The 57,367-nt window shown below is 48.4% G+C and carries 57 protein-coding genes (1 of these 57 running past the window's edge); 49 read left to right on the top strand and 8 right to left on the bottom strand.

Going from position 1 to position 57,367, the window contains the following annotated elements; translation table 11 throughout:
• The 7 genes from BLQ32_RS15055 to BLQ32_RS15085 form a co-directional block, all read left to right on the top strand.
• Positions 1-533: the 3' portion of a nicotinate-nucleotide adenylyltransferase gene (locus BLQ32_RS15055; RefSeq protein WP_074510973.1), read on the top strand. Its footprint begins 46 nt before the window's first position; 533 of the gene's 579 nt are visible here — the last part of the coding sequence; the start codon falls outside the window, past its left edge; its stop codon occupies positions 531-533.
• Positions 511-1,086 carry a bis(5'-nucleosyl)-tetraphosphatase (symmetrical) YqeK gene (yqeK, locus tag BLQ32_RS15060; protein WP_036806425.1) on the top strand — a complete coding sequence of 192 codons (576 nt, stop codon included), beginning with the start codon at positions 511-513 and terminating at the stop codon, positions 1,084-1,086. Before BLQ32_RS15055 ends, yqeK begins: the two co-directional genes overlap by 23 nt.
• Positions 1,083-1,421, top strand: a complete 339-nt coding sequence (gene rsfS, locus BLQ32_RS15065) for a ribosome silencing factor (protein ID WP_036806428.1) — start codon at positions 1,083-1,085, stop codon at positions 1,419-1,421. Before yqeK ends, rsfS begins: the two co-directional genes overlap by 4 nt.
• Positions 1,418-2,146 carry a class I SAM-dependent DNA methyltransferase gene (locus tag BLQ32_RS15070; RefSeq protein WP_074510974.1) on the top strand — a complete coding sequence of 243 codons (729 nt, stop codon included), beginning with the start codon at positions 1,418-1,420 and terminating at the stop codon, positions 2,144-2,146. Before rsfS ends, BLQ32_RS15070 begins: the two co-directional genes overlap by 4 nt.
• A 224-nt stretch (positions 2,147-2,370) precedes the next feature.
• Positions 2,371-2,916 (top strand): helix-hairpin-helix domain-containing protein, encoded by a 546-nt coding sequence (locus tag BLQ32_RS15075; protein ID WP_244890373.1) that lies wholly within the window; start codon positions 2,371-2,373, stop codon positions 2,914-2,916.
• 84 nt (positions 2,917-3,000) lie between these two features.
• Entirely contained in the window at positions 3,001-3,573 is a 573-nt protein-coding gene (locus tag BLQ32_RS15080; RefSeq protein WP_036806436.1) for a ComE operon protein 2, read from the top strand.
• A gap of 20 nt (positions 3,574-3,593) precedes the next feature.
• Positions 3,594-5,846, top strand: a complete 2,253-nt coding sequence (locus BLQ32_RS15085; protein ID WP_074510975.1) for a DNA internalization-related competence protein ComEC/Rec2 — start codon at positions 3,594-3,596, stop codon at positions 5,844-5,846.
• A 45-nt stretch (positions 5,847-5,891) separates the two neighbouring features.
• Here BLQ32_RS15085 and BLQ32_RS15090 read toward each other — a convergent pair whose 3' ends face one another.
• Positions 5,892-6,026: a YqzM family protein gene (locus BLQ32_RS15090; RefSeq protein WP_036806444.1), complete on the bottom strand. Its 135-nt coding sequence runs from the start codon at positions 6,024-6,026 to the stop codon at positions 5,892-5,894.
• A 156-nt stretch (positions 6,027-6,182) separates the two neighbouring features.
• Between BLQ32_RS15090 and holA the strand changes: the two genes are divergently transcribed.
• The gene (holA, locus tag BLQ32_RS15095) at positions 6,183-7,217 is read left to right on the top strand and encodes a DNA polymerase III subunit delta (RefSeq protein WP_036806447.1); all 1,035 of its coding nucleotides are present in this window, start codon (positions 6,183-6,185) and stop codon (positions 7,215-7,217) included.
• A 171-nt stretch (positions 7,218-7,388) separates the two neighbouring features.
• On the opposite strand, the gene rpsT is transcribed toward holA, so the two are convergent.
• Entirely contained in the window at positions 7,389-7,640 is a 252-nt protein-coding gene (rpsT, locus tag BLQ32_RS15100; RefSeq protein WP_036809512.1) for a 30S ribosomal protein S20, read from the bottom strand.
• Between the two features lie 219 nt (positions 7,641-7,859).
• Here rpsT and lepA point away from each other — a divergent pair, with 219 nt between their 5' ends.
• The 21 genes from lepA to recO all read left to right on the top strand — a co-directional run bounded on the left by lepA (position 7,860) and on the right by recO (position 28,997).
• The gene (gene lepA / locus BLQ32_RS15105; RefSeq protein ID WP_074510976.1) at positions 7,860-9,689 is read left to right on the top strand and encodes a translation elongation factor 4; all 1,830 of its coding nucleotides are present in this window, start codon (positions 7,860-7,862) and stop codon (positions 9,687-9,689) included.
• A gap of 58 nt (positions 9,690-9,747) precedes the next feature.
• A complete protein-coding gene (gene hemW, locus BLQ32_RS15110; RefSeq protein WP_074510977.1) occupies positions 9,748-10,887 on the top strand; it encodes a radical SAM family heme chaperone HemW in 1,140 nt (379 codons plus the stop codon).
• Between the two features lie 182 nt (positions 10,888-11,069).
• Positions 11,070-12,101 carry a heat-inducible transcriptional repressor HrcA gene (gene hrcA, locus BLQ32_RS15115; protein ID WP_053165545.1) on the top strand — a complete coding sequence of 344 codons (1,032 nt, stop codon included), beginning with the start codon at positions 11,070-11,072 and terminating at the stop codon, positions 12,099-12,101.
• A 17-nt stretch (positions 12,102-12,118) separates the two neighbouring features.
• Positions 12,119-12,742, top strand: coding sequence for a nucleotide exchange factor GrpE (gene grpE / locus BLQ32_RS15120; protein ID WP_074510978.1), 624 nt, complete (start codon positions 12,119-12,121; stop codon positions 12,740-12,742).
• A 21-nt stretch (positions 12,743-12,763) separates the two neighbouring features.
• A complete protein-coding gene (gene dnaK, locus BLQ32_RS15125; protein ID WP_036809498.1) occupies positions 12,764-14,593 on the top strand; it encodes a molecular chaperone DnaK in 1,830 nt (609 codons plus the stop codon).
• A gap of 292 nt (positions 14,594-14,885) precedes the next feature.
• On the top strand, positions 14,886-16,004 hold the full coding sequence (gene dnaJ / locus BLQ32_RS15130) for a molecular chaperone DnaJ (RefSeq protein ID WP_036809495.1): 1,119 nt from the start codon (positions 14,886-14,888) through the stop codon (positions 16,002-16,004).
• A gap of 17 nt (positions 16,005-16,021) precedes the next feature.
• Positions 16,022-16,963, top strand: a complete 942-nt coding sequence (gene prmA, locus BLQ32_RS15135) for a 50S ribosomal protein L11 methyltransferase (RefSeq protein ID WP_074510979.1) — start codon at positions 16,022-16,024, stop codon at positions 16,961-16,963.
• A gap of 12 nt (positions 16,964-16,975) precedes the next feature.
• The gene (locus BLQ32_RS15140) at positions 16,976-17,713 is read left to right on the top strand and encodes a 16S rRNA (uracil(1498)-N(3))-methyltransferase (protein ID WP_074510980.1); all 738 of its coding nucleotides are present in this window, start codon (positions 16,976-16,978) and stop codon (positions 17,711-17,713) included.
• Positions 17,714-17,728: 15 nt separating this feature from the next.
• Entirely contained in the window at positions 17,729-19,063 is a 1,335-nt protein-coding gene (gene mtaB / locus BLQ32_RS15145) for a tRNA (N(6)-L-threonylcarbamoyladenosine(37)-C(2))-methylthiotransferase MtaB (protein WP_074510981.1), read from the top strand.
• Positions 19,064-19,094: 31 nt separating this feature from the next.
• Complete coding sequence (gene deoC, locus BLQ32_RS15150; protein WP_074510982.1) at positions 19,095-19,763, top strand: deoxyribose-phosphate aldolase; 669 nt, start codon at positions 19,095-19,097, stop codon at positions 19,761-19,763.
• 95 nt (positions 19,764-19,858) lie between these two features.
• The gene (gene rpsU / locus BLQ32_RS15155) at positions 19,859-20,032 is read left to right on the top strand and encodes a 30S ribosomal protein S21 (RefSeq protein ID WP_008431605.1); all 174 of its coding nucleotides are present in this window, start codon (positions 19,859-19,861) and stop codon (positions 20,030-20,032) included.
• Positions 20,033-20,367: 335 nt separating this feature from the next.
• Complete coding sequence (locus BLQ32_RS15160; RefSeq protein ID WP_083335360.1) at positions 20,368-21,213, top strand: NfeD family protein; 846 nt, start codon at positions 20,368-20,370, stop codon at positions 21,211-21,213.
• A gap of 3 nt (positions 21,214-21,216) precedes the next feature.
• A complete protein-coding gene (gene floA / locus BLQ32_RS15165) occupies positions 21,217-22,203 on the top strand; it encodes a flotillin-like protein FloA (RefSeq protein ID WP_036809479.1) in 987 nt (328 codons plus the stop codon).
• Positions 22,204-22,233: 30 nt separating this feature from the next.
• Entirely contained in the window at positions 22,234-22,671 is a 438-nt protein-coding gene (locus BLQ32_RS15170) for a hypothetical protein (protein WP_074510983.1), read from the top strand.
• A gap of 147 nt (positions 22,672-22,818) precedes the next feature.
• Complete coding sequence (locus BLQ32_RS15175; protein ID WP_074510984.1) at positions 22,819-23,778, top strand: PhoH family protein; 960 nt, start codon at positions 22,819-22,821, stop codon at positions 23,776-23,778.
• Between the two features lie 120 nt (positions 23,779-23,898).
• A complete protein-coding gene (locus BLQ32_RS15180) occupies positions 23,899-26,034 on the top strand; it encodes an HD family phosphohydrolase (RefSeq protein WP_074510985.1) in 2,136 nt (711 codons plus the stop codon).
• Positions 26,035-26,036: 2 nt separating this feature from the next.
• A complete protein-coding gene (ybeY, locus tag BLQ32_RS15185) occupies positions 26,037-26,519 on the top strand; it encodes an rRNA maturation RNase YbeY (protein WP_074510986.1) in 483 nt (160 codons plus the stop codon).
• Positions 26,506-26,859, top strand: coding sequence for a diacylglycerol kinase family protein (locus tag BLQ32_RS15190; RefSeq protein ID WP_036809463.1), 354 nt, complete (start codon positions 26,506-26,508; stop codon positions 26,857-26,859). The genes ybeY and BLQ32_RS15190 overlap by 14 nt, the downstream gene beginning before the upstream one ends.
• 19 nt (positions 26,860-26,878) lie before the next feature.
• Positions 26,879-27,289: a cytidine deaminase gene (locus BLQ32_RS15195; protein WP_036809460.1), complete on the top strand. Its 411-nt coding sequence runs from the start codon at positions 26,879-26,881 to the stop codon at positions 27,287-27,289.
• Positions 27,273-28,190 (top strand): GTPase Era, encoded by a 918-nt coding sequence (era, locus tag BLQ32_RS15200; RefSeq protein WP_074510987.1) that lies wholly within the window; start codon positions 27,273-27,275, stop codon positions 28,188-28,190. Before BLQ32_RS15195 ends, era begins: the two co-directional genes overlap by 17 nt.
• A 12-nt stretch (positions 28,191-28,202) precedes the next feature.
• The gene (gene recO, locus BLQ32_RS15205; RefSeq protein ID WP_036809454.1) at positions 28,203-28,997 is read left to right on the top strand and encodes a DNA repair protein RecO; all 795 of its coding nucleotides are present in this window, start codon (positions 28,203-28,205) and stop codon (positions 28,995-28,997) included.
• A gap of 185 nt (positions 28,998-29,182) precedes the next feature.
• Here the strand turns inward: recO and BLQ32_RS15210 are convergent, their stop codons facing one another.
• Positions 29,183-30,559 carry a glycine--tRNA ligase gene (locus BLQ32_RS15210; protein ID WP_074510988.1) on the bottom strand — a complete coding sequence of 459 codons (1,377 nt, stop codon included), beginning with the start codon at positions 30,557-30,559 and terminating at the stop codon, positions 29,183-29,185.
• Positions 30,560-30,874: 315 nt separating this feature from the next.
• Between BLQ32_RS15210 and ccpN the strand changes: the two genes are divergently transcribed.
• The 8 genes from ccpN (at position 30,875) to BLQ32_RS15250 (ending at position 39,539) form a co-directional block, all read left to right on the top strand.
• Positions 30,875-31,513: a transcriptional regulator CcpN gene (gene ccpN / locus BLQ32_RS15215; RefSeq protein ID WP_036809447.1), complete on the top strand. Its 639-nt coding sequence runs from the start codon at positions 30,875-30,877 to the stop codon at positions 31,511-31,513.
• Positions 31,514-31,523: 10 nt separating this feature from the next.
• Positions 31,524-32,336, top strand: coding sequence for a pyruvate, water dikinase regulatory protein (locus BLQ32_RS15220; RefSeq protein WP_036809444.1), 813 nt, complete (start codon positions 31,524-31,526; stop codon positions 32,334-32,336).
• A gap of 188 nt (positions 32,337-32,524) precedes the next feature.
• Complete coding sequence (dnaG, locus tag BLQ32_RS15225) at positions 32,525-34,327, top strand: DNA primase (RefSeq protein WP_036809442.1); 1,803 nt, start codon at positions 32,525-32,527, stop codon at positions 34,325-34,327.
• A 30-nt stretch (positions 34,328-34,357) separates the two neighbouring features.
• On the top strand, positions 34,358-35,512 hold the full coding sequence (rpoD, locus tag BLQ32_RS15230; protein ID WP_074510989.1) for an RNA polymerase sigma factor RpoD: 1,155 nt from the start codon (positions 34,358-34,360) through the stop codon (positions 35,510-35,512).
• Positions 35,513-35,645: 133 nt separating this feature from the next.
• Positions 35,646-36,785: an acyl-CoA dehydrogenase gene (locus BLQ32_RS15235; protein ID WP_036809436.1), complete on the top strand. Its 1,140-nt coding sequence runs from the start codon at positions 35,646-35,648 to the stop codon at positions 36,783-36,785.
• Positions 36,786-36,913: 128 nt separating this feature from the next.
• On the top strand, positions 36,914-37,306 hold the full coding sequence (gene cccA, locus BLQ32_RS15240) for a cytochrome c550 (RefSeq protein WP_036809433.1): 393 nt from the start codon (positions 36,914-36,916) through the stop codon (positions 37,304-37,306).
• A 423-nt stretch (positions 37,307-37,729) separates the two neighbouring features.
• Positions 37,730-38,443 (top strand): tRNA (adenine(22)-N(1))-methyltransferase, encoded by a 714-nt coding sequence (locus BLQ32_RS15245; protein WP_074510990.1) that lies wholly within the window; start codon positions 37,730-37,732, stop codon positions 38,441-38,443.
• Positions 38,430-39,539 (top strand): Nif3-like dinuclear metal center hexameric protein, encoded by a 1,110-nt coding sequence (locus tag BLQ32_RS15250; protein WP_074511010.1) that lies wholly within the window; start codon positions 38,430-38,432, stop codon positions 39,537-39,539. The genes BLQ32_RS15245 and BLQ32_RS15250 overlap by 14 nt, the downstream gene beginning before the upstream one ends.
• A 56-nt stretch (positions 39,540-39,595) precedes the next feature.
• Here the strand turns inward: BLQ32_RS15250 and BLQ32_RS15255 are convergent, their stop codons facing one another.
• Together BLQ32_RS15255 and BLQ32_RS15260 are read right to left on the bottom strand one after the other, a co-directional pair.
• The gene (locus BLQ32_RS15255) at positions 39,596-40,126 is read right to left on the bottom strand and encodes a DNA topology modulation protein (protein ID WP_053165554.1); all 531 of its coding nucleotides are present in this window, start codon (positions 40,124-40,126) and stop codon (positions 39,596-39,598) included.
• Positions 40,127-40,272: 146 nt separating this feature from the next.
• Positions 40,273-41,253, bottom strand: coding sequence for a 4-hydroxy-3-methylbut-2-enyl diphosphate reductase (locus BLQ32_RS15260; RefSeq protein ID WP_074510991.1), 981 nt, complete (start codon positions 41,251-41,253; stop codon positions 40,273-40,275).
• A 125-nt stretch (positions 41,254-41,378) separates the two neighbouring features.
• On the opposite strand from BLQ32_RS15260, the gene BLQ32_RS15265 reads away from it, so the two are divergent.
• The 5 genes from BLQ32_RS15265 to BLQ32_RS15285 all read left to right on the top strand — a co-directional run bounded on the left by BLQ32_RS15265 (position 41,379) and on the right by BLQ32_RS15285 (position 46,326).
• A complete protein-coding gene (locus tag BLQ32_RS15265; RefSeq protein WP_036809422.1) occupies positions 41,379-42,674 on the top strand; it encodes a DEAD/DEAH box helicase in 1,296 nt (431 codons plus the stop codon).
• A gap of 9 nt (positions 42,675-42,683) precedes the next feature.
• Complete coding sequence (locus BLQ32_RS15270) at positions 42,684-43,580, top strand: deoxyribonuclease IV (RefSeq protein ID WP_175557132.1); 897 nt, start codon at positions 42,684-42,686, stop codon at positions 43,578-43,580.
• A 718-nt stretch (positions 43,581-44,298) separates the two neighbouring features.
• A complete protein-coding gene (locus BLQ32_RS15275; RefSeq protein ID WP_036809413.1) occupies positions 44,299-45,072 on the top strand; it encodes a metal ABC transporter ATP-binding protein in 774 nt (257 codons plus the stop codon).
• Positions 45,065-45,919 carry a metal ABC transporter permease gene (locus BLQ32_RS15280; protein ID WP_036809410.1) on the top strand — a complete coding sequence of 285 codons (855 nt, stop codon included), beginning with the start codon at positions 45,065-45,067 and terminating at the stop codon, positions 45,917-45,919. The genes BLQ32_RS15275 and BLQ32_RS15280 overlap by 8 nt, the downstream gene beginning before the upstream one ends.
• Positions 45,916-46,326 carry a Fur family transcriptional regulator gene (locus tag BLQ32_RS15285; protein WP_036809407.1) on the top strand — a complete coding sequence of 137 codons (411 nt, stop codon included), beginning with the start codon at positions 45,916-45,918 and terminating at the stop codon, positions 46,324-46,326. The genes BLQ32_RS15280 and BLQ32_RS15285 overlap by 4 nt, the downstream gene beginning before the upstream one ends.
• 139 nt (positions 46,327-46,465) lie before the next feature.
• Here the strand turns inward: BLQ32_RS15285 and BLQ32_RS15290 are convergent, their stop codons facing one another.
• The 3 genes from BLQ32_RS15290 to BLQ32_RS15300 all read right to left on the bottom strand — a co-directional run bounded on the left by BLQ32_RS15290 (position 46,466) and on the right by BLQ32_RS15300 (position 48,847).
• Positions 46,466-47,056, bottom strand: coding sequence for a nucleotidase (locus BLQ32_RS15290; RefSeq protein WP_036809404.1), 591 nt, complete (start codon positions 47,054-47,056; stop codon positions 46,466-46,468).
• A gap of 12 nt (positions 47,057-47,068) precedes the next feature.
• Complete coding sequence (gene ispG / locus BLQ32_RS15295) at positions 47,069-48,196, bottom strand: flavodoxin-dependent (E)-4-hydroxy-3-methylbut-2-enyl-diphosphate synthase (RefSeq protein ID WP_036809401.1); 1,128 nt, start codon at positions 48,194-48,196, stop codon at positions 47,069-47,071.
• A 132-nt stretch (positions 48,197-48,328) separates the two neighbouring features.
• Positions 48,329-48,847: a DUF1189 family protein gene (locus BLQ32_RS15300; protein ID WP_083335361.1), complete on the bottom strand. Its 519-nt coding sequence runs from the start codon at positions 48,845-48,847 to the stop codon at positions 48,329-48,331.
• 169 nt (positions 48,848-49,016) lie between these two features.
• On the opposite strand from BLQ32_RS15300, the gene BLQ32_RS15305 reads away from it, so the two are divergent.
• The 7 genes from BLQ32_RS15305 (at position 49,017) to pstA (ending at position 57,341) form a co-directional block, all read left to right on the top strand.
• Positions 49,017-50,648 carry a Na/Pi cotransporter family protein gene (locus tag BLQ32_RS15305; RefSeq protein WP_074511012.1) on the top strand — a complete coding sequence of 544 codons (1,632 nt, stop codon included), beginning with the start codon at positions 49,017-49,019 and terminating at the stop codon, positions 50,646-50,648.
• Between the two features lie 102 nt (positions 50,649-50,750).
• Positions 50,751-51,230: a DUF456 domain-containing protein gene (locus BLQ32_RS15310; RefSeq protein ID WP_074510993.1), complete on the top strand. Its 480-nt coding sequence runs from the start codon at positions 50,751-50,753 to the stop codon at positions 51,228-51,230.
• Positions 51,231-51,339: 109 nt separating this feature from the next.
• Entirely contained in the window at positions 51,340-51,948 is a 609-nt protein-coding gene (locus BLQ32_RS15315) for a superoxide dismutase (RefSeq protein WP_036809395.1), read from the top strand.
• A 108-nt stretch (positions 51,949-52,056) separates the two neighbouring features.
• Positions 52,057-54,240, top strand: coding sequence for a peptidoglycan D,D-transpeptidase FtsI family protein (locus BLQ32_RS15320; RefSeq protein ID WP_074510994.1), 2,184 nt, complete (start codon positions 52,057-52,059; stop codon positions 54,238-54,240).
• A gap of 274 nt (positions 54,241-54,514) precedes the next feature.
• The gene (locus BLQ32_RS15325) at positions 54,515-55,468 is read left to right on the top strand and encodes a PstS family phosphate ABC transporter substrate-binding protein (RefSeq protein WP_074510995.1); all 954 of its coding nucleotides are present in this window, start codon (positions 54,515-54,517) and stop codon (positions 55,466-55,468) included.
• A gap of 66 nt (positions 55,469-55,534) precedes the next feature.
• Positions 55,535-56,461: a phosphate ABC transporter permease subunit PstC gene (gene pstC / locus BLQ32_RS15330; RefSeq protein WP_074510996.1), complete on the top strand. Its 927-nt coding sequence runs from the start codon at positions 55,535-55,537 to the stop codon at positions 56,459-56,461.
• A gap of 1 nt (position 56,462) precedes the next feature.
• Positions 56,463-57,341 (top strand): phosphate ABC transporter permease PstA, encoded by an 879-nt coding sequence (pstA, locus tag BLQ32_RS15335; protein WP_074510997.1) that lies wholly within the window; start codon positions 56,463-56,465, stop codon positions 57,339-57,341.
• Positions 57,342-57,367: the final 26 nt, after the last annotated feature.

Genomic DNA, 57,367 nt, shown 5'->3' on the forward strand with positions numbered 1-57,367 from the left:
TCGGCCATTTAATCATGGCCAACGAAGCGCTTCATGCCGTCGGTTTGGATGAAGTCCGCTTTATGCCCAATTATATTGCTCCGCACAAAGAAGTCTACGGCGCCGATGCAGCCCAGCGGCTCGAAATGACCCGGCTCGCAACCCAAGGGCATGAACAATTCCGCGTAGAAGATTATGAAATCAGCCAAGGCGGCGTTTCGTATACGTTTGACACGATGAAAGCGATGATTCAGCGGGAACCGGAAACAACATTTTATTTCATTATCGGAGGCGACAGCATCGAGGGGCTGCCTACCTGGCACCGGATTGATGAACTGGCGCAGATGGTCCGCTTTATCGGAATCCGGCGTCCGGGCTATTTGCACGAAAGCGCATATCCCGTCTTGTTGATCGACTCGCCGGAACTTCATTTGTCCTCGACAATGCTCAGGGAACGCGTCGCTGCACAAGGAACCATCAAGTTTTTAGTGCCGGAAAAAGTGGAAGCTTTTATTCGAGAGGAGCGGTTATATGGACCAAAGCATGATGATTGAAAAAGTGAAGGAACGGCTGCCGGAAAATCGGTACAATCATGTCAGAGGCGTTGTGGAAACAGCTGTCGCCTTGGCGGAAAAGTTCAATGTGCCGGCAGAAAAAGCGCGGATTGCGGCAATTTTGCATGATGTGGCGAAATTTTCGGATCGGGAATGGATGAAATCGATCATCATTTCCGAAAACATGGACCCGCTGCTGCTCGAGTACCATGCCGAATTATGGCATGCTCCGGTTGGCGCCTATGTCGCCCGGACAGAGTTCGGCGTGGAAGATGAAGATGTGCTGAACGCCGTCAAATACCATACGACCGGCCGCGCCGGCATGTCGGATCTTGAAAAAATCATCTATATCGCCGACCTGGTCGAACCGAACCGCAAATTTACAGGTGTTGAAGAATTGCGTCAATTACAAGATCAGGGATTGGATGTTATGATGGAAGCCAGCATTAAACATACCATCGAGTTCCTGGTATCAAAAAATCAACCGGTGTATCCGGATTCACTGAAGTGTCATCAATACTTCGTGCAACAGAAAGGGAAAGTGAAAGAATGACTAAACAAACTTTACTACAAATGGCATACAATGCTGCCGAGGATAAAAAAGCTGAGGATATCGTCGTTTTGAACATGGAAGGCATTTCATTGCTTGCCGACTATTTCATCATTTGCAGCGGTAATTCCGATCGCCAAGTGCAGGCAATTGCCAGAGAACTGATCGACCAGTCTGAAAAAGCTGGAAACCCGGTGAAAAGCGTTGAAGGATTTGACGCGGCCCGCTGGATTTTAGTCGACCTAGGAGATGTCGTGGCTCACGTTTTCCATAAAGACGAGCGTTCGTACTACAATCTTGAGCGCCTATGGAGAGAAGCACCGACAATGGAAATATGAGGTACGGAAAATTCGCATCGGTTTATGATGAACTGATGGAAGACATCCCGTATGAAAAGTATGTGGAATGGGTTGCCGCTCATATCCAGTCCGGAAGAATTCTGGATCTGGCTTGTGGGACAGGCACCCTTTCGCAGCTTTTTAACGAAGTGGGCTTTGAGGTGACGGCGAGCGATTTGTCGGAAGAAATGCTGACAATCGCGAGCCAGCGTTTCCAGGAGGCCGGCCTGAGCATTCCGACGCTGCAGTTGTCGATGGACAATTTGGAGGGTCTGGACGGGTTTGACGCCGTGACCATTGCCATTGATTCACTCAATTATTTGGAAAAGGAAACGCAGGTGCAGCAGACTTTCAAAGAAGTGTTTGAAGCTTTGAATGCAGGCGGGCATTTTTTCTTTGACGTGCATTCCATCCATAAAGTGGATGCGGTCTATATGGACAGCCCGTTTGTTTTTGACGGAGAAGACGTCGCGTATATTTGGCATACGGAACCAGGGGACTACCCGCATAGTGTCGTCCACGACATTACGTTTTTTATCCGCCAAGGCCATTTGTTTGAACGCTTTGAGGAAACGCATGAACAGCGCACTTATGAAATCAAAGACTATACAGCGTGGCTGGAAGCAGCAGGTTTTGAAGTGGAATCGATCACCGCTGACTTTTCCGGTGAAGCGCCGGACGGGGAAAGCGAACGGATCTTTTTCCATGCGAAAAAACCATCATAGCAATGACTAGGAACTGCCCGCGATTTGCGGGCAGTTTTTTATGTCAAAATAACGATAAAAACAGCATAGACAATCCCTTTCCATTAATGTACAATTCAGACAGCTTCTATCTAATTGCTTCCTGGAGAAAAGAGGAATGCCCGCTGAAATTATCCGAACTCCAGAGCAAATTTGGCTGGCTGCTGATACCGGCCGCGGTACTTGTGCTAGTAGCATTTTATTTTTTGAACCCCCAGGAAAAACCGGAAGAAAATCTTCAGGCATCCCTTGATTTGATCCAGGCTGAACCCCCACAGCAGACGGAAACCCCCACCCAAAATCCAGCACCAACCACCTTGATGGTCGACATTAAAGGCCAAGTAGCGAAACCCGGCGTTTATGAATTGCCAGTGGATTCACGCGTGACAGATGCCCTTGACGCGGCTGGCGGCTTTTTGCCAGCGGCTGAACCAAAAGCAATCAATTTGGCGATGAAAGTCGTGGACGAAATGGTCATTTACGTGCCGGAAATCGGCGAGGAAGCGGCATTGCCGACGGCCCAGCCAGGCCCAGTGGCGGCAGGCAGCGCCAAAGAAGCGCTCGTCAACTTGAACACTGCCACAGATGTAGAGCTTATGACGCTGCCGGGGATCGGCCCTTCGAAAGCGGAAGCGATCATCGCCTACCGGACCGACAGCGGCAGCTTTCAGAAAATCGAAGACTTGAAGAATGTCACAGGCATCGGCGATAAGACGTTTGAAAAATTGAAAGACAGCATCACCGTTAACTGAAGGTGAGATGCGACCAATGAACGGTTGACGAAAATTTCCCCTCTGCTACACTTATTTTAGACTTATTAAGCAGGAGGCAATTAGATGAAGCGAATAACGTGGGACCAATTTTTCATGGCGCAAAGCCATTTATTAGCACTTAGAAGCACCTGTACGAGACTCGCGGTCGGAGCAACGATTGTCCGAGACCGGCGCATTATGGCAGGCGGCTATAACGGCTCCATTTCAGGGGGCGACCACTGCATCGACAAAGGATGTTATGTCGTGGACGGCCATTGTGTACGGACCATCCATGCGGAAATGAACGCCTTATTGCAATGCGCCAAATACGGCGTCAGCGTGAACGGGGCGGATATGTATGTCAGCCATTTCCCTTGCCTCCAATGTTCAAAATCCATTATCCAGGCAGGAATTGCCCGGCTTTATTACGCGGCAGATTATAAAAACCATGCCTATGCGATTGAATTGTTCGAACAGGCAGGAGTCGAAGTGGTGCAAGTCATATTTGACGAGCGGAAAATCGACTTTTTAAGTGCTGAAAAAGCAGGCCTCTACATGGAAATGCTGGAGACTTTGCGTGAAAAAGGCGGCACCGAAGAAGAACTGGCCCATTATACAGAACGGGTGAATGCATTATTCGGAGAAGTCGAAGTTTAAATCAGAATAGTTGGCTTTACTTGGCGATAGCGATCGTCCTGGCTACTTTGGCAGCGCATGAAACACCGGTAACCCTTGTGTTCATGGCGCTGCTTTTTTGCTGGATGGGCTGGAAAAGGGAAGCTTTGCTGCACATCGGAATCATGGCGGTCTTAACAGCCGGTTTTTTTCTGCTGCAGGAAATTCGCAGCCAGGATTCGTTTGACTATAGCGCGCCGTATACGGGAGAACTCCGATTTGACGGCGATTATTCCATTGACGGCGACGGGCTGAGAGGGTTTGCCCGGCTGGACGGGGGCACTCGTGTCTATGCCAAATACCGCATCGCAACGGCAGAAGAAAAAGCGGCTCTGGAAGAGAGTTTGTTTGAATCTTTGCTAGTTGTCGAAGGCGTATTCGAAGCGCCTTCTCCGCCGTCCCATCGGTTTTCTTTTGATATGCAAAAGTATTTGGACCATAACGGGGCCAAGCACATACTGGCTGTTGAATCGATTATAGGCGTGGAGCAGCGAGAAACGGTGATCAGTAAATTACATGGGCAGCGGCAATGGCTGAAAAAGCATATTCAACAGACGTTTCCGTCCAGTTTGGCTACAGAAGCGGAGGCGTTGCTGATCGGGGAGCAGGAAAACATGGCAAATGAAGACCGGCTCATGTACCAGACGCTTGGCATTACACATCTGTTTGCGATTTCCGGATTGCACGTCGCCATTCTTGTCGGCATTGTGTATTTTGTGCTCCTGCGGCTTAGGGTCCGGAAAGAAACCGCGCTGTTGCTGCTTCTTGGCATTTTGCCGGTGTATGCAGTCCTCGCAGGAGGTGCACCTTCCGTCCTCCGTTCGGTGTTCATGGTAAGCGCGGTGCTTTTTGTCCGCCTTTTTAACCTGCGTGTTTCGATTGCGCATATTCTGCTCGGCAGTTTTGTCTTCTTTATTTTATGGAACCCTTTCATGATGTACGACATCGGCTTTCAATTGTCATACGGGGCGACGTTTGGCATTATTTACTCCAGCCGCTTTTTGAAGGCGGACCAATCGGCTATTAAAAGCGGTCTGATTCTAACTGCGATTTCTCAAGTGACGCTGTATCCCTTGCTGCTTTTTCATTTCTACGAAATTTCCTTGTCGGCTTTCCTGGTCAACAGCCTTTTTGTGCCGCTTTACACCCTGTTTATTTTGCCGGCAAATCTCGTGCTTTTGGCGTTGACGTTTTTATTCCAGCCGGCAGCCGGATTTGTATTTGGAATATATGAACCGTTGAGGGGGATTATTGAAAAGCTCATGGTATGGCTGTCCGGGCTGCCTTATCAAATGTGGAATCCGGGAAAGCCGGAAGCGTGGATGGTCGCAGCCTTGTTTGTAAGCGTCCTGGTGTTTTACAGTTTGGCGGAGCAGGGTTTCCGCTATTGGCAGTTGCTGGTGCTGATCGTTCCGGCAGTTGTTTTCACGCTGCTGCCGTATTTTGATCCTGCATTGAAGGTGGCGTTTTTGGACGTCGGGCAAGGCGACAGTGCGGTCATTGAATTGCCTTACCGGCAAGGGGTGTATGTAATTGACAGCGGCGGGCTCCTGCGTTTTGATACGGAAGAATTCAAAAAGCGCGGCAGGCCCTATGAAGTCGGCAGGCAGATTGTGGCGCCGTATTTAAAAGGGAATGGGCTGTCGTCGGTGGATGTGCTGGTTTTGAGCCATGCCGATGCGGACCACGCCGAAGGGGCGGAAGAACTGTTTCCGCTCCTGCGCATCAAAGAACTCCATTTATCTCCCGGCTCGCAGGCGGAAGGCATTATCCGGGACATCGCGCCGTTTGCGAAAGAAGCGGCCGTGCGGTTTCCAGGAAGGGGTTCAGGATGGGCGAAAGGCGGGGCAACATTCCGCTATTTGTCGCCGGCGGACGCGGAGTATGAAGGCAACAACGATTCGCTCGTGCTGCTGGTTGAGAGCGGGGAGTACCGGGTGTTGTTTACCGGAGATTTGGAAGAAGCCGGGGAACGCGATTTGGAAGCGGCCTACGGGCGGGCGTTGTCCGGGCTGACGGTGCTGAAAGTGGGACACCACGGCAGCAAGACATCGAGCAGCCAGGCGTTTTTGGAACTGGTGGAACCGAAGCTGTCGATTTTTTCGACAGGGATTGATAACCGCTACGGGCATCCGAGTGAAGAAGTAGTTGACCGCTTTAACGCACTCGGCTTGCCGACCTTGAATACGGCTGATGCCGGCACCATCGAAATGGAAATCAAAAACGGCCAGGTGACGCTTCAAACCATGCGCTGAAATAAAAAAAAGTTCCTGCAATTAAGCGGGAACTTTTTTTTCTATTTAGCGAGCTACAAATTGCACTACTGCCGCAATAATGAAGATAGCCGCAAAAAATACGAATGATACAACAAATCCCATTCCTGCGTCGATGGCGTCATTGCGCTTCGACTGTACGTTCTGTTCAAATTCATTCATTGCTATCCCTCCTAATTCCCTCTTATTATAATTGAACGGCGTACAAAAATCTAGATTGAACTGAAGATAATCCGCTGATAATGGAAGCTGACACAGAAATGTCGAAATACCAAAACGCCTGGAAATCCGATATAGTAGAGAGAGGAGGTGCGATTCATGATCACTTCAATATGGAAAGCCATTCGAAACGGACAAATCGATCCTGTATACGTCATTACAGGGACCGAAAGTTATTTCATCGAAAAAACTTTGGATTTATTAAAAACAAAACTGACAGACGGCGAACCGGAGTTCATCAATTTTGATCTGGACGAAGTGCCGGTGGATTATGTGATAGAAGAAGCGGACACCATTCCATTTTTCAGCGACCGCAAATTGATCATTGCCAAAAACGCCTCGTTCCTAAAAGCGGCGGAACGCGGCAAAGAGAAAATCGACCACAATTTGAAGGCGCTGGAAGCCTGGCTCGAAAATCCGCCATCGAGTTCGGTCACCGTTTTTGTCGCTCCTTATGAAAAACTGGACGAGCGCAAAAAAATAACCAAACTGATCAAGCAGCATGCGGTCATGGTTGAGGCGAAGGCCCTTCAGGCCAACGACTTGGAAGTGTGGGTGCAGCACGAAGCCAAACAGTTCGGCAAGCACATTGAAAAATCATCCGCCCAGCGCTTGATTGAAATGGCGGGCACGAATTTGACGCTGTTGTCTTCTGAAATCGAGAAGATGTCGCTGTATCTCGGAGCTGAGGAAGAGATTACCGACGAACTGATCGTGCAGATGACGGCGCGGACGCTCGAGCAGGATGCATTTAAAATGCTGCAGGCTTATCTGGACGGCAATATCAGCGAAGCGCTCAGCGTCTACTATGACTTGATCCGCCAAAAAGAAGAGCCGGTCGCACTGACCGCACTCCTCGCTTCCCAGATCCGCTTTATGGTGCACGTCTATTACCTGCAGAAAAAAGGCTACCACGCGCAGCAAATATCGAAGCAATTAAAAGCGCATCCGTACCGGGTCAAGCTGCTGGTTGAAAAACGCCAGCAAATCCCGGAGCAGCGTTTGCTCGAGGTGTTGAATGACTTGGCAGAAATCGATTTGCAGCTGAAAACCCAAAGCGGCAACCGTGAACGGATCCTGGAATTCTTTTTGATGAAACGCAAGCAGGCGAGAAAAGCGGGAATGGCGCAGTAAAAGTTCCGAGTAAACCTGTCGCTTTTAAAAAAGCGGCGGGTCCAAAGGCCAAGTGGAGAAAGCAGAAGCTCTTCCAGGCTCATTGCTGGATTTTCCGGACGGCGAAACGTTCGCTTCGGCTTGTGAAAAAAGTAAAAAGGCCGATTCCCTGAGGAATCGGCCTTTTGTGTTTTACGCTTGTTTTTTCATCAAGCGAGATTTTTTGCGAGCTGCAGTGTTCTTGTGGATAAGACCTTTAGAAGCCGCTTTTTCCACTTGTTTGATTGCCGCTTTAACTGTATCGCCAGCGTTTTCTTCGTTGTTCAAAAGAGCTTGGTCAGCTTTTTTGACAGCAGAACGCATAGTCGATCTCACATGTGAGTTTTGAGCGTTTTTCGTTTCATTCGTGCGGACACGTTTGATTGCAGATTTAATGTTTGGCATGTATTTCACCTCCTAGACAATTAGGAACAGAGATGGGAATCATCTCAACTCTTTTATGTCTCTATACAACATCAGTTATTTTATCAAATCCAGGAAAAGAATGCAATAGATACATGCAAAGAAGTTTTCCTTGACAGTGAAACGTTTCCGACAGGCTTTCATTGCCGGATGGCGGTTACACTGCTATAATTCAAAGTAGTTTATTTAGGAGTGAAGAGAATGAATCATGAGGAACGATTAGCACGCCAAAGCAAAATCCGTAACTTTTCCATCATTGCGCACATTGACCACGGAAAGTCTACGCTTGCTGACCGCATATTAGAGAAAACGGAAGCTTTGACTTCCCGTGAAATGAAAGCACAATCATTGGATTCCATGGACTTGGAACGCGAACGCGGCATCACGATCAAATTGAATGCCGTTCAGCTGCACTACAAAGCAAAAGACGGGGAAACCTATATCATGCACTTGATCGACACCCCAGGGCACGTCGATTTCACATATGAAGTATCCCGCAGCCTTGCCGCTTGCGAAGGCGCCGTACTGGTCGTGGATGCAGCACAGGGAATCGAAGCCCAGACACTGGCGAACGTTTACTTGGCACTGGACAACGAATTGGAAATCCTGCCGGTCATCAATAAAATCGATTTGCCTGCCGCTGACCCGGAACGTGTCAGAGGCGAAATCGAAGACGTTATCGGACTCGATGCTTCAGAAGCCGTGCTTGCTTCAGCAAAAGCCGGCATCGGCATCGAAGAAATTCTGGAACAAGTAGTCGAAAAAGTGCCTGCGCCGACCGGAGACCCGAGCGCTCCGCTGAAAGCGTTGATTTTTGACTCGCTTTACGATCCATACCGCGGCGTTGTCGCCTATATCCGGATTATGGAAGGGACCGTGAAACCGGGAGACCGCATCAAAATGATGGCTTCCGGCAAAGAATTCGATGTGATTGAAGCGGGCGTCTTCACTCCGCATACCGCACTTCAGGAAGAATTGACAGTCGGCGATGTCGGCTTTATCACGGCAGCCATCAAAAATGTCGGCGATTCTACAGTCGGCGACACGATCACGCTTGCAAACAACCCGGCCGCTGAAGCGCTTCCCGGCTATCGCCGCTTGAACCCGATGGTGTATTGCGGATTGTATCCGATCGATACATCCAAATACAATGACCTTCGCGATGCGCTTGAAAAACTGGAACTGAATGACGCCGCGCTGCAATTCGAGCCGGAATCATCCCAGGCGCTTGGCTTCGGCTACCGCTGCGGATTCCTTGGGCTCTTGCACATGGAAATCATCCAGGAACGCATCGAACGGGAGTTCAATATTGATTTGATTACCACCGCACCAAGCGTAATCTATGATGTGCATATGACAGACGGCGAAGTGCTGAAAATCGATAACCCGGCAATGATGCCGGATGCACAGAAAATTGATAAAGTGGAAGAGCCTTATGTGAAAGCGACCGTTATGGTACCGAACGATTATGTCGGAGCCGTTATGGAAATCTGCCAGAAAAAACGCGGAAACTTCCTGACGATGGACTATATCGATGCCACACGCGTCAGCATCATCTACGAATTGCCGCTTGCGGAAATCGTCTACGATTTCTTCGATCAATTGAAATCGGGAACAAAAGGCTATGCCTCGTTTGACTACGAGTTGATCGGCTACAAAGAGTCGAGACTGGTGAAGATGGACATTCTATTGAACAGCGAACAAGTGGATGCTTTGAGCTTTATCGTGCACCGCGACTTTGCGTACGAACGCGGCAAAGTCATCGTGGATAAATTGAAGTCATTGATTCCGCGCCAGCAGTTTGAAGTGCCGATCCAGGCAGCAATCGGTCAGAAAATCGTCGCTCGCCAAACAATCAGCGCAATGCGCAAAAACGTACTTGCCAAATGTTACGGCGGAGATATCTCCCGTAAGCGTAAACTTCTTGATAAGCAAAAAGAAGGTAAGAAGCGCATGAAGCAAGTCGGTTCTGTAGAAGTGCCTCAGGAAGCATTTATGGCCATCCTGAAAATGGACGACCAATCAAAATAAACAAAGGAGGAGGCCGATTTCTTGCGCCTCCTTTTCTTATTAGAAAGAAGGAATAGCAATGGTTAAAGGATTGTATATCCATATCCCATTCTGCCACCAGATCTGTCACTACTGTGATTTCAATAAAGTATTTTTTAAAGACCAGCCTGTAGATGCCTACGTCGATTCAGTCGGAAAAGAACTGGCGCTTTGGAAACAGGAAGGCGCGCTTGACCAGCCGCTGGAGACGATTTTTCTCGGAGGCGGCACACCGACCTCGTTGACGCCGGCGCAATTACAGAAATTGCTCGGCTACATCCATCAATACGTCCCAATGGCGGACAATCTGGAATGGACGTCTGAAGCCAATCCGGATGAATTGACGAAAGAAAAAATGCAGGTGTTGTTTGACGGCGGCGTCAACCGCTTGTCGATGGGGGTTCAGTCATTTGATGAAGACCTGTTGAAGCGCCTTGGCCGCACGCACAGCAAAGGCGACGTGGAACGGGCTGTCGCCGAAGCAAAAGAAGTCGGCTTTACGAACCTCAGTTTTGATTTGATGTACGGGCTTCCTGGCCAGACGATGGCGCAGTGGGAAGACACATTGGAGCAGGCCTTCGGGTTCAATTTGCCACATTTCTCCGCCTATTCGCTGATCATCGAACCGAAAACGGTTTTCTACAATTTGATGACTAAAGGAAAACTCAATACGGTGACGGAAGACTTGGAAGCGGATATGTACGAAAAGTTAATGGCCGAAATGGAAAAGCGCGGCTTGAAGCAATACGAAATATCGAATTTTGGCCGGCCGGGCTTTGAATCGCACCATAATCTGTTGTACTGGGACAACGCGGAATACATCGGCGTCGGCGCAGGAGCCCATGGCTATGTGAACGGCATCCGCTACTCCAACCACGGGCCTTTGAAAAAATACATGGCGCCGCTTGAAGAAGGCGTCCGTCCGATTTTGAATACGCACGAAGTGCCCGTCAACGAGAAAATGGAAGAAGAAATGTTCCTTGGCTTGCGCAAAACGGCAGGCGTTTCCATCAGCGGCTTCCAGGAGAAATTCCAGCAGTCGCTGGAAGAAGTATATGGTGCAATTTTGGAAAAAGAAGTGGCGAACGAGCACCTGGAGATTGAAGACGGCCGGGTGAAACTGACGAAACAAGGCCGCTTTGTCGGCAACGAAGTATTCGAACAGTTTTTATTGAATTAAAGAAACGTCCAATGGAGTTTAGTTGAATATGCCGGCAGCGAATGCAGGCAAAACAAGGCAATGAGTCAGTTTGACTTATTTTGATAAATTCAAGCGTCTGCGTTGACAAGCTAAATGGAATTTGGTAATTTTAATGTAGTATTAGCACTCACACTCATAGAGTGCTAACAGAGGTGATGATCATGTTAACAGAACGGCAGTTGCTCATTTTAAAAGTGACAGTTGATGATTATATTCAATCAGCTCAGCCGGTAGGATCGAACCAACTATCAAAGAAATCCGAACTTCCATTTAGTCCGGCAACGATTCGTAATGAAATGGCTGATCTCGAAGGATTAGGATTTTTGGAAAAGACCCATACTTCATCGGGGCGGGTCCCTTCTCAAAAAGGGTACCGCTATTATGTTGACCATTTGCTGACGCCTCGGCCATTGCCGAAGCAGGATATCCAGCAGCTCCGGTCCATTTTTGAAGATAAAATTGCTGAAACCGAAGAAGTCATCAAGCGATCGGCTATGATTTTATCGGAGTTGACGAACTACACGGCCATCTTGCTTGGCCCGGATGTTCGGAAGCATACGGTGAAAAAATTGTCGATTGTCCCGCTGACGATGGATACGGCAGTGGCCATCATTGTCACAGATAATGGCCACGTAGAAAATCGGGTGTTCACCATTCCGGAAGGGCTGGATCCGGCGGATATTGAAAAGATGGTCAATATACTAAATGACCGCCTTGCCGGTGTCTCGCTGAACGATCTGCATCTCCGGCTGGAGCAGGAAACCCTGACAGTGTTTAAACAGCATGTCAACCGCTACGGAGAGTTGTTCTCCACATTCAGGCAGGCGGTTATTATGCCGCATGACGACAATGTATTTTTTGGCGGGAAGCTGAATATTCTCAAACAGCCTGATTTCCATGATCTTCAGAAAATCAGGGATTTGATGAATGTCATGGAAGAACACAAGCATATTCCGATGATTCTGCCGGTCGGCAGCCAAGGTCTCCATATCCGGATCGGTTCTGAAAACACGCTTTCCGCAATGGAAGATTGCAGTGTGATCACCGTTTCATACGACATTGGAGAAGAACAAACGGGTTCAATCGCCATTGTAGGTCCAAAACGCATGGATTATAAACGTGTCGTTACTTTACTGGATACGCTCAGCGGCGAATTGTCGAAAGAATTGACCCGAATGATCCGGGGTAAGTGAATAAAGGAGGAACAGATTTGTCTAAAGAAAAAAAACCTCAACAAACTGAAGAAGTGGTAAATGACGTCGAAGTGGACGAGGAGTTCCAGGCGCAAATGGACCCTGAAACGGAAGCAGCGCGAAGAGCGGCATCAGAAGAGGCATTAGCATCCTCGGATGAGCAAGCTGAAGAAACGCCTGCTGAAGAACAGGTCGATGAAGCAGCTGAACTTCGCGAACAGCTTGAAGCGGAGCAAAACAAATACCTTCGCCTGTTGGCGGACTACGACAATTTTAAGCGCCGTGCCCAAAAAGACAGACAAGACGCAGAAAAATTCCGTTCTCAATCCCTTTTGACGGATTTATTGCCGGTGCTGGATAATTTCGGCCGGGCGCTCGCTGTTGAAGCGAAAAGCGATGAAGCCGCTTCGATCCTGAAAGGGCTTCAAATGGTGCAGAACAACTTGCTTGAAGCGGTGAAACGCGAAGGCCTGGAAGAAATCGAGGCGCTTGGAAAACCTTTCGACCCGAATTTCCATCAGGCAGTTATGCAGGAAAATGACGAAAGTGCAGAGCCGGGCTCCGTGTTAATGGAACTTCAAAAAGGGTATACCCTTAAAGGCAGAGTGCTTCGTCCATCTATGGTAAAAGTTAACGAATAATTTGGTAATGGAGGAATTTAAATGAGCAAAATTATCGGTATCGACTTAGGAACAACAAACTCAGCAGTCGCAGTTTTAGAAGGCGGCGAACCAAAAATCATTCCGAATCCAGAAGGCAACCGTACAACTCCTTCTGTCGTAGCATTTAAAAACGGTGAACGCCAGGTTGGGGAAGTTGCAAAACGCCAATCGATCACAAACCCGAACACTATCCAATCCGTTAAACGTTTAATGGGAACTACGCAAACCGTTTCTGCTGAAGGCAAAGACTATACGCCGCAGGAAGTTTCTGCAATGATCCTTCAATATCTTAAAGGCTATGCCGAAGAATACTTAGGCGAAAAAGTAACAAGAGCGGTTATCACAGTTCCAGCTTACTTCAACGATGCAGAGCGCCAAGCTACAAAAGACGCTGGCCGCATCGCTGGACTTGAAGTGGAACGCATCATCAACGAGCCGACTGCAGCAGCGCTTGCATACGGTTTGGACAAAACGGAAACTGATGAAACCATCCTGGTCTATGACCTTGGCGGCGGTACATTCGACGTTTCCATCCTTGAACTTGGCGATGGCGTATTTGAAGTAAAATCTACTGCCGGCGACAACCGTCTGGGCGGAGATGACTTTGATAAAATCATCATCGATTATTTGGTGCAGGAATTCAAAAAAGACAATGGCATCGACTTGTCAAAAGACAAAATGGCGACTCAGCGCTTGAAAGATGCTGCTGAAAAAGCGAAAAAAGACCTTTCAGGTGTTTCTTCTACACAAATTTCATTGCCGTTCATCACTGCAGGAGAAGCTGGACCGCTTCACTTGGAAGTGACCATGACACGTGCGAAATTTGATGAATTGACTCATTCATTAGTAGAGCGTACGTTAGGGCCTACTCGTCAGGCACTGAAAGATGCAGGCATCTCAGCTTCAGAACTTGACCGCGTTATCTTGGTCGGCGGATCTACACGCATCCCGGCTGTCCAAGAAGCAGTGAAGAGAGAAACTGGCAAAGAGCCGCATAAAGGCGTTAACCCGGATGAAGTAGTAGCAATGGGTGCGGCAGTTCAAGGCGGCGTCTTGACTGGCGACGTAAAAGACGTTGTTCTTCTTGACGTAACACCACTATCGCTTGGCATCGAAACAATGGGCGGCGTGTTCACAAAATTGATCGAACGCAACACAACGATCCCAACTTCAAAATCGCAGGTATTCTCAACTGCTGCTGACAACCAGCCAGCTGTTGATATCCATGTTCTTCAAGGGGAGCGCCCAATGGCTGCAGCCAACAAAACGCTTGGCCGTTTCCAATTGGCGGATATTCCACCGGCGCCGCGCGGCATTCCGCAAATCGAAGTAACATTCGATATCGACAAAAACGGTATTGTCAGCGTTAAAGCGAAAGACCTTGGAACGCAAAAAGAACAAACGATCACAATCCAGTCAAACACATCGTTGACTGAAGACGAGATCGAACGCATGATCAAAGAGGCGGAAGAAAACGCTGAAGCGGATGCGAAAGTGAAAGAAGAAGTGGAAATCCGCAACGAAGCGGACCAAGCGGTCTTCCAAACAGATAAAACGATCAAAGACCTTGGCGAAGTTGTAACTGACGAAGAAAAACGCCAGGCTGAAGCAGCACGTGATGAATTGAAAGCGGCTCTAGAAGGCGACAGCATCGAAGACATCCGTGAGAAAAAAGACAAATTGAACGAAATTCTTCAAGGATTGGCAATGAAAGCCTACGAGCAAGCTGCGCAAGCACAGCAGGGCGCTGAAGGCGGACAAGCTGGCGGAGCGCCAGGCAACGATGACATCGTTGACGCTGAATACGAAGAAGTAAACGACGACAAATAAGCAGGACCCGGAAAAGTCAAAGCAAAGCAACATGCTTTGGCTTTTTCACACTTAAAAGAACATTGTGTCTGTAATTTTTTATGGTTTGCTAATAGCGGATTTATGTCTAGACTCCAGCGCCCAGATTCTAGGGTCATAAGCCACTCTGGCTGTGTGGCTGAAAATATGCCACTTCGCCAAAGCGTCTTATGCCCGTCGAATCTACATGGGCGCTTCCGCTTTTCTAAGAGTCTTTGCAACGGCAATTTAAACCGTGTACAATTACAGGTGACTGCAAGAGGGAGAGTGACATATGAACAAGCGAGATTATTATGAAGTGTTGGGTGTATCCAAGACCGCTTCAAAAGAAGAAATTAAAAAAGCTTACCGGAAATTGTCGAAACAATTCCATCCGGATATCAATAAAGCAGCAGATGCTTCCGAAAAATTCCAGGAAGTAAAAGAAGCATATGAAGTCCTGAGCGACGACCAAAAAAGAGCGCAGTACGACCAGTTCGGCCACCAGGATCCGAACCAGGGCTTTGGCGGTTTCGGCGGCGGCGCTGAAGGCTTTGGCTTTGATGATATTTTCAGTACGTTCTTCGGCGGCGGCACAAGACGGCGCGATCCGAATGCGCCGAGAAAAGGCGACGACCTTCAGTATTCCATGAACATCGACTTTATGGATGCTGTTTTCGGGAAAGAAGCAGAAGTGGAAATTCCTAAAGACGAGACGTGCGGAACTTGCCACGGTTCGGGCGCAAAACCTGGAACCAAGCCGAAAACATGTCCGCATTGTGAAGGTTCCGGCCAATTGAATGTGACGCAGGATACGCCTTTCGGGCGCATGGTCAACCGCCGTGCTTGTCACCACTGCCAAGGCACCGGCCAAATCATCGAAGAAAGATGTGCGACTTGCCGCGGCGAAGGAACGGTCCGCAAAGTCAAAACCATCAAAGTTACGGTTCCGGCAGGTGTGGATGACGGACAGCAATTGCGCGTCAGCGGCCAAGGCGGCCCGGGCGTCAACGGTGGCCCAGCCGGAGACTTGTATGTCGTATTCCGCGTAAAACCGCATAAGCAGTTTGAACGCGAAGGCGATGATATTTACCTGGATCTACCGATTACATTTGCACAAGCGGCACTTGGCGATGAAATTGAAGTGCCGACGGTTTCCGGCAAAGTGAAGCTGAAAATCCCCGCTGGCACGCAAAGCGGCGCCCGCTTCCGCTTAAAAGGGAAAGGCGTCAAGAACGTCCATGGCTACGGCACCGGAGATCAGCACATCATCATCCGCGTGAAAACGCCAACCAAATTGAACGAAAAACAAAAACAACTGCTCCGTGAATTTGCTGAGATCAGCGGAGATATTCCGGAAGAGCAAAGCAGTTCATTGTTTGATAAAATCAAGCGCACCATTAAAGGTGAGTAAAGGAGCCGGTTTTTAAAATGAAATGGTCAGAACTAGCGGTCCGTACAACAAACGAAGCGATTGAGCCCATCTCGAATATTTTGCATGAAGCAGGAGCGAGCGGTGTTGTAATTGAAGACTCGGAAGATTTGACGAAAGAACGGGAAGACCAGTTTGGGGAAATCTATTCTTTGGATCCGGAAGATTTTCCGGCTGAAGGCGTTATTGTGAAAGCATATTTGCCGGTCAACTCCTTTTTGGGGGAAACCGTCGAAGCAATCAAACTCGCCATCAGCAATCTCGTGAAATTTGATATCAATATCGGCGCCAATCTGGTGACCATCAGCGAAGTGAACGAAGAGGAATGGGCGACAGCGTGGAAGAAATACTACCACCCCGTCAAAATTTCCCAGCGCTTTACGGTGGTGCCGACTTGGGAAACATACGAACCGGTATCAAGCGACGAATTGATCATTGAACTGGACCCGGGCATGGCATTTGGCACGGGGACCCATCCGACAACAGTCATGAGCCTGCAAGCTTTGGAGAAAACCGTTAAAAAAGATCAGCGTGTCATCGATGTTGGAACCGGATCTGGAGTTCTGGCAATCGGTGCAGCGCTGCTGGGCGCAAAAGAAGTGCATGCACTTGATCTTGATGAAGTAGCGGTCCGTTCTGCACGCATCAACGTCAAATTGAATAAAGCGCAGGACAGAGTCAACGTCGTCCAGGGGAATTTGCTTGATACAATCGATGAGCCGGGGGATGTTGTGGTAGCGAATATTCTCGCGGAAATCATCATCTCCTTTACCGATGATGCGTTTCACGTAGTCAAACCGGGTGGGCATTACATCACTTCCGGCATTATTTCTGCGAAGAAAAACGATGTGAAGGAAGCGCTGGAAGCTTCCGGCTTCGTCATCGAGGACGTAATGATGATGGAAGACTGGGTAACGATCATTTCTAAAAAACCGGAATAACGGGGTGCTGTGATGCAAAGATATTTTATTGAAGGCCCAGTTCCTGAAAACCGAATAGTGACCATAACTGGCGATGATGCGAAGCACATCGCCAAAGTTATGCGCCAGGAACCCGGAGACCGGTTAATCATTGTCAGCGAAGGGAAGGCTTTTCTTTCGACGATTTTAAAAGCGGAATTTGATGTCGAGGTCGAAGTTGGAGAAGAACTTCAAACGGATGTGGAAATGCCGAAAAGAGTGGCGATTGCCTGTGGATTGCCCAAAGGCGACAAGCTGGAATTGATTGCCCAAAAGGCGACCGAACTTGGGATGCATGCACTGATCCCGTTTGCGGCAGAACGGTCCATCGTCAAATGGGATGGCTCGAAAAGCGAAAAGAAACGGGCGCGGCTGCAGAAAATTGCCAAAGAAGCGGCGGAGCAATCTCATCGGACCCACATCCCTGAAATACATAATACGCATACATTCAAACAGCTGATGGAAACGGCAAAAAGCTTTGATGCCGTCGTCGTAGCGTATGAGGAAGAAGCACGCGAACAGAGCCGGACGCGGTTTGCTGAAACCTTGAAATCATTGTATGATAAAGACTCAATCTTGTTTGTGTTCGGCCCGGAAGGCGGGATTTCTGACACGGAAGTCGCGCTCCTAAAAGAAAGCGGTGCGTTGTTCACGTCGCTTGGCCCCCGGATTTTACGAACCGAAACGGCTCCGTTATATGCATTATCTGCAATGTCCTATGAATTCGAATGAAAGAGGTGGCCACTTATGTCAACGGTAGCGTTCCATACCTTAGGCTGTAAAGTGAATCATTACGAAACAGAAGCAATCTGGCAATTGTTCAAAGAACAAGGCTACGAGCGCAGCGAGTTTGATCGTCATTCCGATGTTTATGTCATTAATACATGCACAGTAACCAATACAGGAGACAAAAAAAGCCGCCAGGTCATCCGCCGGGCTGTCCGGCAAAATCCGGATGCCGTCATTTGTGTGACAGGCTGCTACGCGCAGACTTCACCTGCAGAAATAATGGCGATTCCCGGAGTGGACATTGTCGTCGGGACGCAAGACCGCACCAAACTGCTCGGCTACATCGAGCAGTATAAAAGGGAGCGGAAACCGATCAATGCGGTCGGCAACATCATGAAAAACCGGGTGTACGAAGAATTGGACGTGCCGTCGTTCACGGACCATACGCGTGCGTCTTTGAAGATCCAGGAAGGCTGCAATAATTTTTGCACGTTCTGCATCATTCCTTGGGCACGTGGGCTCATGCGGTCCCGCGACCCGAAAGAAGTGGTCCGCCAAGCCCAGCAGCTGGTGGATGCAGGATATCAGGAAATTGTACTGACCGGCATCCATACAGGCGGCTACGGAGAAGATTTGAAAAACTACAATTTAGCTCAGCTCCTGCGCGACTTGGAAATGGAAGTCACAGGGCTGAAGCGGCTGCGCATTTCATCCATTGAAGCAAGCCAGCTGACGGATGAAGTGATTGACGTGCTGCAAAAATCCAATATCGTGGTGCGCCACCTTCACATTCCGATTCAATCCGGATCAAACACGGTGCTGAAACGGATGCGGCGGAAGTACACGATGGAATTTTTCGCTGAACGGCTGATCCAGCTGCGGAAAGCTTTGCCGGATCTTGCGATTACGTCCGACGTCATTGTCGGATTCCCTGGAGAAACGGAAGAGGAATTTATGGAGACGTATCATTTCATCAACGACCATAAATTTTCTGAACTTCACGTGTTCCCTTATTCGCAGCGCACAGGCACTCCGGCGGCGCGCATGGAAGACCAGATCGATGAAAACATTAAAAACGAACGCGTCCATCGGCTGATTGCGTTGAACGATCAATTGGCGAAAGAGTACGCTTCCCAATTTGAAGGTGAATTGCTGGAAATCATTCCGGAAGAGCGGTTCAAAGAAAATCCGGATAGCGGGTTAATGGAAGGCTATACGGATAATTATTTGAGAGTCGTGATCCCCGGTTATGAGTCGCTGATCGGCAAAATCGTCAAAGTGAAAATTACGAAAGCCGGTTATCCATACAACGAAGGGCAATTTGTCCGAGTGATGGAAGAACTGGTCGTCTAATCAATTTAAAATCAGAATGGAGTTTCCCAATATGTCAAACATTGCATCTTATATTGACCACACCTTGTTAAAAGCTGAAGCTACAAAAGAACAAATCGTCCAAATCTGCAAAGAAGCAGCACAATACAATTTTGCTTCTGTTTGCGTCAACCCTGCCTGGGTAGCGACAGCAGCAAAAGAATTGGCAGACAGCACAGTGAAAGTCTGCACCGTTATCGGTTTCCCGCTGGGCGCGTCCACTTCTGAAACAAAAGCATTTGAAACAAAAGATGCGATTGCCAAAGGAGCAGGCGAAATTGATATGGTCATCAACATCGGCGCATTGAAAAGCGGCGATACGGAATGGGTTAAAAATGATATTGCTGCAGTTGTCGAAGCGGCAAAAGGCAAAGCGATTGTCAAAGTCATCATCGAGACAAGCCTTTTGACAGACGAAGAAAAAGTGACGGCATCCCGCCTTACTAAAGAAGCAGGAGCTGATTTTGTGAAAACATCAACCGGCTTTTCAACAGGCGGCGCTACTGTGGCAGACGTTAAATTGATGCGTGAAACTGTCGGGCCGGATTTAGGCGTTAAAGCTTCAGGCGGAGTGCGCAGCCTGGAAGATCTCGAAGCAATGGTGGAAGCTGGTGCAACACGCATCGGCGCAAGCTCCGGCGTAAAAATTATGCAGGGGCTAACAGCAAGTTCTGATTATTAAGTGTTGACCTATATAGGTTTATACGTTATAATTTCTTAATATATAACACTTGTTGTTATTTGCTTCAACGTGTGTTCGGAGGGAGGGAAAAAGAGATGACAAAAACAACTGTTCGTAAAAACGAATCAATTGAAGATGCTCTTCGCCGCTTCAAACGCACTGTTTCTAAGTCCGGAACAATGCAAGAGGTAAGAAAGCGCGAGTATTATGATAAGCCAAGCGTAAAACGCAAACTGAAATCAGAAGCTGCGCGTAAACGTAAATTTTAATTGACTTTAATTTTAAATGACTTTTAAAAAATATGAACGACCAGCAAAAACCGGCTGTACGATTAATCGTACAGCCGGTTTTCTATTTCTATTTTTTTAGCCGGCACATGGCAAACAGGCGCCATCAGATTGACACACCAAGCATGCTTAGGAGAATCCTGTAAGCGCATTCTTTAAGTAACACGAAGAAATAGTCTATAATAAAAATAGCGAGAAAAATGAAACCATTGGCGTATTTGTCCGTATATACAATAGAACAGTAAAAAGAGTCCCAATCAGCGGAGCCCATGCTCAATTGATTGGAAAAGCGGGTTTAAGTGGAAGGGGCGGGTCCTATGCACAGCTTGAAAGGCTTCCTGGCATTCAGTCTTTTGTTCTTATCGTTGTTGCTGTTTTTAGATGCGGTACCTGAGGCTGCGGATGGCTCTTCCGTTTTTGCGGCGGAGAGCACGGCTTTTGGAGAAACAAAGTCGGCAAGCACGGCTCCGGTTTTGCAAAATACAGGGGCCCCTGAAACTTTCTCCAGCAAAGCGGCTGCTGTTTTGACTCATCCTTTAGTCGTGCCGGTTTTGTTGACGATAGCTGCCCTTGGGCTGCTGCTGGAGTTTTTCACGCCGGGTGTCGGCGTTCCGGGAATCATCGGCCTCATTTCACTTGTGCTGTTTTTTTACGGGCATTTTGTGGCAGGATACGCGGGATTTGGATCCATTGCTTTAGTGATCATCGGTCTCGGTTTGCTGTTTACTGAATTTCTTATTCCCGGCGGCATTTTGGGAATACTCGGCATTGCGTCGATCCTGGTCAGTGTTTTCCTGGCCGGAGGAAGTTTGATGTCTACTGCCATTTCAATTTTCATCGCATTAATCGCAGCTACAGCAGGGATGGTGATCATAGTGAAATTTTTTGGCAAACGGCCGCAATTGTTCAAACGGCTGATTTTAACGGATGCCACCGATACGGAAAGCGGCTATGTTTCAGCTGTTAACCGTCCGGAACTGATCGGGCAAATTGCCGTAACTGCTACGGCTCTTCGCCCGTCTGGAACAATCGTACTGGGGGAAGAGCGGATTGATGCCGTGTCGGAAGGCCGGTTCATCGATCCGAACAAGCAAGTGAAGATCATTAAAGTAGAAGGTTCGCGGATTGTTGTCCGTGAACTAGAAAAACAAGAGGAGGAATAAAGAATGGGAATTGAAGCAATTGGTCTTGGCGCTGCGATAATTGGTATTATCGTTGTCTTAGCGATTTTCTTTACATTCGTGCCAATCACATTATGGATTTCTGCACTAGCTGCAGGCGTCCGCATCAGCATCTTTACATTAGTCGGGATGCGCCTTCGCCGCGTAATTCCATCGCGCATCGTGAATCCGTTGATCAAGGCATCAAAAGCGGGTCTGACGGTCACTATCAACCAACTGGAAAGCCATTACTTGGCGGGCGGTAACGTCGACCGCGTCGTCAACGCATTGATTGCGGCACACCGGGCGAATATTGAATTGCCGTTTGAACGGGCAGCAGCCATTGACTTGGCAGGCCGTGACGTGCTGGAAGCGGTACAGATGTCCGTTAACCCGAAAGTGATTGAAACACCGTTTATCGCAGGTGTAGCCATGGACGGAATCGAAGTAAAAGCAAAAGCGCGTATCACGGTTCGCGCCAACATCGACCGTTTAGTCGGTGGTGCAGGGGAAGAAACGATTGTTGCCCGTGTTGGTGAAGGGATTGTCTCGACACTCGGTTCAAGCACCAGCCATAAAAAAGTTCTTGAAAACCCGGACTTGATTTCGCAAACGGTTTTAAGCAAAGGCTTGGATTCCGGTACGGCATTTGAAATCTTATCCATCGACATTGCAGACGTTGATATCGGAAAAAACATCGGTGCCGAACTTCAAACGGAGCAGGCGGAAGCGGATAAGAAAATCGCCCAGGCAAAAGCGGAAGAGCGCCGAGCTATGGCGGTAGCAAGCGAACAGGAAATGAAAGCGAAAGTTGTCGAAATGAGAGCGAAAGTTGTGGGAGCGGAAGCAGAAGTGCCGCTTGCCATGTCCGAAGCGCTTCGCAACGGCAATATGGGCGTGATGGATTACATCAATTACAAAAACGTCCAGGCGGATACCAGCATGAGAGATTCGATTGCCCGTACTGGCTCAGAAAAAGTGGATGCAAAATAACAACGGGCAGCCACAAGGGAGGTTTTTCGCATGGAAGCTCTCATATTCGGTTTAATTGTAATGGCCATCGGCGCTTTCTTTAATAACAAAAAAGGCGATGGAGATGCCAATGCACCGCAGCAGCGTAGAACGCCTGCGAGAGAAACCGGACAACGGACGTTAAAGCGGGCGGAGGATTATGCCAAGGAAATTTATGGCGACCTGCAAACCCAGATGAAACAGCAGCCGGAAAGAACCCAGCAAGTTAAACGGGCTGCCGAAAAAGCTGCTGAACGTTTGCCGGTCCAGAAAGTGCAGAGACAGGCTAAAGAAATGGCTTCGCCGGGCAGGTTGTCGGCGCATAACGCTATTCCATTAAGCCCGCAGAAAGAAAACAGCAGAGAAGATCTGCTGCCTCTTGATGCAGAAGATATGCAGCGCGGAATTATTTTAGCGGAGATTTTAATGCCGCCGAAATCAAAAAGATAATAGGCAAACCGGCCAGCGCCTGCTGGCCGGTTTTTAGTTTTCTATAACTTAATTATGTAAACAAAAATACTGTAAAATGTTTTACAACTATTCACCTTTAGTGATACAGTGAATTTATAGTAAATTCACATTCCAAGGAGCGACTACATGACAGAAAACCAACTACTTGAACTTCATGTGAAAGACCCAAATGAAGCGGTGCTGCTGCTCGGGATATCTGATAGTCACATGACCTTAATCGAAGAAGCGTTCCAAATTCAAATAATTACCCGCGGCGATGTGATCCGGCTGTCTGGTTCGGAAGAAGGCAAGCAAATCGGGAAATTGCTGATTGAACAATTATTGAAAGTGATCCGCAAAAACATCAATATCGATCAGCGCGACATCGTTTCCGCAATAGAAATGGCTAGAGCCGGCACCATTGAATATTTCGCCGAACTGTATGATGAAGAAGTGGCCCGCAATGCTAGCGGCAAAGCAATCCGTGCAAAAACAATTGGGCAGCGGCATTATATCCAGGCGGTGCGCAGCAAGGACCTCGTGTTCGGGATTGGGCCGGCAGGAACAGGCAAAACCTATCTGGCGGTTGTCATGGCAGTACAGGCACTGAAAAACGGTCAAGTCAAAAAAATCATCCTGACGCGCCCGGCGGTGGAAGCTGGCGAAAGCCTTGGATTCTTGCCCGGCGATTTAAAAGAAAAAGTGGATCCTTATCTCCGGCCTTTGTATGACGCGTTGCATGACGTGCTGGGGCTTGAACAGACCAACCGGTTGATTGAGCGCGGCACCATTGAAATCGCCCCTCTCGCCTACATGAGAGGCCGTACATTGGATGAAGCCTTTGTCATCCTGGATGAAGCGCAAAACACGACCAAAGCGCAAATGAAGATGTTCTTGACGCGCCTTGGATTTGGTTCGAAAATGATCATTACCGGCGACAAAACACAAATCGATTTGCCGCGCGGTGCTGAATCCGGGCTGATTGTAGCTGAAACGATTCTGCAGCGCGTCAACGGCATCCATATTCAATACCTGGAACGGGGCGATGTGGTTCGCCATCCGCTAGTTGCAAAAATTATCGAAGCATACGATGACCAGCCTTCTTGAGGGCTGGTTTTTTTATATCGACCTTGTGAAAAGGGAGTCCAATTTCAAATAATTTCAAGTTATCCGTGAAATCCCATTCGGTAATTGATATGATAGAAGTACTAGAGTGGGGTGTCCGGGATGAGAAAAAAAGCAGAACAACTTTACGAAAAAGCAGGATATAAACTGGTGGCCGCCATTTTGGTTGTGGCAATCGGAGCCATCATGTATGCGTTTTTATACAGTTCACTGCAAACTGACAAGTATTCCATCGAACTTTTTCAGCTTTCAGAAGAGCCGATTCGTTCGGCGAAAACGGTAGTCGATCCTTTCAAGACGGAACTGGAACGGGAACGGGCAGCTTCGGAAGTGCAGCCCAGTTACCAGTTCAATGAAGAAATCGCTGCCAATCAGGCGGCGGTAGTCGATTCGCTGTTTGGGTATATTCTGGAAGCAAAGAGCTTACCGGATAACAAAGACGGCAAACCGGTTGAAACCGATCAGATGATTGAATCGCTGCAGGAAAATATCCGGCTGATGGAAACGAGCGATAACGGCCTGAAACTGACCGATGAAATGCTTCGCGCCTTGCTGGTGCTGCCGCCGGGCAAACTGCAGGAAGTGCAGCAATTCTTAACGGGAATTGTTTTGGATACGTTGGAACACCCGATCCGCGAGGACGAAGTGGCGGCTTTCCGCAACGCAGCGGAGCAGGAAATACGAAAAGAAACAAAAATACCCGCATCCATCCTGCAGGCTGCAGTAATGATCGGCCGCGCGAGCATTATTCCCAATGAAGTGGTCAACGAGGAATTGACGAACGCACAGCTCGAACAGGCCAGAGCCAGTGTGGAACCGACGCGCATTCTGCAGGGGCAGGTTTTGGTTCAGGAAGGGCAAGTCGTTGACCGCGAAGTTTACCGCCAGCTGGAACTTGCCGGCATGACGGAAGACCAGCAGGATTACAAACCGCTCTTTGGGTTGCTGCTGTTTGTCGTGATTGCCGTGGCGGTTCTGGCGGTCATGATCCGCCAAACCGATACAACCGAGCAGAAAAAAATAACGGCGCTTCTGGTCGTTTTTTCCGTACTTGCGTTTTCAATGGCCATTATGGAAATTATTCATGTGGTAAGCGGTAATTTTGATGTGGTCATCGCATTCCTGTTTCCGACTGCGCTGGCGGGTATGATTGCCAGAATGCTATTGAATGAACGAATTGCAGTCTGTGTGACGTTTCTTACAGGGGCATTAGGGGGTATGTTGTTGCAAGAAGGCAGTGCCGCCGTAATCCGGATGGATCTTGCTTTGTATATTATATTTGGCGGCCTGATTGGCGTTTATTTGATCAAGCAGGACGACCGGCGCACCCGCTTGCTCCAGACAAGCGTTGCAGTGGCTATGGTGAATGCATTATTTGTCGGCTTTTATCTGCTCGTCGGGCAAAGCCAGTATGATTGGACCGAAATCAGTTTTTATTTTTCTGCGGCTGTCATTTCCGGCTTGTTGTCCGGTGCGCTGGCGATCGGCTTATTGCCGTTTTTTGAATCGGCTTTCGGCTTGCTGTCGACAATGAAATTGATTGAACTGTCCAATCCCAATCACCCGCTATTGAAGAAAATTCTGACCGAAACGCCCGGTACCTACCACCACAGCGTCATGGTGGCCAATCTGGCCGATGCTTCCTGTGAAGCGATCGGCGCAAACGGGCTGCTTGCCCGAGTCGGCTGCTATTACCACGATATCGGTAAGACGAAGCAGCCGCATTTCTTTATCGAAAATCAGATGCATATGCGCAATCCCCATGATTCACTGCCGCCGGAAACGAGCAGCCGCATCATTTTGGAGCACGGCACGTACGGTGCCGAACTGTTGAGAAAGCATAAGATGCCAAAGGAAATCGTCGACGTGGCGGCCCAGCACCACGGCACCAGTTTGCTGAAATTTTTCTATCATAAAGCAAAAGAACAAAATCCTGAAGTGGACGAAGCAATGTACCGCTACAGCGGGCCGAAGCCGCAGACAAAAGAAATTGCCATCATTTCAGTGGCAGACAGCGTGGAAGCGGCCGTGAGGTCCATGAAAGAACCGACATCTGAAAAAATAAAAAATTTGGTCGATGCAATTGTAGAGGATAAACTGAAAGATGGGCAATTCGAAGAATGCGATCTAACCATGAAAGAACTCAAGACAGTCAAGCACATTATGTGCGAGACGCTGAATGGCATCTTCCATTCGCGTATTGAGTATCCGAAAGAACCCACAAGACTGGAGGAATAGGTATGATGTCAATCGATTTTATGGACGAAACTGAAAGTTTAAGCGACAATGAACTGCAATTTGTGGAGAAAATTTTGCAGCATGCGGCTGACGCTGAAAACATTGGAGCTGCTGAAGTGTCCGTCACTTTTGTGACCAATGATGAAATCCAGAATATCAACAAAGAATACCGGGGCAAGGATGCGCCGACCGATGTGATTTCCTTTGCTATGGAAGAACTCGGCGAAGGGGAAGTCGAAATCGTCGGCTCCATGGAACCGCGTATGCTGGGCGATATCATCATTTCACTCGACCGCACAAAAGAACAGGCAGCGGATTACGGCCATTCATTTGAACGGGAATTGGGCTTTTTGGCTGTGCACGGTTTTTTGCATTTGCTGGGCTACGACCACATGACAAAAGAAGACGAAAAGACCATGTTCGCCAAGCAGGAAGAAATCTTGTCGTCGCTTGGAATAACCCGTGACGGTTATGAAGGCGAGTAGATTTTTCAATTCATTCAAGTTTGCCATGCAGGGAATCGGGTCTGCGTTAAAGCGGGAACAAAATATGCAGCTGCATGTCCTGGCCGCCTTTGTGGTCCTGGCTGCAGGTGTGTGGACAGGGCTCTCCAAAAGTGAATGGCTCATCGTTCTGTTGCTGATCGGCGGAATGCTGGCGCTGGAAATGATGAACTCGGCGATTGAACGGGTCGTCGACTTGGCGTCGCCGGACATCCACCCGCTTGCAAAAGAAGCGAAAGACATAGCGGCGGGCGCCGTTTTGGTATTTGCCGCTGCAAGTGCTATAATTGGTTTACTAATCTTTATCCCAAAATGGTTTTAACTAACAGAGGTGATTCGTAATGGAAAAAGAACAATTGATGACAGAATCAAAAACTGCACGTGAACGGGCATATGTGCCGTATTCAAAATTCAAGGTCGGCGCAGCGCTCTTGACTGCTGACGGCAAAGTTTACCATGGCTGCAATATTGAAAATGCGGGCTATTCAATGACAAACTGCGCAGAGCGTACGGCGATGTTCAAAGCTGTATCTGAAGGCGAACGGAACTTCACGGCACTTGCCGTGGTAGCAGACACGAAAGGCCCGGTGTCGCCGTGCGGCGCATGCCGCCAAGTGATCGCAGAATTCTGCGCGCCGAACATGCCGGTTTATTTAACAAATTTAAATGGCGACGTCCAGGAAACGACAGTCAGCGAACTGTTGCCTGGTGCGTTTTCAACGGAGGATTTAGAGTATGCAGCAGGGAAATAACGGATTTAAATCGGGCTTTATTTCGATCATCGGACGCCCAAATGTCGGCAAATCGACGTTTCTAAACCGTGTCGTCGGCCAGAAAATCGCCATCATGAGCGATAAGCCGCAGACGACGCGCAACAAAGTCCAGGGAGTCGTGACAACAAACTCCAGCCAAATGGTCTTTATCGATACACCTGGAATCAACGAGCCGCGCCATAAACTGGGCGATTTCATGCTGCGGGTAGCGAAGAACACGTTCCGCGAAGTAGATGTCTTATTGTTTGTGGCGAGCGCGGATGACCGTATCGGCAAACAGGACCGTTTTGTCCTGGATATGCTGAAAGGCATCGATGTGCCGGTCTTTTTGGTATTGAACAAAATCGACCAGGTCCATCCGGACAATTTGCCGAAAATCATCGAAGGCTACCGCAACGAATTCGATTTCAAAGAAGCGATTCCGATCTCGGCGCTGCAAGGCAATAACGTCGAGAACTTGCTGGCCAAAATTACGGAATACCTGCCGGAAGGGCCGCAGTACTACCCGGCCGACCAAATCACCGACCATCCGGAGCGCTTTATCATTTCGGAGTTGATCCGTGAAAAAGCATTGCATTTGACGCGGGAAGAAATTCCGCATTCCATCGCGGTTGTCATTGAGAAAATTGCGCCGGACAGCGAAAACAAAGACATGATCCGCGTCCAGGCAACGATCATGGTCGAACGCGATTCCCAAAAAGGCATCGTCATCGGGAAAAAAGGCGTTCTGCTGAAGGAAATCGGCTCCCGTGCACGGAAAGACATCGAAAACCTGCTTGGCTCTAAAGTGTATTTGGAGCTATGGGTCAAAGTCCAGAAGGATTGGCGCAACAAAGCAGTGCATTTGCGTGATTTCGGTTTCAGAGACGACGAATATTAAGGAGTCGGTTTCATGCTGAATCAATTAGAGGGAATTGTGATCCGGGCGCAGGCATACGGCGAGAACAACAAAATCGTCACGTTGTTCACCCGGGAAGCAGGAAAAATCACCTGCATGGCAAGAGGCGCGAAAAAGCCTTCGAGCCGCCTGGCAGCCGTGACCCAACAATTTACGCATGGCAGCTATTCGATTTTCAAAGGCAAAGGCATGGGCACGCTGCAAAGCGGAGACCCGCTGGAGTCGCTCCGGCATATCCGGGAAGACATCATGAAAACGGCTTATGCCAGCTATATCACCGAATTGATTGACCGGCTGACCGAACAGGACGAACCGCAGCCCGCCATTTACGATATGCTGTACCAGGCGCTTCATGCAATCGAAGAAGGCTACGACCCGGAAGCGATTTCGCTGTTCATTGAATGGAAGATGCTGCCGTCCGCGGGCCTCACTCCGACTTTGCACCAATGTGCAAATTGCGGCGCCACCGACGGCGAATTCGCATTTTCGTTCGAGGAACTCGGCTTCTTGTGCCATCGCTGTTTCCACATCGACCGCTACATCATCCGTTTGAGCCCGGCGCTCGTTAAGCTCATTCGTACGTTTTATTTTGTGCCGATCGAACGCGTCGGTTCGCTGAAGCTGAAAAAGGAATCAAAGTCGCTGCTGAAGGGCATTGTGCGGACGATTTACGAAGAACAGGCAGGGATACGCCTGAAATCGCGCAAATTTCTGGAACAGCTCGAACGCACACCTGAATTTTTGCCGAAAAAAGAAGAACAAGACCCGCAGCAGGATGAAATCACCTGAGCGGGTCTTTTTTGTGTGGAGAAAACGTGCTGGGAAGCGGGTACTGTCGGAAAGGTGGAGAATACTATCCGCTTGAGGCGAAATACTGTCCCAAACCGGCACCTTACTGTCCGCAGCAAAAGCGCGTGTCCCATGGACATAAAAAAATCCGGAGCACCACATGGATGCTCCGGATTGTTCATCTATTAAAACTCAATGTGTTTAGCGATATAAGCTTGCACTTCGCCGATCGGCATGCGCACTTGCTCCATAGAATCGCGGTGGCGCACAGTTACTTGGCCATCTTCCACAGAATCAAAGTCGTATGTGATGCAGAACGGAGTGCCGATTTCATCCTGGCGGCGGTAGCGTTTGCCGATGGACTGGGACTCGTCGTAATCCACCATGAAATGCTTCGCCAAATCAGCGAATACTTCCGTTGCGCCTTCAGCCAATTTCTTGGATAGTGGCAGGACAGCCGCTTTATAAGGGGCAAGCGCCGGGTGGAATTTCAAAACGGTGCGTTTGTCGTCATTTTCAAGCTCTTCCTCGTTGTAGGCATCTACTAGGAATGCCAGTGTTACGCGGTCTGCGCCAAGGGAAGGCTCGATGCAATACGGAACGTAGCGTTCGTTCGTAATCGGATCGATGTAGTTGAAGTCTTCGCCGGAATGTTCCATATGGCGCTTCAAGTCAAAGTCGGTGCGGTCTGCGATGCCCCAAAGCTCGCCCCAGCCGAATGGGAATTTGTATTCGATGTCGACTGTTGCATTGGAGTAATGGGACAATTCGTCTTCGTCGTGTTCGCGAAGGCGCATATTGTCTTCAGACATGTTCAGGTTCAACAGCCAGTTTTTGCAGAAATCGCGCCAGTAAGCGTACCATTCCAAGTCTTCACCCGGTTTGCAGAAAAATTCAAGTTCCATTTGTTCGAATTCACGCGTACGGAACGTAAAGTTCCCCGGAGTGATTTCGTTTCGGAAACTTTTGCCGATTTGTGCAATCCCGAACGGCATTTTTTTGCGCATGGAACGCTGGACGTTTTTATAGTTGACGAAAATCCCTTGCGCCGTTTCCGGACGAAGGAAGATTTCATTCGTAGAGGACTCGGTCACACCCTGGAAAGTTTTGAACATCAAGTTGAACTGGCGGATGTCGGTATAATCCTGCGCGCCGCAAGTCGGACACTTGATGTCATGTTCCTGGATCAATTCAGCCATTCTTTCGAAAGACAGGCCGTCGACGATCATTTCGATGCCTTTTGCATCGAGTGCATCTTCGATCAGTTTATCGGCGCGGTGGCGCGTTTTGCAGCTTTTGCAATCGATCATTGGATCGTTGAAGTTGCCGACGTGTCCGGATGCCACCCACGTTTTTGGATTCATCAGAATCGCCGCATCAAGGCCGACGTTGTGCACGGATTCCTGGACGAATTTTTTCCACCATGCTTTTTTGATGTTGTTTTTCAGTTCGACGCCAAGCGGGCCGTAATCCCAAGTGTTTGCCAAGCCGCCGTAGATTTCAGAGCCCGGGAAAACAAATCCTCTGTGTTTCGCTAACGATACTACATCTTCCATTGACATAAAAATTACCTCCATAAAATAAAAAATCGTACACGTCCCGGACATATAGTCCGAGGACGAGTACGTTATAACCCGCGGTTCCACCCCGATTGGCTGAAAGTTTCAGCCCTCTTAAAAGATAATGGCTCCGGAGCGCCTGTTTCCTGTCTGTGCGGGCTTCCACCATCCCCGCTCGCTTTTTGCGACAGTACTGTTTTTCTCCATCAGTGCCTGATATTCGATTCGATAAGTATTGTACCATGCTAAACTTTTCTTCGCAATATCGCGTTCATTAGTATATAATAATTAACATTGAGTATAACATATTTTGAGGCGGTGAGTCCGATCGAACTCAATAAACGGCAAGAAGAGATTTTGCGGATTGTCAAAGGCAATGGCCCGATTACGGGTGAGCAGATTGCAGACCGTCTGCATTTGACAAGAGCGACATTAAGACCTGATTTAGCCATCCTGACGATGGCCGGCTTTTTGGATGCCCGCCCGCGTGTGGGATATTTTTATTCCGGGAAAAAACCGGGGCAGGATATTTCGGATACGATGAACAACATGAAGGTGAAAGATTTTCAATCGATTCCCGTCGTTGTGCGGGAAGACGTCAGTGTTTACGACGCCATCAGCCAGATGTTTCTGGACGATGTCGGCACCTTGTTTGTCGTAGATAAGAACTCCCTTTTGACTGGGGTGTTGTCGCGCAAAGACCTGCTCAGAACCAGTCTCGGCAATCAGGATCTGGCTGCCATCCCCGTACATATCATTATGACCCGGATGCCGAATATTACTTATTGCGTGAAAAACGAATCGTTGATCCAGGCTGCGCATCGCTTGATCAATCAGCAGATTGACGCATTGCCGGTGGTCGATGAGCAGCCGGAAGGTTTTAAAGTGATTGGCCGATTGACAAAAACGAATATTACACGGGCATTTTTATCCTTGTCGGAAAGCCATGAATTGTGAGGTGCATAGTATGAAACAGCTTCGCTTGTTTATCGTCTCCGATTCAGTTGGAGAAACAGGGGAACTTGTCGCAAAGGCAGCGATCAGCCAGTATTTATATGCGGATCAAAATGCCGTCCTGAAAAGATTTCCATACATTGATTCGGTGGATCATTTGCAGGAAATCATCAAATTGGCTGCGCAGCAAAATGCCTTTATCGTGTACACCCTGGTGTCTCACGATTTGCGAAGCTATATAAAAAAAGAAACAATTAAATACAAAGTGACGGCGGTCGATTTGATGGGGCCGTTGATGGACGCTTTGGAGAGGGAATTGGGATCGGTGCCGCTTGAAGAAGCAGGCCTCGTCCGGAAACTCGATGACGACTACTTCAAGAAAGTGGAAGCCATTGAGTTTGCAGTGAAGTACGATGACGGCCGGGACCCGCGCGGCATTTTGATGGCGGATATCGTCCTTGTCGGCATTTCGCGCACTTCTAAAACTCCGTTGTCCCAATACTTGGCGCACAAACGGTTGAAAGTGGCAAACGTGCCGCTGGTGCCGGAAGTGGATCCGCCGGAAGAGCTGTTTAAAGTGGATCCATCCAAATGCTTCGGCCTTGTCATTTCGCCGGAAAAACTGAACCATATCCGGAAAGAGCGGCTGATTGCGCTCGGTTTAAGCGATGACGCGAATTACGCCCGGATCAACCGGATCCACGAAGAAATCGCGCATTTTGAAAAAGTGGTGGGGCGCATCGGCTGTGAAGTGGTGGACGTCACCAACCGGGCGGTTGAAGAAACCGCTAACCTGATTTTGAATAAACGAAATAACCGTTTTTGAAAAACCACCTGAGAGGGCGGTTTTTCTATTTTTATTTGTGGATTTTTTCACAGAAACGTTTTATAATGAAGAATTGTGGATAAATTATATTAAGGTCTATTTATTTGGCTCATCTTTTTGCTAAAAGATGAAGGAATTCACCTGAATATCTCGAATACAGTAAGTTAAGAAAAAAAGATGGTGATAGCATGTCCAATCGAGTTCCTGAAGAAGTGATTGAAAAGATTCGGTCGACAACGGATATTGTGGACATAGTCGGAGAATACGTCCAATTAACAAAAAGAGGGCGCAACTGGTTCGGGCTTTGCCCGTTTCACGGAGAAAGCACACCGTCATTTTCCGTCACTTCCGATAAGCAGATTTTTCACTGCTTCGGGTGCGGCGCCGGCGGAAACGCCATTACGTTCCTTATGGATATAGAGAATATTACGTTTCAAGAAGCATTAGCCCGTCTGGGAAGCCGGGCGGGGATTGAAGTGGAAGTGAACACCCATGCTTCTGGAGAAGCAGCAAATGCCCCTTCCAAAAGCGACAATCAGCTGATATTGATGCACGAATTTGCGGCAGACATGTACCATCATATATTGCTCAATACCGAAGAAGGCCAAGCTGCGCTGGATTACCTGGAAAACAGGGGATTCACGCGGGAGATGATTGAACGGTACCGCATCGGTTGGTCCCTGCCGGAATGGAATTATATGGCGACAGCATTGCAGCGCAAAGGATACAGCGAAGAAGAATTGATGAACAGCGGGCTGGCGATTCAGCGCGAACAGGGGAATGGCTTTTTTGACCGCTTCCGAGGCCGTGTGATGTTTCCCATTATGAACGAAAGCGGCAAAGTCATTGCCTTTTCAGGGCGGATTTTGGAAAATACGAAGACGGAAGCAAAATACATGAACAGTCCGGAATCGCCTATTTTCCAGAAAAGCCAGGTGCTGTACAATGTCCATCAGGCAAGAAGCGCCATTCGGAAAAATCGGAAAATCATCCTGTTTGAAGGATTCATGGATGTCATTGCTGCCGGAAAAGCCGGCGTCGACAATGCCCTTGCGACAATGGGCACCTCGCTGACCCCCCAGCATATCCGTGCAATGAAGCGTTTTGCCCAGGAGATCGTCATTTGCTTTGACGGTGATGATGCCGGGTGGGAAGCGGCCAAACGGGCTGCCATTGCACTCAATGAAGACAAGTTTAAAGTGGAAGTTGCTGTTCTTCCGGGAAAAATGGATCCGGACGATTATGTCCGGGAGCATGGCCAAGACGCATTTCGGGAACAAGTCATCGGCAAGCCGCACGCGTTTATCGCGTTTGCCATGATGCATGCCCGCCGACATAAGAATTTCCAGTACGAAAACGATCTTCTGCAATATGTCCAGGAAGTGCTGCAGCTCTTGGCTGGCCGTTCATCTCCAATTGAACGAGATTTGTATATCAAGCAGTTGGCCAATGAAACCAAATTGTCAGAAGAAGCGATTTTGCAGCAGTACCGCAAACTGGAGAACCGCTCGATTGAACAAAGCCGCCCGGAAAGGGTAGCCAAAACCGTAAAGCGGGAGCCGAAGCGGATCACTTCTTTTCACCGGGCCGAACGGCTGCTGTTCGCGCATGCCTTAGCCAACCGGGATGTGATGAGGAAGCTCGCTGAAGTGGAATCAGGTATGCCTTTTGTCAGTGAAGAGTTCAAGGCGCTGTATGTCCAGCTGCTCGGATTTTATGAGGAGTGGGACAAAGCGGATTTCCATAAATTCCTGGAAACGCTCCAGGACGCAGAACTCCGGAAACTGGTTATGGAAACGGCGCTTTCCGAACGCGATCCGGAGCATGTGGATGAAGAAATAGCGGATTGCATCAAGCATCTTGAAAAGCACCGGATAGAGCAGCAGATAAATTTGAAAATCCAGCAATCAAAAGAAGCGGAAAAACAGCATGATCTACAACGCGCTTTACTTCTTGCGCAAGAAGTGATTGCTTTGCGCAAATCATTGTAAGTTTATCCGGTTTTAAAAGGAGGAAGTCGTATGGCTGAGAAATCAGAACGCAAAAACAAAGTTGAAGCAAGCAATGTTTCATTAAGCACAGAAGGCCCGGAAGTAACTGTAGAAGAAGCAAAACGACAATTAATCGAAACAGGTAAGAAAACCGGTGAACTTAACTATGAGCAGATAGCCGATAAATTAGCGGTTTTTGAACTGGAATCCGATCAAGTTGAAGAGTTTATCGAACAGCTTGAAGGCCATGGCATAGAGCTTGAACGCAAATCAGACGACGAAGAACATTTGGACCGCTTGATGAAGCCGACAGAAGAAAAGTTCGACTTGAATGACTTGAGTGTACCGCCAGGCGTAAAAATCAACGACCCGGTGCGCATGTACTTGAAGGAAATCGGCCGAGTCGATCTGTTGAAAGCGGAAGAAGAAGTCCGCTTGGCGAAATTGATCGAACAAGGCGATGAAGAAGCGAAAAAACGTTTGGCTGAAGCCAACTTGCGTCTCGTTGTAAGTATTGCCAAGCGCTACGTCGGCCGCGGCATGCTGTTCCTGGATTTGATCCAGGAAGGGAACATGGGCTTAATCAAAGCCGTTGAAAAATTCGACTACTCCAAAGGATTTAAATTCAGTACGTATGCCACTTGGTGGATCCGCCAAGCGATCACCCGTGCGATTGCCGACCAGGCGCGGACCATCCGGATTCCGGTGCATATGGTTGAAACGATCAATAAATTGATTCGAGTTCAGCGCCAGCTGCTTCAGGATCTTGGCCGTGAGCCGTCGCCTGAAGAAATTGGGGAAGAAATGGACTTGCTTCCGGAAAAAGTGCGTGAAATCCTGAAAATTGCACAAGAGCCGGTATCGCTTGAAACACCGATCGGTGAAGAAGATGATTCGCATCTTGGCGATTTTATCGAGGATTCGGATGCACAGTCTCCATCCGACCACGCAGCTTACGAGTTATTGAAAGAACAGCTTGAAGACGTCTTGGATACGTTAACCGACCGTGAGGAAAATGTGCTTCGCTTGCGCTTTGGCCTTGACGATGGCCGTACACGCACACTTGAAGAAGTAGGCAAGGTATTTGGCGTAACCCGTGAACGGATCCGCCAAATCGAAGCAAAAGCGCTCCGCAAGCTTCGCCACCCGTCGCGCAGCAAGCGCTTGAAAGATTTCTTGGAATAATAATTGAAACTGCTCATGTGCTTCGTGCACATGAGCGTTTTTTATGTATTTTAGGATAACAGTTGAGTTTGTCTAAATTTTTCCTATATAATGAAAGTTGTAAGCGTATTCACAACAAAGGGGATGTAGTGAAATGAATTTCGATTTGACGCAAGAACAGCAAATGATCAAGAAGACCATCAAAGAGTTTGCCGATAAGGTAGTAGCTCCAGGAGCCGTCCATCGTGACCGCACCAATGAATTTCCAAAAGAAATCTTCAAACAGCTTTCCGACATGGGGATGATGGGATTGCCGTTTGACGAGAAGTACGGCGGAGCAGGGGCTGATACAACGAGCTTTGCGATCGTAACCGAAGAATTGAGCCGCGCCTGTGCTTCCACGGGAATTACGTATTCGGCCCATATTTCTTTGGGCGGTGCGCCGCTGAGTTTGTTTGGCACAGAAGAGCAAAAGGAAAAATACTTGGCGCCGATTTGTACAGGCGAATCGTTCGGAGCGTTCGGATTGACGGAACCCAATGCCGGGTCGGATGCCGGCGGTACGGAAACGCGTGCAGTGGAAGACGGCGATGACTGGGTCATCAACGGATCGAAAGTGTATATCACAAATGCGAGCTATGCGAAACACTTGGCGATTACGGCCATTACAGGCATGAACGACGGCAAAAAAGAAATCTCGGCAATCATTGTGCCGACGGATGCAGAAGGCTTCACCATTATCGACAATTACGAAAAAATGGGGCTCCATGCATCGAACACCACGGAATTGGTGTTGGAAAATGTACGGGTGCCAAAAGAAAACCTGCTTGGCAAGCGCGGAGAAGGCTTTAAGCAGTTCCTAGTAACTTTGGACGGCGGACGCATCGGAATCGCTGCAATGGCGGTTGGAATCGCGCAGGCGGCATTTAACCGTGCTTTGAATTATTCAAAAGAACGCAAGCAATTCGGGAAATCCCTTTCCGAATTCCAGATTACGCAATTCAAATTAGCGGATATGGCTTTGAAGATTGAATTGGCCCGCAATATGGTGTACAAAGCGGCTTGGCTGAAAGACCAGGGACGCCCGTTCACGAAAGAAGCCTCTATGGCAAAATTGTACGCTTCTGAAATTTCCATGGAAGTGGCGGATGAAGCCATCCAGATCCACGGCGGCTACGGCTACATGAAAGAGTATGAAGTGGAACGCTATATGCGCGATGCCAAATTGCTTGAAATCGGCGAAGGAACATCGGAAGTGCAGAAGATGGTCATCGCCCGCCAAATCGGCTGTTAAATTACTGAATTTGTCACAATCAAGTAAAAGTTCTCCGTTATGGCTTTTCGTTTTGCTAATAATACAGTACAATAATGAATGATACGAACACTATCATCAAGCAGAACTTATAGAGGGAGGGGTAACGGATGCAAAAAAATGCAATTGTACCTTACATCTTAATCATGGCGTTCGGTATTGGTCTGATTTTCTTCTTATCTTTAGAAGGCGCCAATAACCAAGAAGACATTGCTGCTGAACACGCAGAAGAAGGCGGAAAAGGTGAAGATGCCGCGCCAGAAGGCGATGGCGGAAGCACAGATTCTGCTGAATTCGACGCTGAAGCACAAGCACAGCAAAGCTGTGTATCTTGCCACGGTTCAAGCTATGAAGGCGGAGTAGGTCCTTCACTAGTCGCAACTGAACTTGACCAAGCAGCAATCGAAGAAATTATTGCAAATGGTAAAGGCGCAATGCCAGGTGGTCTCATCGAAGGTGAGAACATTCCAGCGATGGCTGAGTGGGTACTTTCACTCGAATAGTATTAAAAAACCCTTAGTTCATAACGAGCTAAGGGTTTTTCTTTAGCCGGGGCCTAGCCCCTCGAGTCGTTTCAGGTCAGCCAGCGATGGCAAAAAGCGCCATCACCGACCGGCCTTCCAACGCTTGTCGGGGCTGAGCAAGGCGCCTGCGCTTTTCTTATTGTCCAGCTCCGGCGCCTAGCCCCTCGAGTCGTTTCAGGTCAGCCAGCGATGGCAAAAAGCGCCATCACCGGCCAACCTTCCAACGCTCGTCGGGGCTGAGCAAGGCGCCTGCGCTTTTCTTATTGTCCAGCTGCAACGGCCAGGTTCTTGGGTCATAAGTCAACCCAGCGATGTGGCAAAGAACGCCACTTCGCTGGTTCGCCTTATGGCTGTCGAACCTAAACGGCCGTTTCCGCTTTTCTAGATTAGGAGGATTTAAAAATGAATGCTCAACAATTATCATTGCGGCTTACGCGGGTAGCGAGCCATGTGCCGACCGGGGCAATTGTGGCGGATATCGGCAGCGATCACGCCTATTTGCCGTGCTATCTCGTTTCCCAGGGACTGGCTGAACGTGCAGTTGCCGGGGAAGTGGTTAAAGGGCCTTATGAATCTGCAAAAAAACAGGTCAAGCAAGAACAATTGGAAGACAAAATTGAGGTCCGGTTGGCTAGCGGGCTCGAAGCCATCCATCCGGAAGACGGCATTACTGCTACTACCATAGCTGGAATGGGCGGTCCATTGATCGTTTCGATTCTGGACCAGGGGCTTGAAAAATTGGCGGGTGTCAGCCGCTTGATCCTTCAGCCGAATGTCCATGCCAAAGCCATCCGTGAATGGGCACAAACCCATCAATGGGCCATCGTGGAAGAAGAAATCATTAAAGAAAACAATAAAATCTATGAAATTCTCGTGCTGGAGCGCAGCAGCCAGCCGGTTGCCTACACACCAGCGCAATTGCTGATGGGGCCCGTCCTCATGAATCAGCAGACAGAAGTGTTCCAGGAAAAATGGCAAAGAGAAAGCGCACAGTGGACAAATATCATTGCCTCCATTGAATCCACTGAACAGACGCTGGAAATTGTTGATAAGAAAAACGAACTGGTGCAAAAAATAAAACTGGTAGAAGAGGTGCTGAATGGTGAAAATTCCTAATGGACAGCAAATCATCGAAGAGTTTGAAAAATGGTCACCGAAATTTCTGGCAATGGAAGGCGATCCGATTGGCTTGCATGTCGGGACACTGAACAAAAAAGTAGAACGGGTGCTGGTGACGCTGGATGTCAATGAACACGTGGTGGACGAAGCGATAGAAAAAGGAGCCGGCTTGATTATTGCCCACCATCCCCCGATTTACCGCCCGATGAAAAACCTGCAGACCGATTTTCCGCAGGGGCGCATGATCGAAAAACTGATTAAGCACGATATCGCCGTCTACGCAGCCCATACCAATCTCGATGTCGCCAAAGGCGGCGTCAACGATTTGTTGGCGGATGCGCTCGGCCTAGCCGAAACAAAAGTGCTCGTCCCTACATACGAAGCGGAACTGGTGAAAATTGCCGTGTTTGTTCCGGAAAGCCATGAAGAACAAGTGCGGGAAGCGTTAGGGAAAGCGGGAGCAGGAGCCATCGGCGATTACGAATTCTGCAGCTATACTTTATCGGGCACAGGGCGATTCCGGCCAACTGAAGCAGCAGATCCGTATATCGGCGAAGCCGGGAAGATGGAAGTAACCGCTGAATCCAAAATTGAAGTGGTGATCCGGAAATACGAAAAAGACCGGGCGATCCGTGCCATGATTGCCGCACACCCATACGAAGAAGTGGCGTATGATGTGTTTACGCTGGAGAATAAAGAAGAAGCGATGGGCCTCGGCCGGGTTGGAACTTTGCCAGCCGACATGAGCTTGGAAGAGTTTGCGGAGCTGGTCAAAGAACGGCTCGATGTGCCGGCCGCCCGCGTTGTCGGGGATTTGGCCAAAAGGGTCCGGAAAGTGGCCGTGCTTGGCGGAGACGGCAATAAATACATCCAGGCCGCAAAACGTTCGGGAGCAGATGTTTATGTAACCGGCGATTTGTATTTCCACGTCGCCCAGGATGCGGAAGCGATGGATCTGGCCGTTGTTGACCCCGGCCATCACGTAGAAAAAATCATGATCCAAGGCGTTGTCGACCACATGTCGAACCGGCAGAACTGGCAATGCGAATTCCTGCCGTCCGAAGTCGATACCGAACCGTTCCGGTTTAAGTAACACCTGTTGCATGCGGAAGATCGCAATAAACAAATAAAAAACGAGAGCCCGAACTATTATGGAATAGTGACGGTGCTCTCGTTTTTTATGTTCTCCAGGAAAAGCTGGGCTTCTTTAGGGGATTTTAAAATGATGATTTCTTTTTGCCCACGCAAGCGTTCAAGTTTATTCATCACTTCCGGCCGTTTGTCGGTCGGGTAATTCCATACCCATTTCAAAAAGTTGAAGTTGAAGCGTTCTTCGCAGCCGGTCGCCATGTCCGGCCGGGGCTGGCGGCGGTGCCGAAATGTGCGCATGATGACCCGGTACAGGCAAAGGGAACGGGGAATGTCCATGAAAATGATGCAATCGGCCGCTTTCAGCCGGATATCGAGTGTGCCGTTGTAATTGCCGTCAATGATCCACCGGTCTTTTGCGACCAATTGCTGCTGGATGAGTTGTTGCTGGTCTTTTGCAACAGCTTCCCAGTCCGGCTTCCACAAAATCGCATCCAAATGAAACACTTCAATAGACAGTTTTTCGCCAAGTTTTCTTGAAAGAGTTGATTTGCCAGAGCCTCCGGATCCAATCACAGCAATTTTTTTCATACTATCCACTCCGTATCCGAGATGTAATGTACAGAAAAACCGTGAGACTTATTTAAAAGCTCACGGTTTACTTGTCGCTAGGGGCAGGGACGGTCTTTTTCCACTTGCCTTATTTTAAACCTTATCGGATGAACGTGACAATGCTTTTATTCACTGACCGTATAAGGTTCAATGCGGTCCGAAGGTTTCGGATGCTTGATTTTTGGAAGAATTTTATTAAGCGGTACGCTCCGCGCCAAATCGTGGGTAGCTGGATCTTCCGGGTCGTACTTATCCAGGAAGTTCATCACTTCTTTGACGATCGGCGTCGGAGTTGAAGCGCCGGCTGTAATCGCCACGGTCTCAACACCATCAAGCCATGACAGGTTCAATTCGGAAAGATCCGAAATGCGGTAGGCCGGAGTTCCGGCAATGTCCTGGGATACTTGAGCCAAACGGTTCGAGTTGTTGCTCATCGGATCACCGATGACAATCAGTAAATCGGCTTCCGTGGCTTGTGTAGCAACTGCTTCCTGTCGTACTTGCGTAGCCAGGCAAATTTCTTTGTGGACTTCCGAATGCGGGTATTTTTCTTTTAGCCGCTTCATCATATCGACAACATCCCACTGGCTCATCGTTGTCTGGTTCGTAACGATGATTTTATCCGAAACAAGATCCAGCTGGTTGACGTCTTCCACCGTTTCCACTAAGTGGACCATATCGGGAGCCACGCCAATGGCGCCTTCCGGTTCTGGGTGTCCGCTTTTTCCGATATAGACGATCTGATAGCCTTCTGCTGTCTTCTCGCGGATCAAATCATGGGTTACGGTCACATCCGGGCAAGTCGCATCGATGGAAACCAAACCTTTGCGTTTCGCCAGTTCACGCACTTGCGGTGAAACACCATGTGCTGTAAAAATAACGGTGCCGGTTTCGACTTTCTCCAGAATTTCCAGACGGTTTTTGCCGTCCAGCGTAATGATGCCGTCTTCTTCGAATGCATCTGTTACGTGTTTATTGTGTACAATCATGCCTAATATATAAATAGGGCGGGGCAAAGTTTCATCCATGGCCGCATTTTTTGCAATGACCATTGCATCTACCACTCCATAGCAATACCCTCTTGGAGAAATCTTCATTACTTTCATAACCGCACTCCTTTCAAAAACATACTTTCATTATAACGGAGACGGCGCTGCTTTACAAAAGTTGCAATACGGAAAATGCAATTTCGTGCTATAATGTCAAGAGCATAAGGAGGGGATTCAATCCCATGACAAAATTTAACGAATATAATTTAAAGCCGTTTATACTTGAAGCGGTAGAAAAATTAGGATTTACAGAACCGACACCGATCCAAAAAGAAATCGTGCCTCATATATTGAAAGGCAACTCAGCAATCGGGCAATCCCATACAGGAACAGGGAAGACCCACAGCTTTATCATCCCGATTGCCGAACGCATCGATACGAGCCGCCCCGAAGTACAGGCAGTCATTTGTGCGCCGACGCGTGAACTGGGAACACAAATTTATGCCGAAATGATGAAACTTGTGGAAGGGTCCGACATTGAAGTGAAAAGCTTCATCGGCGGAACAGACAAGCAGCGGTCGATCAATAAATTGAAAACGCAGCCGCATATCGTCATCGGTACACCTGGGCGTTTAAGAGATTTGGTAAAAGAAAACGCACTTTTGGTCCACACGGGCAAAATTTTGGTAGTCGACGAAGCGGATCTTGCTTTTGATCTTGGCTTTATCGAAGAAATTGACCAAGTGGCGGGCAAAATGCAGGAGAACCTGGAAATGTACGTTTTCTCTGCAACTATTCCGGAAAAATTAAAGCCGTTCCTGAAAAAATACATGGAATCACCGGTCCATGTGAAAATCGGCGACAAACGCCCGACAGCAGATGGCCTGGATTTCTACTTGCTTCCAGCGCGCAGCAAGCGCAAAGTCGAACGCCTGAAAGAAGTAATGGGCATCATCAATCCGTATTTGTGCATCATTTTCGTCAACACAAAGACCAATGCCGATTATGTAGCCGGAGAACTTGGCAAAGCGGGCATCCGCGTCGGCCGCGTCCATGGCGATTTGGCGCCGCGTGAACGGGTGAAAATGATGAAACAGATTCGCGACTTGGAGTATCAGTACATTGTTGCAACGGATTTGGCCGCCCGCGGAATCGATATCCAAGGAGTCAGCCATGTGATCAACTACGAATTGCCGGAAGACCTGGAATTCTTTATCCACCGCGTCGGGCGTACAGCCCGTGCGGGAATGAAAGGCCTGGCCATCACGATTTTCAATCCGGAAGAAGAAGATGCGATTGTCCGCGTTGAGAAAATGGGCATTCCATTCCAGCAGAAAGACATTGTCAAAGGCGAATTTGTCGACCTGAAAAACCGCCACAGCCGGAAATCCCGCACCAGAACGCCGAATGAAGCAGATGCCAAAGCGAAGACAATGGTCCATAAACCGAAGGCCGTAAAACCGGGCTATAAAAAGAAAATGAAGTGGAAAATGGACGAAATTAAAAAAGTCGAACGCCGCAAAAACCGCAAAAAGTAAGGGGATTTTATCATGTTATTAGGATCACATGTGTCAATGAGCGGCAAGAAAATGCTGCTTGCAGCCAGTGAAGAAGCGAGTTCCTACGGAGCTACTACTTTCATGATTTATACCGGTGCGCCTCAGAACACCCGGCGCAAACCGATTGAAGAATTGAATATTGAAGCGGGGCAGGCGCATATGGCAGCGAACAATCTGTCAAATATCGTCGTCCATGCTCCGTATATCATCAATATTGCCAACAGCTTGAAGCCGGACACGTTCGCCCATGGCGTCGAATTTCTGCAAAAGGAAATCGAACGCACAGCAGCGCTCGGCGCGAAGCAGATCGTCCTTCATCCCGGCGCCCATGTCGGCGGCGGAGTGGAAGTGGGGACGGCGAAAATCATCGAAGGCCTGAACGAAGTGCTGTCCCAGGATTATCCGGTGAATATCGCGCTTGAAACCATGGCGGGCAAAGGCACGGAAATCGGCCGCAGCTTCGAGGAAATCGCCGCAATCATCAACGGCGTCACTCATAATGAGCGCTTGTCGGTCTGTTTCGACACTTGCCATACCCATGATGCCGGCTACAACATCAAAGAAGATTTCAACGGCGTCTTGGAGGAATTTGACCGCATCGTCGGCAAGGACCGGATCCAGGTGCTGCACATCAACGACAGCAAAAACGTCTGCGGTGCCGGCAAAGACCGCCACGAAAACATCGGATTCGGGGAAATCGGCTTTGAAGCGTTGAACGGCATCGTCCATCACCCGGATTTGATGCACGTTCCGAAAATCCTGGAAACACCTTACGTCGGCCTTGATGCCAAAAACAAAAAAGCGCCGTACGCATTTGAAATTGAAATGTTCAAAAACGGCATTTTCACGCCGGGCGTTATCGAAGAACTGAAAACGCCTCTTTAAGAGAGGGACAGAAAAGCCGCAGGTTCGCCTGCGGCTTCAAATTGTAGACAAAGTATAAATTAAATGAATAGGGATGTATAAACCCAACCGGGGCGGCCACTTCGCTTTCCGTGGGCTCAGCTTCAGCCTCCTCGTCGCTTTGAAAACCCGCTGCTCCTGCATCGCTGCGCTAGCTTCGTCGCAAAGACATTGGCCTCTCTGCCTTCGGCCAATGTCTTGCCTGCGGGGTCTTCAGCTTTCGCTGTCCCACAGGAGTCTTCGTGGCCGAACCGGTTGGGGCGTCTCTCTTGGATTCACAAGTGAATGGTCATCGGATTGAAGCTTAAACAGACAGCTCAAGAAGATTAGCGATACCTCTAGATAGCCTTCATGTTCAGGATTCGGAGTGGAAGCCGGCGACTCCTGCGGGATTTCGGCGCGAGCCCGTGGAACGCGTCCGGCTGAAACGGAGGATTCGCGATGCCCTGTTGTCTATTCATCCATTTCTCATATGTAAAAATTCTTTTGTCTATTAACTCAAGCCGCAGGTTCGCCTGCGGCTTTTTTATATGTAAAGGAATCTATGCTCCCTAAATTTGATATCCACAAAAATAGCAGCCCTATGATTTTCAGAAGATACCAAATTAAGCCCTATCTATTTACATTCACGTAAGACTCCTCTATAATTTCTTAATGGTTGTAAATCGTAATCATTATTAATTAGAAAAGAGGCGGCTCCATGGACGCGCCATTGATCAACATTAAAGACATCAGTTTTGAATATGAACAAACAAAAGCGCTCGAGAATATTTCGCTGAAAGTGGAAGAAGGAGATTTCCTGGCGATTCTTGGACCGAACGGCTCCGGCAAATCGACGCTCCTGAAAATCATGCTTGGCTTGATCAAACCGACGCAAGGCTCAATCGAACTGTTCGGTGTCGACGCCAAAAATTTCAAGCACCGGGAATGGGTCGGCTATGTGTCGCAGAAATCGAATTCGTTCAACTCCGGTTTTCCGGCAACGGTTGAAGAAGTGGTGGCGGGAGGGCTTGCCAAAAAGTCCGGCTTGTTCCACCGCTTGCCGAAAGACTATAAGGCACTGGTCCATCAGGCATTGGTGGCAGTCGGCATGGAATCGTTCAGCGGACGCAGCGTCAGTGAATTGTCCGGCGGCCAGCAGCAGCGCATCTTTATCGCACGAGCGCTCGTAGCCAAACCGAAAGTGCTGATCCTGGATGAGCCGACGGTCGGCATCGACCACCAAAATGTCCAATCGTTCTATAATATGCTGGCGTCGCTCAACCGGGACCAGAACATTACATTGGTCCTTGTAACGCACGACGTCGATACCGTCACGGACAAAATCACGCATGTGGCATGTCTGAACCAGACCATCCATTTCCACGGATTTAAAGATCAGCTCCATACAATGAGCGACGCCCAGCGCGAAGCATGGTATGGCCATTCTGTCCGGAAAATTCACCATATCGGAGGAGTCCATAGCCATGATTGATGCGATATTCACCTATGAATTTTTACAAAATGCGTTTGCGGCCGGCATCATCATCGGCGTCATCGCACCGCTTCTCGGCGTGTTTATCGTGGTCAGGCGCTTGTCGCTGATTGCGGATGCCTTGAGCCATGTCACGCTTGCCGGCATCGCCGGAAGCCTGTATTTGAGCCAGAGCGTGGCGGCGTTCGCTATGTTGAACCCGCTGTTTCTCGGGATTGCGGCATCGGTCGGCGGCTCCATTTTAATCGAGCGGCTGAGAAGTTTATACAAGCATTACGAAGAACTGGCGATTCCGATTATCCTATCTGCCGGCATCGGCTTCGGTGCCATTTTCATCTCGTTGGCACAAGGCTTTTCGAATGATTTGTTCGGCTACTTGTTCGGATCCGTCTCTGCAGTCAGCCGGGAAGATCTCTTTATCGTTCTCGGTATTGCCGTCGTCGTACTGCTGTTCATTTTCCTGTTTTTCAAGGAATTGTTCGTGCTGTCTTTTGACGACGAATATGCGAAAGCTTCCGGTCTGCCGGCAAAATGGATTCATTTCCTGTTCATGATTGTAACGGCGCTTGTCATTGCCGGCTCTATGCGAATCGTTGGGATTCTGTTGGTCTCGTCGCTGATGACGATACCGGTAGCTGCCGCAATGCGCATATCCAAAAGCTTCAAACAGACCATCTGGCTATCGATTTTGTTCGGGGAATTTTCCGTGATCTCAGGGCTCATCACCGCATTCTATTTCAATTTGGCACCTGGAGGCACCATTGTTGTGACATCGATTTTATTGCTGTTAATCGTCATTGGCTATAAAAAAGTTTCGGTTTCAATGAAAAAGGGGGCAGTTGCATGAACATCACGAAAGCATGGGACATTTTAAAGGAAAACGGCTATAAAGAAACGTCGAAACGCTCACAGATCCTGGAGCTGTTTGCAGAAGATGACCGCTATCTGACGGCGCGCGATTTGCTGGACGTCATGCAAAAAGATTATCCGAGCATGAGTTTCGATACCGTCTACCGCAATTTGGCTACTTTCGTTTCGCTTGGCATCTTGGAAGAAACGGAATTGTCCGGTGAACGCCATTTCCGCATGCAATGCGAAAGCGACCATCACCATCATCATTTTATCTGCATGGATTGCGGCAATGTCAAAGAAATTCCGGTGTGTCCGATGGATATGATCGGAGCGGCTCTTCCGGCATACCAGATCGCCAACCACAAATTCGAAATCTACGGCACATGTCCGGAATGCCAATAATTAACAAAGCGCAAGCAGAAATTTCTCTGCTGGCGCTTTATTAGTTGCCGGGAAATGGGGAAAGCAAATAAAACAGCGGAATCTCATGAACGAATCAAAAAAGCCATCTGCGCAAAGGCGCGGATGGCTTTCGTTCTGTTTATTTGCCGTTTAAGGCGTTTTGCAAAGCAAATTCGTTTTGTACCCATTGTTCCGCTTCGAGCCAATTGTAAACGCGGATGACGTTTTTCGGAATCGGTTCACGGTTATAAGGGGTATCAAACAATAATACCGGAATATCCAGTTCTTCTGAAATTTCTACGGCATTGTCGTGCTTGTCTTCGAAAAACAAATCTACATTGTGGCGTTTTGCAGTTTCGATCTTTTTATGAGTGCCGATCAGTTCAATATGGTCATAGGCGATCGCGTGCTCCGCAAACCAATCGAACGTGATGTCGCGCACATTTTCGCCTCGGGCAGAAATGAAATACAGTTCGTACTGGTCTTTCCATTTGTCAAGGATGTTCTTGGCGTTTTCCGAAACCGGGGAAGCGGCGTAAATCTTCGCTTCCGAGCCGCGGAACCAGTTGTAGAACTCGCCTTTCGGCAAATGGGGAAGGGCAGCAGTCAAATCGTATTCTTTGATGTCGTCGAGCGTCAATGTGCTATTGAATGCTTCATTGATATGCGGAATCAGCGAAGTCGGGGACGTCACAGTTCCGTCAATATCGATGCCAAAACGGTATCTCATAGCTTCACAACCTTATGCTTGTTGTTCAAGCGCTTCTTTTTCGGCTTTCTCAGCAGCTTGTTTGTCAAAATACTCTTGAGCAAGTTTATCGATTTCGATTTTCAGCTCGTCTACCATAGTTTCCTCAGGAACTTTGCGTACCGTTTTCCCGTGCATGAACAGCAAACCTTCGCCGCGGGCACCAGCGATGCCGATGTCTGCTTCGCGTGCTTCTCCCGGACCGTTGACTGCACAGCCAAGAACCGCTACTTTGATCGGTGCTTTAATATGGGAGATATACTCTTCCACTTCATTAGCGATGGAGATCAAATCGATTTCAATGCGGCCGCAAGTCGGGCAGGAAATCAATGTAGCAGCATTTGAAGACAAACCGAACACTTTCAACAGTTCGCGCGCCACTTTGACTTCTTCGACAGGGTCAGCGCTCAAAGAGATGCGCATGGTGTTGCCGAGGCCTTTTGCCAGCAAGGCGCCAAGGCCAGCCGAACTTTTTACGGTACCGGTGAACAGCGTGCCGGATTCTGTGATTCCTAAGTGAAGCGGGTAGTCGAATGCTTTCGAAGCTTTTTCGTAGGCTTCAATCGCCAGGCTGACGTCCGATGCTTTCATGGAAACGATGATGTCATGGAAGTCGAGGTCTTCAAGGATTTTGATATGATGAAGGGCACTTTCAACCATGCCGTCTGCAGTCGGATAGCCGTATTTCTCAAGGATTTTGCGTTCCAGTGAACCGGCGTTAACCCCGATGCGAATCGGAATGCCTTTTGCTTTCGCTGCATTCACGACGGCTTCCACTTTTTCGCGGCGGCCGATATTGCCCGGGTTGATGCGGATTTTGTCGGCGCCTTGCTCGATGGCGATCAACGCCAATTTATAATCAAAATGGATGTCTACAACAAGCGGGATATTGATGCGTTTTTTGATTTCACCGATGGCATAAGCTGCACGCTCATCCGGGCAAGCGACACGGACAATTTGGCAACCCGCTTCTTCGAGGCGCAGGATTTCCGCCACTGTCGCTTCTACATCATGTGTTTTTGTTGTCGCCATACTTTGAATGAATAATTCATTGCTTCCGCCTACAGTCAGGTCTCCGACTTTAACGGGGCGTGTTTTCGTACGGTGAATACTTTCACTCATTAAAATTCTCTCCTTTTGGGATGTCTGGTTAAATCTCCAGTTCCCCATTTCTTCAACTAGGACAAATGCTAGCTTGTTCCGTTACCTATAGCCATTTTAGCAGTGTCTTAATGGAAAAGACAAGAAGAACGGTTAGGCCGGCTTCTTTTTAGCCGGAGGCTGCTTCGGATAATAATTTGTCGCAAAATGCAGATAAATGATTGTTAGTAGGCCCAGCCCAAATGTTGCCCACATGGGAACATCGAAAAAACTGAAGGCAAACGACAAAAGTGTCGGAACGGTGACCGCGAGAGCTGTCGTGCGCCATAAATGCCGATACTCGCCTTTGCGCTTTTTCATCTGAATGAAAGCAAGGCCGATCAAGGCGAAAAGGCTGATTTTTACAAATTGATAAAGCGTGGTTGAGACGAATAAAAAGATGAAAGCAAACGGGTACAGGAGCCATTTGATGTCTTCTACAAATTCCAGCAGGCCATCCATGCTATTGCCCGTATCGCCAAGGCCCGCGGCGAGTTCGATGAAAGAAATGATGGTCATCAATAAGACCAGCACAAACACATAGCGCAGGATTTTTCCGATGCTCATAATACGGACGGCTGCCTGCTTTCGAGGTTCCATCACACTGGCTTTAAATAATTGAAATAGGTTCACAGCAATCTTCCTTTCAAGCTATAAGTGTATCGTACCACGCCTCGGCGCTCAAAATAGACTGCTTTGTTACGGGAATGTAAATTTTCGTAAAAGGTGTTTACAAGCTCTTATTAAAGTCTTCATAATAGGTTAGGTGTGAAATCGTATATTTAGGAGTTGAATGTTAATCGTGGAAACGAACTGGCAAGAAATGCTCTTTACCTTCTTTGGAGGATTAGGGATTTTCCTATTCTCAATCAAGTATATGGGGGATGCCTTGCAAAAGGCTGCGGGCGATAAACTGCGCGGCATTTTGGACCGCTTTACGACAAATCCGTTCATGGGGGTGCTCGTCGGGATTGCCGTAACCGTGCTGATCCAATCAAGTTCGGGTACGACCGTTATTGTTGTAGGCCTGGTAAGTGCAGGATTTATGACCTTGCGCCAAGCCATCGGCGTAATCATGGGGGCCAACATCGGGACAACTATTACAGCGTTCATTATAGGGTTGGACGTCGGTGCATATGCCTTGCCGATCATGGCACTTGGAGCGCTTCTGATATTCTTCTTCAAGAAAAATCAAATCCAAAATATGGGGCAAGTAATTTTTGGGTTCGGCGGCTTGTTCTTCGGGCTGGAATTGATGAGCGACGGCATGAAGCCGCTCCGTGAATCAGCGTCATTTATTGATCTCACGATTAGCTTAAGCGATATGCCGATTCTGGGTGTAGTTGTCGGAACGGTGTTTACATTGATTGTCCAAAGTTCCAGTGCAACAGTAGCCATTTTGCAGGGCCTTTATGCTGAAAACATTTTAACTTTGGGCGCTTCCTTGCCGGTTTTGTTCGGTGATAACATCGGGACGACCATTACAGCGGTTCTGGCAGCGCTGGGCGCTTCGATTGCAGCGAAACGTGCTGCAGCAGTACACGTACTCTTTAACGTGCTGGGCACCATTATTTTCATGATTTTATTGACTCCATTCACGATGTACGTGGAGTGGATTGCAGGAGTCTTAAATTTAGAGCCGAAAATGCAGATTGCATTTGCACACGGAACATTCAACGTGCTGAATACCATTATCCAGTTCCCATTGATCGGGGCCTGGGCATACCTGGTGACACGCGTTATTCCGGGGCAGGATGTAACAATCGAATTTAAACCGAAGCACCTGGATGTCAACTTTATCGAACAATCGCCTTCGATTGCACTTGGACAGGCAAAAGAAGAAGTGCTCCGCATGGGACATTTTGCGGTACAAGGGCTTCAGGAGACTTATGAATATTTGAAAACAAAGAGCAAAAAAGATGCGGAGATGGGCTACCAGCTGGAAGATGCGATCAACAACCTGGATCAGAAAATCACCGACTACTTGGTGCTGATTTCAGCAGAATCTCTTTCTGCAGCGGATTCCACGCGCCATACGATGCTGATGGAAACCGTACGCGATATCGAACGCATCGGCGACCATTTTGAAAACATCATCGAATTGATCGACTACCAGGAAAACAACCGGGTGAAAATCACGGAAGACGCGATGGCAGATTTGGCTGAAATGTTTACATTGACCATTGCAACTGTTGAGAAAGCATTGAATGCGCTGGATACGAACAGCCATGAACTGGCGAGGGAAGTAGCCGAGCAGGAAGACTTGATCGACAAAATGGAACGCAAATTCCGGAAAAAACATATTTTGCGTTTGAATGAAGGCCAGTGCTCCGCTCAGGCAGGAATTGTCTTTGTGGACATTGTCAGCAACTTGGAACGGATCGGCGACCATTCCGTGAACATCGCGGAAGCAATCCTCGGAAACCGGTCGTAACAAAAAAGTTCATACAGTACCTAACCACTCTCTTTCATCGCTTTACATTTTTTAAAATGTAAGGCACGATGAAAGAGAGTTTTTTATTTAGGAGGCTGAAAAATGGAAGTGATCGGCTGGATACTTATTGTCTTGTTTTTTATCATCGGTTTTGTCGGCCTGGTTTATCCTATCATCCCAGCGGTGCTGTTTATATTCGGCGGCTTTGTGATTTATGGGCTGTTTTTTGACTTCAGCGACTTGCCGTGGTGGTTCTGGCTGATCCAAACGCTGTTTGTCATTCTGCTGTTCGGAGCGGATGCCCTTGCCAATGCATTCGGCGTCAAGAAATTCGGCGGCTCTAAAGCCGGTTTGTGGGGAAGCACCATCGGGCTGATCATCGGCCCGTTCGTCATTCCGATTGCAGGAATCCTGGTAGGGCCGTTTTTAGGGGCCATCATCGCGGAACTGATTTTTAACCGCTCGACCCTGAAACAATCGATCCGGTCGGGCATTGGGTCGGTGGTCGGATTCATCACATCGGTCTTCACGAAAGGAATCATCCAAATCGTGATGGTCGCTTTGTTCTTTTTCCTTGTTTAATCAGCCTTTAGGCTGAATCGCTCCAAAAGCCGTGCATTTTAATTGTAAGGTTTTGAAAACTTTGTTACGCTAAGAAAGTAGAACAATAGACTCAAGGAGGAATTTGATCATGGCTTATGAATTACCAGAATTACCTTACGCGTATGACGCACTTGAACCACACATCGACAAAGAAACGATGAACATCCACCACACGAAACACCACAACACGTATGTAACGAACGTAAACGCGGCATTAGAAGGCCACGAAGACCTTGCATCAAAATCAGTTGAAGAATTGATTTCTGATTTGCAGGCAGTACCGGAAGACATCCGCACAGCAGTGCGCAACAACGGCGGCGGACACGCTAACCACTCATTGTTCTGGCAATTGCTAACGCCAAACGGCACTGGCGCACCATCAGGCGAACTTGCAGAAGCAATCGATGCAAAATTCGGCAGCTTTGACGAGTTCAAGACAAAATTCGAAAACGCAGGCAAAACACGTTTCGGTTCTGGCTGGGCTTGGCTAGTCGTTAACAACGGCGAGTTGGAAGTCACTTCAACAGCTAACCAGGATTCTCCATTGATGGACGGGCAAACGCCGATCCTTGGTGTAGACGTTTGGGAGCACGCTTACTACTTGAAATACCAAAACAAACGCCCTGACTATCTTGCAGCTTTCTGGAATGTAGTCAACTGGGAAGAAGTATCAAAACGCTTCACAGCTGCTAAATAATTATCATAAATTGAAACTTTGCACACACTTTTTCGTCTGAAAAAGTGTGTGTTTTTTTTGTTTCGATGATATACTAACAAAGTAATTTTGGCGGAAGGAGTGCAAACAATGAATACCCCTCAGAAAAGACGTATTTCGCTTGCAAGGGCGAAATTGAAATCTCATACCGTCTTTCGGATGAATGTCCTCTTTTTCTCCATTTTTCTGCTGTTTTCCGTTTTGATCCTGCGCCTCGGCTACCTTCAAATTGTCAAAGGGGAAGATTTTACCCGGGCATTGGCGAGAACCGAAGAAGTGCCAGTGAATACGAGCGTGCCTAGAGGACGGATTTTTGATAGCGAAGGCCGCGTACAGGTTGACAACAACCCTGTCAATGCGATTACATATACGAAAATGCAGACCACAAAAAGAGAAGAGATGCTGACAGTGGCATCCGAATTGGCGAAATTGATCGAAAAAGAATCCGACCGGGTAACTTTGCGTGACAAGCAGGATTTCTATATTTTGCTCCATGGCGAAGAAGCGACGGCAAAAGTGACGGATGAAGAAAGAAAAGCCATTGAAAACGAAAACATCCAGGAAAAAGAAAAACAGCGCAAGCTGGATGCGCTGATCCGTGAAAAAATCACCGAAAAAGAACTGAACAGCCTGACGGCAGATGAGCTGGAGGTTCTGGCGATTTACCGGGAAATGACGTCCGGCTATGCGTTGTCTCCTCAAATTATCAAAAATGAAGGAGTCACGGATGAAGAATTTGCCCGGGTTTCAGAGCGCTTGACCGATCCGAAGCTAAAAGGGGTCAATACCGTGACCGATTGGAAACGCGTGAAATCAAGCGAATTGACGATTCTCGGCAGTACCACTACTCCGGAAAAGGGAATTCCCGCAAGCAAACTGGATTATTACCTGGCCCGCGATTATTCGCGCAATGACCGGGTAGGCACAAGTTTCCTTGAAGAACAATACGAAGAAGTGCTGCAAGGGCAAAAATCGGTTGTCAAAAACATTACCGACGGCCGGGGCAGTGTGGTGGATACTGTCCCAGTCGATGAAGGCAAACCAGGAAAAGATCTGGTGCTGACGATTGACAGTGAAATCCAGAGCGCCATGGAAAAAATCGTTGAAGACAAATTGCTGGCATTAAAACGCGGCCCCAATTCGCAGCTAGTGAAAGACGCATACCTCGTCATGATGAATCCCCAGAATGGGGAAATCATTTCGCTGGTCGGCAAGCGCATTGGCGAAGACCGGGACGGCAAAACCGTCGTCAATGATTATGCATTCGGCGCATTCACAGCGAGCCATGAGATGGGATCGACGGTGAAAGGGGCGACTTTGCTTACGGGCTATTCGCAAGATGCCGTTGAACTGAATGAAGTCATGATCGATGAACCGTTGAAATTCGCCGGAACCGCACAAAAAAATTCGATATTCAATACGCGTCTGTTCAACCGCATTCCAATGAGCGACCTGCAGGCGATCGAGCGTTCCTCGAACGTTTATATGTTTAAAATTGCCATGCGGATTGCAGGCGCTTCGTACCAGTACAACCGCGGTTTACGGGTGCCGGAAGAAAGTTTTACCACGATGCGCAAATCCTATGCCCAATTTGGCCTCGGCGTTAAAACCGGCATTGACTTGCCGAATGAGGCTACCGGCTTTGCCGGCGGAACAAAGGATGGCGGGTCTTTGCTGAACTTGGCAATCGGACAGTATGATACGTATACACCGCTGCAATTGGCACAATACATTTCAACCATTGCGAACAATGGCTACCGGATGCAGCCGCATCTTGTGAAAGAAATCCGCCAGCCGTCTACGGATGGAACGAATCTTGGCCCGATTGAAACCACTGTCGAGCCGAAGGTCCTGAACCGCATCAATAATACCCAGGAAGAAATCAACCAGGTTAAAGAAGGAATGCGGCGTGTGTATACAGGCGCCCAAGGCTCTGCTCGAGCCTATTTCCAGGATGCCCCTTACACAGCTGCCGGCAAAACGGGAACTGCAGAAGTGACGTATTACGACAAAGACCATCCGTTGAACGGAGAATCTTCCATCAATATTGCGCATATCGGATTTGCGCCATTTGAAAATCCGGAAATTGCTTATGCGGTTGTGATTCCGTACGTGACAACAAATTATAAAAATGTGCCGAAAGCAAATAACGAAATCGCCCGTGCGGCAGCAGACAAGTATTTCGAACTGACCAAATCAAGAGTGAACGATTCAACAAGTGAAATCCTGCCGCCTTATACTGCATCTGAAGTGGAAGAAGGCACAGGAGAATAAGAAACGGAAGCCATTAGCGGCTTCCGTTTTTTCTTTGGTTTTTTGTAGTGCTTAAGTTTGCCCGATTTCTTCAATTATCGAATCGAAATCAGATTGAAAGGCCTAAGGCAGCAAATCAACGAATGAAAGATACCCAGCTTACGATTACCGAAAACATTTTTTTGATAATTGCATCTGCAATTTACAATCTCTTAACAATCGCTTTATATGTCCTCAATAATCTCTCTATATAGTAATAAGAGTAAAGCAAACAAACATTAGGAGGAACTGCACAATGAGAATCTGGAAATACGCTATGGCATCAACTATTCTTGGATCGGCTTTAGTTCTTGGAGCTTGCGGAGGAGGCGCTCAAGAAGAGACGAGCTCACAAACTGCTGGGGAAGAATCGGCACAAGTTGAAGGATCGGTCTCGGGTGATGGTTCATCTACAGTCGCTCCAATCATGGAAGGCATTGTAGAAGAATATGCGGGGGCTCAGCCAAATGTCCAAGTGACAGTCGGCGTATCAGGAACCGGCGGAGGATTTGAAAAGTTCATCCAGGGAGAAACAGCGTTCTCAAATGCATCCCGTCCTATTAAAGAAGAAGAAGCAGCCAAACTTAAAGAAGCAGGCATTGATTACACAGAATTCCAATTGGCATTTGACGGGTTGACAGTGGTTGTCAGCAAAGAAAATGACTGGGTGGAAGACTTGACTGTAGAAGACCTGAAAAAACTTTGGGTGGAAGACGGCAAAACGAAAAAATGGTCCGATATCAACCCGGAATGGCCGGATGAAGAAGTTGTATTCTACTCACCTGGAACAGACTCCGGAACATTCGATTACTTTAACGAAGTCATCCTGGAAGACGAAGACTTGGTAAGTTCTGCAACTCTATCTGAAGATGACAACGTGTTGGTGCAAGGCATCCAGGCAGATCCGAATGCCATCGGATTCTTCGGCTATGCGTATTATGTAGCGAACCAGGATACATTAAAAGCAGTGAAAATCGGCGGAATTGAACCGACAAACGAAACGATCGAATCCGGGGAATATGCACCATTGTCTCGCCCGCTCTTCACATATGCCAGCAACAAAGCACTGGCAGAAGATCCGGCAGCCTACGACTTCATGAAATACACGTTGGAAAATGCTGGGGAAATGGCAGAAGCAGTTGGCTATGTAGCACTTCCTGAAGCAGATTATGAAAAAGGCTTGGCAGATCTTGAGGCATTGAAAAAATAATACACTAGTTGAAATCTGAGGGTGAGCAGCCACTGCTTGCCTTTTGCGGTTGAAAGGGGATTCCATATGCGTCCATCTGTGCAAGAAATGATCGCGCAGTCGAAAGGTAAAAAGAACAAAAAAATCATCGAGAAAATTATACCCATCATTTTGTTTTTGATTGCGTCGGTATCCGTACTGACGACAATCGGCATCGTCGTGACATTAATTGTTGAAACCATTACATTCTTCACACGGGTACCGATTACCGACTTCCTGTTCGGCACCACTTGGCTGCCGTTCTCGAATAAAGAAGCGATGTTCGGCATTTGGCCGTTAATTATCGGCACATTAAAAGTGACGCTAATCGCTACCATCGTAGCAGTGCCAATCGGCATCGGGGCAGCGATCTATTTGAGCGAGTATGCCAGTGAAACCGTCCGCCGGATCGTCAAACCGGTGCTGGAAATTTTGGCCGGGATTCCCACCATCGTTTACGGCTTTTTTGCCTTAACGTTTGTGACGCCTGTCCTGCAAAGCTTCTTTCCGGAAATCAAAATCTTCAACGCCATTTCACCAGGGATTGTAGTAGGAATCATGATCATTCCAATGATCGCTTCTTTATCTGAAGATGCGATGAGTTCGGTGCCGAAACACATTCGTGAAGGCGCACTTGCCATGGGCTCGACAAAATTTGAAGTGGCGATGAAAGTGACATTGCCGGCGGCTTTATCCGGCATTGTGGCATCTGTCGTCCTGGCCATCTCCCGGGCAATCGGGGAAACGATGATCGTATCGCTTGCGGCTGGGTCCACGCCGAAAATGGACGGGGACTTTACCGGTTCCATCCAGACAATGACTTCCTACATTGTCCAAGTTTCCAAAGGGGATGCAGGATATGGCACGACCATTTACTACTCCATCTATGCGGTCGGATTTACGCTGTTCGTCTTCACGATGGTGATGAACATCCTCGCAAGTTACGTGTCAAAACGTTTCAGAGAGGAGTATTAAGATGAAATACATTGATCAAGAATTAGTCGTTAAACGAATGAACGGCAGAAATATAGTAAATACACTTTTTAAAGGGTTATTCCTGCTTGCCACATTGGTATCGCTGTTGTTTCTGGCGATTCTTCTCTACCGGATCGGTACACAAGGGATCAGCCACTTATCATGGGATTTTCTGAACAACTTCGCTTCCCGCTTCCCGGAAAAAGCCGGCATTAAAGCGGCGCTGGTCGGTTCGTTGTGGCTGATGGCGGTAGTTGCACCGACGTCCATCATCCTCGGTGTCGGCTCAGCCATCTATTTGGAAGAATACGCGAAAAAGAACCGGATGACTGCTTTTATCCGTACCAACATTTCCAACTTGGCAGGGGTGCCGTCAGTCGTCTTCGGTTTGCTTGGATTGACCATTTTTGTCCGTGCTTTGTCTCTTGGAAATAGTGTCCTTGCTGCTGGCTTTACGATGAGCTTGCTCATTTTGCCGGTCATCATTGTCGCTGCACAAGAAAGCATACGGGCCATTCCGGGAGAACTGCGCGACGCGTCTTACGGCATGGGTGCCACGAAATGGCAGACAATCGTCAAAGTCATTTTGCCGGCAGCCATTCCAGGGATTTTGACAGGAAGCATTCTGGCATTGTCCCGGGCTATCGGAGAGACTGCACCGTTGATCGTCATCGGGATTCCGGTAATCATTCAATTCCTGCCGTCCGGCGTCATGGATACATTTACCGCATTGCCAATGCAGATCTACGATTGGTCCAGCCGCCCGCAGCAGGAATTCCAGGTTGTGGCCGCTGCAGGAATCATCGTCTTGATGGTGGTCCTCTTATTGATGAACACCGTCGCAGCCATCATCCGGAACAAATTCCAAAAACGATATTAATCTTACTCATGCGGAAGGGGATTCAT

This window comes from Planococcus glaciei (assembly GCF_900099655.1).
In the GTDB taxonomy this organism is placed as follows: Bacteria; Bacillota; Bacilli; order Bacillales_A; family Planococcaceae; genus Planococcus; species Planococcus glaciei.

What these genes read in the sequence shown, in the direction of transcription:
- lepA (WP_074510976.1), top strand. Translation starts at nt 7,860, where the DNA reads ATGAATCATGAGGAACGATTAGCACGCCAAAGCAAAATCCGTAACTTT.
- BLQ32_RS15210 (WP_074510988.1), bottom strand. Translation starts at nt 30,559, where the DNA reads ATGTCAATGGAAGATGTAGTATCGTTAGCGAAACACAGAGGATTTGTT.
- recO (WP_036809454.1), top strand. Translation starts at nt 28,203, where the DNA reads ATGCTGAATCAATTAGAGGGAATTGTGATCCGGGCGCAGGCATACGGC.
- BLQ32_RS15140 (WP_074510980.1), top strand. Translation starts at nt 16,976, where the DNA reads ATGCAAAGATATTTTATTGAAGGCCCAGTTCCTGAAAACCGAATAGTG.
- BLQ32_RS15275 (WP_036809413.1), top strand. Translation starts at nt 44,299, where the DNA reads ATGGACGCGCCATTGATCAACATTAAAGACATCAGTTTTGAATATGAA.
- BLQ32_RS15080 (WP_036806436.1), top strand. Translation starts at nt 3,001, where the DNA reads ATGAAGCGAATAACGTGGGACCAATTTTTCATGGCGCAAAGCCATTTA.
- dnaG (WP_036809442.1), top strand. Translation starts at nt 32,525, where the DNA reads ATGTCCAATCGAGTTCCTGAAGAAGTGATTGAAAAGATTCGGTCGACA.
- ybeY (WP_074510986.1), top strand. Translation starts at nt 26,037, where the DNA reads ATGATGTCAATCGATTTTATGGACGAAACTGAAAGTTTAAGCGACAAT.
- BLQ32_RS15175 (WP_074510984.1), top strand. Translation starts at nt 22,819, where the DNA reads ATGACAGAAAACCAACTACTTGAACTTCATGTGAAAGACCCAAATGAA.
- dnaJ (WP_036809495.1), top strand. Translation starts at nt 14,886, where the DNA reads ATGAACAAGCGAGATTATTATGAAGTGTTGGGTGTATCCAAGACCGCT.
- BLQ32_RS15070 (WP_074510974.1), top strand. Translation starts at nt 1,418, where the DNA reads ATGAGGTACGGAAAATTCGCATCGGTTTATGATGAACTGATGGAAGAC.
- BLQ32_RS15245 (WP_074510990.1), top strand. Translation starts at nt 37,730, where the DNA reads ATGAATGCTCAACAATTATCATTGCGGCTTACGCGGGTAGCGAGCCAT.
- ispG (WP_036809401.1), bottom strand. Translation starts at nt 48,196, where the DNA reads ATGAGTGAAAGTATTCACCGTACGAAAACACGCCCCGTTAAAGTCGGA.
- BLQ32_RS15235 (WP_036809436.1), top strand. Translation starts at nt 35,646, where the DNA reads ATGAATTTCGATTTGACGCAAGAACAGCAAATGATCAAGAAGACCATC.
- BLQ32_RS15180 (WP_074510985.1), top strand. Translation starts at nt 23,899, where the DNA reads ATGAGAAAAAAAGCAGAACAACTTTACGAAAAAGCAGGATATAAACTG.
- hrcA (WP_053165545.1), top strand. Translation starts at nt 11,070, where the DNA reads ATGTTAACAGAACGGCAGTTGCTCATTTTAAAAGTGACAGTTGATGAT.
- holA (WP_036806447.1), top strand. Translation starts at nt 6,183, where the DNA reads ATGATCACTTCAATATGGAAAGCCATTCGAAACGGACAAATCGATCCT.
- BLQ32_RS15285 (WP_036809407.1), top strand. Translation starts at nt 45,916, where the DNA reads ATGAACATCACGAAAGCATGGGACATTTTAAAGGAAAACGGCTATAAA.
- pstC (WP_074510996.1), top strand. Translation starts at nt 55,535, where the DNA reads ATGCGTCCATCTGTGCAAGAAATGATCGCGCAGTCGAAAGGTAAAAAG.
- BLQ32_RS15195 (WP_036809460.1), top strand. Translation starts at nt 26,879, where the DNA reads ATGGAAAAAGAACAATTGATGACAGAATCAAAAACTGCACGTGAACGG.
- dnaK (WP_036809498.1), top strand. Translation starts at nt 12,764, where the DNA reads ATGAGCAAAATTATCGGTATCGACTTAGGAACAACAAACTCAGCAGTC.
- yqeK (WP_036806425.1), top strand. Translation starts at nt 511, where the DNA reads ATGGACCAAAGCATGATGATTGAAAAAGTGAAGGAACGGCTGCCGGAA.
- BLQ32_RS15170 (WP_074510983.1), top strand. Translation starts at nt 22,234, where the DNA reads ATGGAAGCTCTCATATTCGGTTTAATTGTAATGGCCATCGGCGCTTTC.
- BLQ32_RS15320 (WP_074510994.1), top strand. Translation starts at nt 52,057, where the DNA reads ATGAATACCCCTCAGAAAAGACGTATTTCGCTTGCAAGGGCGAAATTG.
- deoC (WP_074510982.1), top strand. Translation starts at nt 19,095, where the DNA reads ATGTCAAACATTGCATCTTATATTGACCACACCTTGTTAAAAGCTGAA.
- BLQ32_RS15090 (WP_036806444.1), bottom strand. Translation starts at nt 6,026, where the DNA reads ATGAATGAATTTGAACAGAACGTACAGTCGAAGCGCAATGACGCCATC.
- cccA (WP_036809433.1), top strand. Translation starts at nt 36,914, where the DNA reads ATGCAAAAAAATGCAATTGTACCTTACATCTTAATCATGGCGTTCGGT.
- hemW (WP_074510977.1), top strand. Translation starts at nt 9,748, where the DNA reads ATGGTTAAAGGATTGTATATCCATATCCCATTCTGCCACCAGATCTGT.
- BLQ32_RS15280 (WP_036809410.1), top strand. Translation starts at nt 45,065, where the DNA reads ATGATTGATGCGATATTCACCTATGAATTTTTACAAAATGCGTTTGCG.
- rpsU (WP_008431605.1), top strand. Translation starts at nt 19,859, where the DNA reads ATGACAAAAACAACTGTTCGTAAAAACGAATCAATTGAAGATGCTCTT.
- BLQ32_RS15260 (WP_074510991.1), bottom strand. Translation starts at nt 41,253, where the DNA reads ATGAAAGTAATGAAGATTTCTCCAAGAGGGTATTGCTATGGAGTGGTA.
- prmA (WP_074510979.1), top strand. Translation starts at nt 16,022, where the DNA reads ATGAAATGGTCAGAACTAGCGGTCCGTACAACAAACGAAGCGATTGAG.
- pstA (WP_074510997.1), top strand. Translation starts at nt 56,463, where the DNA reads ATGAAATACATTGATCAAGAATTAGTCGTTAAACGAATGAACGGCAGA.
- floA (WP_036809479.1), top strand. Translation starts at nt 21,217, where the DNA reads ATGGGAATTGAAGCAATTGGTCTTGGCGCTGCGATAATTGGTATTATC.
- rsfS (WP_036806428.1), top strand. Translation starts at nt 1,083, where the DNA reads ATGACTAAACAAACTTTACTACAAATGGCATACAATGCTGCCGAGGAT.
- rpoD (WP_074510989.1), top strand. Translation starts at nt 34,358, where the DNA reads ATGGCTGAGAAATCAGAACGCAAAAACAAAGTTGAAGCAAGCAATGTT.
- BLQ32_RS15220 (WP_036809444.1), top strand. Translation starts at nt 31,524, where the DNA reads ATGAAACAGCTTCGCTTGTTTATCGTCTCCGATTCAGTTGGAGAAACA.
- BLQ32_RS15255 (WP_053165554.1), bottom strand. Translation starts at nt 40,126, where the DNA reads ATGAAAAAAATTGCTGTGATTGGATCCGGAGGCTCTGGCAAATCAACT.
- BLQ32_RS15160 (WP_083335360.1), top strand. Translation starts at nt 20,368, where the DNA reads ATGCACAGCTTGAAAGGCTTCCTGGCATTCAGTCTTTTGTTCTTATCG.
- BLQ32_RS15325 (WP_074510995.1), top strand. Translation starts at nt 54,515, where the DNA reads ATGAGAATCTGGAAATACGCTATGGCATCAACTATTCTTGGATCGGCT.
- era (WP_074510987.1), top strand. Translation starts at nt 27,273, where the DNA reads ATGCAGCAGGGAAATAACGGATTTAAATCGGGCTTTATTTCGATCATC.
- mtaB (WP_074510981.1), top strand. Translation starts at nt 17,729, where the DNA reads ATGTCAACGGTAGCGTTCCATACCTTAGGCTGTAAAGTGAATCATTAC.
- BLQ32_RS15190 (WP_036809463.1), top strand. Translation starts at nt 26,506, where the DNA reads ATGAAGGCGAGTAGATTTTTCAATTCATTCAAGTTTGCCATGCAGGGA.
- rpsT (WP_036809512.1), bottom strand. Translation starts at nt 7,640, where the DNA reads ATGCCAAACATTAAATCTGCAATCAAACGTGTCCGCACGAATGAAACG.
- BLQ32_RS15315 (WP_036809395.1), top strand. Translation starts at nt 51,340, where the DNA reads ATGGCTTATGAATTACCAGAATTACCTTACGCGTATGACGCACTTGAA.
- BLQ32_RS15310 (WP_074510993.1), top strand. Translation starts at nt 50,751, where the DNA reads ATGGAAGTGATCGGCTGGATACTTATTGTCTTGTTTTTTATCATCGGT.
- BLQ32_RS15265 (WP_036809422.1), top strand. Translation starts at nt 41,379, where the DNA reads ATGACAAAATTTAACGAATATAATTTAAAGCCGTTTATACTTGAAGCG.
- BLQ32_RS15290 (WP_036809404.1), bottom strand. Translation starts at nt 47,056, where the DNA reads ATGAGATACCGTTTTGGCATCGATATTGACGGAACTGTGACGTCCCCG.